41 protein-coding genes and 1 pseudogene are annotated in these 43,897 nt (G+C 59.6%); 10 read left to right on the top strand and 32 right to left on the bottom strand.

Annotated features, from left to right (window positions below; genetic code table 11):
• The first annotated feature begins 43 nt into the window (after positions 1-43).
• On the top strand, positions 44-1,276 hold the full coding sequence (locus AC1D06_RS28265; RefSeq protein WP_477989164.1) for a CapA family protein: 1,233 nt from the start codon (positions 44-46) through the stop codon (positions 1,274-1,276).
• 28 nt (positions 1,277-1,304) lie between these two features.
• Here the strand turns inward: AC1D06_RS28265 and AC1D06_RS28260 are convergent, their stop codons facing one another.
• The 4 genes from AC1D06_RS28260 to AC1D06_RS28245 form a co-directional block, all read right to left on the bottom strand.
• Positions 1,305-1,781, bottom strand: a complete 477-nt coding sequence (locus AC1D06_RS28260; protein WP_477989162.1) for a helix-turn-helix domain-containing protein — start codon at positions 1,779-1,781, stop codon at positions 1,305-1,307.
• A gap of 523 nt (positions 1,782-2,304) precedes the next feature.
• Positions 2,305-3,705 carry a hypothetical protein gene (locus AC1D06_RS28255; RefSeq protein WP_477989160.1) on the bottom strand — a complete coding sequence of 467 codons (1,401 nt, stop codon included), beginning with the start codon at positions 3,703-3,705 and terminating at the stop codon, positions 2,305-2,307.
• The gene (locus tag AC1D06_RS28250; RefSeq protein ID WP_477989159.1) at positions 3,702-4,964 is read right to left on the bottom strand and encodes an MFS transporter; all 1,263 of its coding nucleotides are present in this window, start codon (positions 4,962-4,964) and stop codon (positions 3,702-3,704) included. Before AC1D06_RS28250 ends, AC1D06_RS28255 begins: the two co-directional genes overlap by 4 nt.
• A 110-nt stretch (positions 4,965-5,074) precedes the next feature.
• Complete coding sequence (locus tag AC1D06_RS28245; protein WP_477989157.1) at positions 5,075-5,968, bottom strand: helix-turn-helix domain-containing protein; 894 nt, start codon at positions 5,966-5,968, stop codon at positions 5,075-5,077.
• Between the two features lie 332 nt (positions 5,969-6,300).
• Between AC1D06_RS28245 and AC1D06_RS28240 the strand changes: the two genes are divergently transcribed.
• Positions 6,301-7,293 carry a class I SAM-dependent methyltransferase gene (locus AC1D06_RS28240; protein ID WP_477989155.1) on the top strand — a complete coding sequence of 331 codons (993 nt, stop codon included), beginning with the start codon at positions 6,301-6,303 and terminating at the stop codon, positions 7,291-7,293.
• A 15-nt stretch (positions 7,294-7,308) separates the two neighbouring features.
• The gene (locus AC1D06_RS28235) at positions 7,309-7,680 is read left to right on the top strand and encodes a hypothetical protein (protein ID WP_477989154.1); all 372 of its coding nucleotides are present in this window, start codon (positions 7,309-7,311) and stop codon (positions 7,678-7,680) included.
• Between the two features lie 34 nt (positions 7,681-7,714).
• On the opposite strand, the gene AC1D06_RS28230 is transcribed toward AC1D06_RS28235, so the two are convergent.
• From AC1D06_RS28230 to traA, 3 genes are all read right to left on the bottom strand, one after another.
• Positions 7,715-9,214, bottom strand: coding sequence for a Fic family protein (locus tag AC1D06_RS28230; RefSeq protein ID WP_477989167.1), 1,500 nt, complete (start codon positions 9,212-9,214; stop codon positions 7,715-7,717).
• Between the two features lie 475 nt (positions 9,215-9,689).
• Positions 9,690-9,986 (bottom strand): hypothetical protein, encoded by a 297-nt coding sequence (locus AC1D06_RS28225; protein WP_477989152.1) that lies wholly within the window; start codon positions 9,984-9,986, stop codon positions 9,690-9,692.
• Positions 9,987-10,313: 327 nt separating this feature from the next.
• Positions 10,314-14,933 (bottom strand): Ti-type conjugative transfer relaxase TraA, encoded by a 4,620-nt coding sequence (gene traA, locus AC1D06_RS28220; RefSeq protein ID WP_477989151.1) that lies wholly within the window; start codon positions 14,931-14,933, stop codon positions 10,314-10,316.
• A gap of 222 nt (positions 14,934-15,155) precedes the next feature.
• Here traA and AC1D06_RS28215 point away from each other — a divergent pair, with 222 nt between their 5' ends.
• The 3 genes from AC1D06_RS28215 to traG are packed head-to-tail and all read left to right on the top strand — an operon-like array spanning position 15,156 to position 17,582.
• Positions 15,156-15,443 (top strand): TraC family protein, encoded by a 288-nt coding sequence (locus tag AC1D06_RS28215; protein WP_477989149.1) that lies wholly within the window; start codon positions 15,156-15,158, stop codon positions 15,441-15,443.
• Positions 15,433-15,672, top strand: a complete 240-nt coding sequence (locus AC1D06_RS28210) for a conjugal transfer protein TraD (RefSeq protein WP_477989147.1) — start codon at positions 15,433-15,435, stop codon at positions 15,670-15,672. Before AC1D06_RS28215 ends, AC1D06_RS28210 begins: the two co-directional genes overlap by 11 nt.
• Positions 15,663-17,582, top strand: a complete 1,920-nt coding sequence (gene traG, locus AC1D06_RS28205) for a Ti-type conjugative transfer system protein TraG (RefSeq protein WP_477989145.1) — start codon at positions 15,663-15,665, stop codon at positions 17,580-17,582. Before AC1D06_RS28210 ends, traG begins: the two co-directional genes overlap by 10 nt.
• A gap of 19 nt (positions 17,583-17,601) precedes the next feature.
• Here traG and AC1D06_RS28200 read toward each other — a convergent pair whose 3' ends face one another.
• On the bottom strand, positions 17,602-17,997 hold the full coding sequence (locus tag AC1D06_RS28200; protein WP_477989143.1) for a hypothetical protein: 396 nt from the start codon (positions 17,995-17,997) through the stop codon (positions 17,602-17,604).
• 391 nt (positions 17,998-18,388) lie between these two features.
• Here AC1D06_RS28200 and AC1D06_RS28195 point away from each other — a divergent pair, with 391 nt between their 5' ends.
• Positions 18,389-18,658, top strand: coding sequence for a WGR domain-containing protein (locus tag AC1D06_RS28195; protein WP_477989165.1), 270 nt, complete (start codon positions 18,389-18,391; stop codon positions 18,656-18,658).
• Between the two features lie 88 nt (positions 18,659-18,746).
• Here the strand turns inward: AC1D06_RS28195 and AC1D06_RS28190 are convergent, their stop codons facing one another.
• The 8 genes from AC1D06_RS28190 to AC1D06_RS28155 form a co-directional block, all read right to left on the bottom strand.
• On the bottom strand, positions 18,747-18,908 hold the full coding sequence (locus AC1D06_RS28190) for a hypothetical protein (RefSeq protein ID WP_477989141.1): 162 nt from the start codon (positions 18,906-18,908) through the stop codon (positions 18,747-18,749).
• Between the two features lie 348 nt (positions 18,909-19,256).
• Entirely contained in the window at positions 19,257-19,580 is a 324-nt protein-coding gene (locus AC1D06_RS28185; RefSeq protein ID WP_477989140.1) for a DUF736 domain-containing protein, read from the bottom strand.
• 623 nt (positions 19,581-20,203) lie between these two features.
• Positions 20,204-20,602 (bottom strand): type II toxin-antitoxin system VapC family toxin, encoded by a 399-nt coding sequence (locus AC1D06_RS28180; RefSeq protein WP_477989138.1) that lies wholly within the window; start codon positions 20,600-20,602, stop codon positions 20,204-20,206.
• Complete coding sequence (locus AC1D06_RS28175) at positions 20,599-20,865, bottom strand: type II toxin-antitoxin system Phd/YefM family antitoxin (RefSeq protein WP_477989136.1); 267 nt, start codon at positions 20,863-20,865, stop codon at positions 20,599-20,601. Before AC1D06_RS28175 ends, AC1D06_RS28180 begins: the two co-directional genes overlap by 4 nt.
• Before the next feature lie 112 nt (positions 20,866-20,977).
• Positions 20,978-21,238 carry a type II toxin-antitoxin system Phd/YefM family antitoxin gene (locus tag AC1D06_RS28170; protein ID WP_477989134.1) on the bottom strand — a complete coding sequence of 87 codons (261 nt, stop codon included), beginning with the start codon at positions 21,236-21,238 and terminating at the stop codon, positions 20,978-20,980.
• 54 nt (positions 21,239-21,292) lie between these two features.
• Positions 21,293-22,234, bottom strand: a complete 942-nt coding sequence (locus AC1D06_RS28165; RefSeq protein WP_477989132.1) for a DUF2493 domain-containing protein — start codon at positions 22,232-22,234, stop codon at positions 21,293-21,295.
• Between the two features lie 368 nt (positions 22,235-22,602).
• Positions 22,603-23,640 carry a DUF7146 domain-containing protein gene (locus AC1D06_RS28160; RefSeq protein WP_477989130.1) on the bottom strand — a complete coding sequence of 346 codons (1,038 nt, stop codon included), beginning with the start codon at positions 23,638-23,640 and terminating at the stop codon, positions 22,603-22,605.
• A 5-nt stretch (positions 23,641-23,645) separates the two neighbouring features.
• On the bottom strand, positions 23,646-28,100 hold the full coding sequence (locus AC1D06_RS28155) for a strawberry notch-like NTP hydrolase domain-containing protein (RefSeq protein WP_477989128.1): 4,455 nt from the start codon (positions 28,098-28,100) through the stop codon (positions 23,646-23,648).
• Between the two features lie 395 nt (positions 28,101-28,495).
• Here AC1D06_RS28155 and AC1D06_RS28150 point away from each other — a divergent pair, with 395 nt between their 5' ends.
• Both AC1D06_RS28150 and AC1D06_RS28145 read left to right on the top strand, forming a co-directional pair.
• Positions 28,496-29,686, top strand: a complete 1,191-nt coding sequence (locus AC1D06_RS28150) for a DUF1173 domain-containing protein (RefSeq protein WP_477989126.1) — start codon at positions 28,496-28,498, stop codon at positions 29,684-29,686.
• An 80-nt stretch (positions 29,687-29,766) separates the two neighbouring features.
• Positions 29,767-29,973 (top strand): hypothetical protein, encoded by a 207-nt coding sequence (locus AC1D06_RS28145; RefSeq protein ID WP_477989124.1) that lies wholly within the window; start codon positions 29,767-29,769, stop codon positions 29,971-29,973.
• A gap of 572 nt (positions 29,974-30,545) precedes the next feature.
• Here the strand turns inward: AC1D06_RS28145 and AC1D06_RS28140 are convergent.
• The 15 genes from AC1D06_RS28140 to AC1D06_RS28070 form a co-directional block, all read right to left on the bottom strand.
• Positions 30,546-31,691 (bottom strand): nucleotidyl transferase AbiEii/AbiGii toxin family protein, encoded by a 1,146-nt coding sequence (locus AC1D06_RS28140; protein ID WP_477989123.1) that lies wholly within the window; start codon positions 31,689-31,691, stop codon positions 30,546-30,548.
• Positions 31,672-32,412, bottom strand: coding sequence for a DUF6088 family protein (locus AC1D06_RS28135; RefSeq protein ID WP_477989122.1), 741 nt, complete (start codon positions 32,410-32,412; stop codon positions 31,672-31,674). Before AC1D06_RS28135 ends, AC1D06_RS28140 begins: the two co-directional genes overlap by 20 nt.
• A 406-nt stretch (positions 32,413-32,818) precedes the next feature.
• Positions 32,819-33,820, bottom strand: coding sequence for a P-type DNA transfer ATPase VirB11 (gene virB11, locus AC1D06_RS28130; protein ID WP_477989120.1), 1,002 nt, complete (start codon positions 33,818-33,820; stop codon positions 32,819-32,821).
• Positions 33,821-33,828: 8 nt separating this feature from the next.
• Complete coding sequence (virB10, locus tag AC1D06_RS28125) at positions 33,829-34,989, bottom strand: type IV secretion system protein VirB10 (RefSeq protein ID WP_477989117.1); 1,161 nt, start codon at positions 34,987-34,989, stop codon at positions 33,829-33,831.
• Between the two features lie 9 nt (positions 34,990-34,998).
• Positions 34,999-35,856, bottom strand: coding sequence for a P-type conjugative transfer protein VirB9 (gene virB9, locus AC1D06_RS28120; RefSeq protein ID WP_477989115.1), 858 nt, complete (start codon positions 35,854-35,856; stop codon positions 34,999-35,001).
• A complete protein-coding gene (locus AC1D06_RS28115) occupies positions 35,853-36,524 on the bottom strand; it encodes a VirB8 family type IV secretion system protein (RefSeq protein WP_477989113.1) in 672 nt (223 codons plus the stop codon). The genes virB9 and AC1D06_RS28115 overlap by 4 nt, the downstream gene beginning before the upstream one ends.
• On the bottom strand, positions 36,521-36,805 hold the full coding sequence (locus tag AC1D06_RS28110; RefSeq protein ID WP_477989111.1) for a hypothetical protein: 285 nt from the start codon (positions 36,803-36,805) through the stop codon (positions 36,521-36,523). The genes AC1D06_RS28115 and AC1D06_RS28110 overlap by 4 nt, the downstream gene beginning before the upstream one ends.
• Before the next feature lie 34 nt (positions 36,806-36,839).
• A complete protein-coding gene (locus AC1D06_RS28105; RefSeq protein ID WP_477989110.1) occupies positions 36,840-37,772 on the bottom strand; it encodes a TrbL/VirB6 family protein in 933 nt (310 codons plus the stop codon).
• 3 nt (positions 37,773-37,775) lie between these two features.
• A complete protein-coding gene (locus tag AC1D06_RS28100; RefSeq protein WP_477989109.1) occupies positions 37,776-38,009 on the bottom strand; it encodes an EexN family lipoprotein in 234 nt (77 codons plus the stop codon).
• Positions 38,006-38,704: a P-type DNA transfer protein VirB5 gene (virB5, locus tag AC1D06_RS28095; protein ID WP_477989108.1), complete on the bottom strand. Its 699-nt coding sequence runs from the start codon at positions 38,702-38,704 to the stop codon at positions 38,006-38,008. The genes AC1D06_RS28100 and virB5 overlap by 4 nt, the downstream gene beginning before the upstream one ends.
• The gene (locus AC1D06_RS28090) at positions 38,704-41,070 is read right to left on the bottom strand and encodes a VirB4 family type IV secretion/conjugal transfer ATPase (RefSeq protein ID WP_477989106.1); all 2,367 of its coding nucleotides are present in this window, start codon (positions 41,068-41,070) and stop codon (positions 38,704-38,706) included. Before AC1D06_RS28090 ends, virB5 begins: the two co-directional genes overlap by 1 nt.
• Positions 41,063-41,404, bottom strand: coding sequence for a VirB3 family type IV secretion system protein (locus AC1D06_RS28085; RefSeq protein ID WP_477989104.1), 342 nt, complete (start codon positions 41,402-41,404; stop codon positions 41,063-41,065). The genes AC1D06_RS28090 and AC1D06_RS28085 overlap by 8 nt, the downstream gene beginning before the upstream one ends.
• A 4-nt stretch (positions 41,405-41,408) precedes the next feature.
• Positions 41,409-41,708, bottom strand: coding sequence for a TrbC/VirB2 family protein (locus tag AC1D06_RS28080; protein WP_477989102.1), 300 nt, complete (start codon positions 41,706-41,708; stop codon positions 41,409-41,411).
• Positions 41,709-41,713: 5 nt separating this feature from the next.
• Entirely contained in the window at positions 41,714-42,376 is a 663-nt protein-coding gene (locus AC1D06_RS28075; RefSeq protein WP_477989101.1) for a lytic transglycosylase domain-containing protein, read from the bottom strand.
• 2 nt (positions 42,377-42,378) lie between these two features.
• Positions 42,379-42,918 (bottom strand): hypothetical protein, encoded by a 540-nt coding sequence (locus tag AC1D06_RS28070; protein WP_477989099.1) that lies wholly within the window; start codon positions 42,916-42,918, stop codon positions 42,379-42,381.
• 97 nt (positions 42,919-43,015) lie between these two features.
• Here AC1D06_RS28070 and AC1D06_RS28065 point away from each other — a divergent pair, with 97 nt between their 5' ends.
• Entirely contained in the window at positions 43,016-43,387 is a 372-nt protein-coding gene (locus tag AC1D06_RS28065; protein WP_477989098.1) for a MarR family transcriptional regulator, read from the top strand.
• A gap of 255 nt (positions 43,388-43,642) precedes the next feature.
• Here AC1D06_RS28065 and AC1D06_RS28060 read toward each other — a convergent pair.
• Positions 43,643-43,897, bottom strand: a pseudogene (locus AC1D06_RS28060) (DUF932 domain-containing protein); the annotation flags it as partial.

Here is a 43,897-nt window from a genome sequence, read left to right as displayed (position 1 = left end):
CGTTAAAACAACTCATTCGCTAAACTGAATAGCAAGGTAACCCATGTCCGCGCCGTTTTCCCTCGTCATGACCGGCCAATCACTCATTCAGCATGACATCCGAAATTCCTCGGATCCTGGTTTTGTCCATATCGCTCGATTGCTGAAGCAGGCGGATGTCGCCTTTACCAACTTCGAGAACACAATTCTTGGCAACCACGGCGGCTGGCCGATGAAAGGCTCTTATTTCGGATGCGCGATGCCGGTCGTGCTCGATGCATTGAAGGACATCGGCTTCAACGCGCTGTCTCTCGCAAACAATCATGCCTTCGATCTTGGGCCGCCAGGCATTTTGTCGACGCTGATAGAAGTTGCGCTGCGCGATTTTCTGCATGCCGGCATTGGCGTGGATAGGGACAAAGCAGCACAGGCTGGCGTGATGTCCATTGCCTCTCGCAACATAGCCCTGGTGGCGATGGACGCCGGACCCGGACCGGCAACGATGTATGCCGACAACGCGGGCGGCGATCGGCCTGCCAGACCAGGTGTGAACGGACTCAAGGTTTCGCGGACATTCGAAGTTGAAGAGGCAATCTTCGACATGCTCGCCACGATCCAAACGACGTTTCAGAGTTCGGGGCTGGAGCGCGCGAACTATGCGCAGCCCCACGATCCACCTCAGCTGGACCCGGAAGAAGCGGTTGACTTTTTCGGCACCGTTTTCTGTCGTGCCGCAGCCAACCAGCGCAAGATCCTCGTCGATCGCCAAAGCGCCATGACACAGCTCGGAGTTATCGCGGATGCCGCCACAAAGGGGCAGTTCGTGATTGCCTACCTTCATCATCATCATTGGGAGCCGGATTGGCAGGAGGTGCCGAGTTGGGTCCGCGCGTTCGCTCATGACTGCATCGATGCCGGCGCCCGCACGTTCGTCAGTCACGGCGCGCCAGTTCTGCAGCCGATTGAGATCTATAAAGGTGCGCCAATCTTCTTCGGGCTGGGCAACTTCATATTCCACACGGAAAAGACCGAGGGCGAATGGGACCCGCCGGAGGTTTGGAGAAGCGTAGTTGCGACCTGCATGTTCGACGCTGATGATGAACTGCGGTCGATCGAGCTTCTGCCGATCGTCCTGGCTCATCCGTCGGAAAAAGATTGTTTCGAAGATCGGGTGCCTACACCTGCAACCGGACAGACGGCGCGTCGAATTATCACCGACCTGATAAAGCGTTCCCGCCGCTTCGGCACAGCCATCGTTGATGAAGGCGGAACCGGGAAAATCTACCTGGGCCGCTAAGCGTCGTTGCGGCCAGGCACGGCTGCCGCTATTTGCTCACATCCTCATCTTCCGCGGCAAGCGTTTTGATCAGCGCATATGTGCGTGTCCTGAGCCGCGGCGAAAGCCGCAAAATTTCCTCCACGAACCGCCGGCCTTCGGCCGTGGTAAGATAAGCAATGCGCTCATCCACGTCTGACGGCAGCGCCTCATGCGAGGCTCCATCCGGCTGCGGAAGTCCTTCAAAAAACTGGGCGACTGGCACATTCAGCCGGCCCGCGAACTCATAAAGCATCGACGCGCTGATCCGATTTTTGCCGCTCTCATATTTTTGGATCTGCTGATAGCTCAAACCGATCTTGGCGCCGAGTTCTGTCTGCGACAGGTTCGAATGGATGCGCCGTATGCGGAGCTGCTGTCCAACATGCCGGTCCACCGGGTGGATATCTTGCTCGCTCGACGCCGTTCCCGCAGCACCGATTCGTTCCGCTATTCTTGTGGAACTCTTTGCTACTCGTCCGTGCACTCCTACCTCCCCGTCTGAAGAGTTTCATGCGGTACGCCCCCGCACTAGAAACTCGCTCAACCCGACGATCGGGGAGTTAGAACACCGTACCAGACGGCCCTATAGCCTTTAGTTCCGTGGAACCTGGACATACGCCACAGGCTCCCCGACCTTAAGGTCAAGGAGTGTGATGCCGTATCGGCCGGCATCAGCCTCTGGTAGGGGGTTCTAATCCCCAGGGCAGCGCGTACTGCCCCATGAAATTTATAGCAAAACCGGATTCTTTTGCCAAGAAGAAAGGACCATGAAGCTCATTAGGCTTGGCCAAGTATCGCTAAGGGACAACGAAAAACGTCACGTCCAATTTGCCCGCTGGGGACGCAGAAGGTCGGAAAAACGCCTGATGGAAATCGTTTCGCTACAGTCGGAATAACCCTGAAGGTGCCAATGAACGGCAGGCCTCGGACATGCCGAAAATAGCCGGACAGGCTCATCCATTTGCTACTATCAAGGAGTCTATTGCGATTAGAAAGCGAGCGTGTTGCTACGAAAACGCCCACTCATTGCTCTCAGGACTGATAGTGCCCCTCGCAATCGAAGCTTTGAGGTTCGCCCATACCGGATCAGATACAAAGCTTTCCAAACTGCCGCACGCCTCAGTGAGCGGCAGTTCACGACACTGGTCGAGCGCGGCGGAAATATCGCCTCCTCGCAGCGCCTCAAGCTCGGCAAAGGGCTCGCCCTCCCGCAGGAGAACGCGATGTCCCCAGACGCCCGGTCTAAAATCCGCGGCGAGCGTGGCCATCAGGTCCGAATCCCCGCCCCTGCCCTGCAACGCAGACGCCAGCACATATCGCATCAGCGGATAGTATATTGTATGCCTGCTGCCACCGAGAACACGCACGCCGGGAAGCATAGCCGTCACAATGAACATCAGGAACAGGTTGGGTATGATCCGATGCGCGCGCAACGCATCGACTAAATCGGCTCCTGCGTAAGGTAGCACGAAGCCTTCGGTCTCACCTCCGCAAAGACAGCCGCCCACAAGACGCAGAGGAAATAACCGACCCTTGTCGGATCCCCAGAAGAAATCGGTCGAGTTTTTGAACCAGCCGCCCCAGGCGCCGGCGCATACTTCTTCGGTCCGGCGAAGAAGATCGGCCGCAAACTCCTGGTCGGAAATCAACACTCTCGCCAGCCACGACGAATTGTCGCTGAGATGCTCGACGACCAGGTCCGCGATGTCGTCATCGTCCAGTTGAAGGAATTCGACTCTCGCATCAAAGAATCTCTTCCAAAGCGCAATGTTGGCCCGTTTTATTGCCGCGGAAGCAGACGAGAATTCGCTCTGCGGTACCATAGACATCAGCCGTGAACCGGCGGCATCGACTGCGTTTGGGCGATCGACATTCGTCAGCTTAAAGCGATAGGGACCATTTCGAGCCAACACGCTGTAGGGGATCATCTGGCTGCGAGAGAGCCCAAAGACATTGTGTGCGTCGCCTCCGAGCCGCAACCAGCCCGGCCCCTTGCGGCCGCGCTCGACGAACTTCACCGTCGACACGGCGTAGGAAATGTAAGCGGGCCTTCGGTGGGCTCTTATGCCCATCAGACTGAAGAGGTGCGTATAATATGCGTCTGGCTCGAGGAGCAAATGCAAATGCGGCCCCGTCTGCAGCACAGGGAATTCCAGGATCTGATTTCGGAATCGATCGGATGCATCGGCGGAATACCCCGCGCGGCGCCCGGCATTGTGGACGCATCGTCCCAACAACGTTCTGGCATGTTGCCGGATTTCACAGTCGCTGAATGAGGGCTCGACATCGAAGGCGGCATGCGCAAAGTCCCCGAGCGCCCGGTGCCGGAAATCTGCTATCCATGGAAACATTCGACAGATGAGGTCCAGCATATCCGACTTGGATATTTCGACGCTCTGATCGTTCATGTCAGCCACACCCTATTCGCTATGAACTTGCGCCGAGTTGCCACGACAATGCAGATAATCGCGCACAAGACCATCGCAGCCCCGTATGCGAGAAAGAGCGTCGAGGGCAGGAATGACTTTCCCGCCGCCGCCAGCACCAGGTAGAGGAGCAAAGCGAACCCTGTGCAGACGAGGTGAAGTTCCCCTTTGGCACGCCCAAGGAGAGCGCTTGGCGCTGTGCGCTGGAGTTCCGCTTCGATGAGGATGCGCGCCACATTGTATCCCGCACCCAGAAGCAAGATCTCTACAACGCAAAGATCTATCCTTCGCGTGAGAAACAGCGCGGCTAACACGATGCCCAAGAACGCTACTATCGGCGGAAGCGCTCGGCCGCTCACCTCCTTGAAGGCCCTCGACGTAAGAAGCGCCGCCCCAATGATCGCCCCGAGCGCCCATCCAGACTCTAGCAATCCAAAGTGAACGGCATTGCCGCCAAGCTCCTGCAAGACAAATGCCGACGCCAGAATGCTGATGAGCATTCCCATCGTGTAGGTCAGTGCATAACTTACGACGAGGGTAAGAGGCAGTGGTCGCCGACGCTCAGTAGGGGGCTCACAAAGCCCTCCATGCGGCCTGCCAGCTGGAAGCGGCGCCAAAACTTTGTCCGCCTTGCCGACGGCAGCCAATGTTATCGAGGAAAGAAGGAAAGCGGCGGCTGCAAGCAGAAAACAGATTGCGCCCGGCGAGACATGGAGCAGCACCCCGGCCACCGTGGCCGCGACCATATTGCCTGCCTGCATACCGATATAGCTCAAGGCATTGAATCGAAGGAGGCTGTCTCCGCCGACAATCGATGGGACAATGGCTGGCATCGCCGTCAGGTAGATTCGATCAATGATCGAATAGGCTGCCACCGATGCATAGAGCAGATAATCTGACCAGCCAAGAAGCAAGCCTCCAGACACACCCAGCATGATCAATAATCTCGCAATGTCGCAAAGAGCACAGAGCAACCGGCGATCGACGTGGTCGGCAATGTGGCCTGCCGGCTTTGACGAGAGAAACTCTACGAAGCATCCCAGAATGAGGAAAACAGCTATCGAACCGGCTTGCCTGCTCGAATCAACCAGTACCCACGAAGCGCCCACGAAATAGGTGTTCCGGCCCACGGCACCGAAGAACGTGGCCAAAAGATACTGACGTCGAAGTGATGGCTGATGTCCGCTCTTGAAAGCAACATCTGCTATCGTCCTTTCCCAATGTGCCTCTACATCGAGCATCGTTTCTGCTTCATAGAAGATTGTTTATTCACTCTATTACTGAAGCTAAATGAGAGACGTCCGCGTGGCTTTCATATTCTTGCTACAATCATGACAAGCAGTATCAAAACCTAATGCTGCCATGAATCTCGATACAACGTCGGGGAAGTCCCAATCTCTTTTCGAAACGACGTCGACAAATGGCTGCTGCTCGAGTAGCCGCAGGCCAGCGCGATTTCTGTTATCGACATATTCGAGGAGCGCAGCAGCGCACATGCCCGCTCCACACGCTTGCGGATAATGTAAGTGTGAGGCGGCCAACCGGTCGATTGGCCGAATGCCCTGCAGAAATGGTGGACGCTGAAACCCGCCTCGGCGGCAAGCTCTGCCACGGTAACCGATTGATCAAGCGTGGATTCTATGCGGTCGATCATCCGTGCGACCACAGCGGGGGGAAGCCCAGCTTTCGCGCGTCCACGCTTGCCACCCGATCTTCTCCATAACTGCGTGACAATGGTCGCCGCATGGCTTTCCACCGCCAATGCGCTTGCTGGATCCTGGTTTTCCAGCTCCGTCTTTATGCGACGCGCAGCCAGTTGGATTTCTGTATCCTGGAAGCCGAGTTCTGGAACAAGCCGTTCAATGTGCAACGGTCCGGGCATTTTCTCGAAGAGCCCAAGAACGAAGTCCCGGTCCATTGCAATAAAGAGGTAGGCCGCGGTGTCTTCGCCTTCATCCCATCCGGTCCAGGAATGGCCGGCCGGAAGAAAGCACAGATCCCCTGAAGACCGAGGACGAAACTTGACTTGTCGACCATCGAGATAGTTTTCACCCCAACTGGCGGTACCGCGGATATTGACGAGCAGGGAGTGGTCGCGCGCAACGATGTTCGTTTCCTGGCGGCCCAATCCAGTCCGTCGGATGAGGTCAGCCCGGACCGCTGGCCAGCGGGCAAATGCGTGATGAAGAGCGGCATGATTTCCGCGTCTTTGTGATTCCAGTTCGATCGCAGCCGGATCGATCATTCAAAACTCCTCCCCAAATTGAGTCGCCCGGCAGCCCTGTGGCCGCCCGACCGAGAGTTGAAACCTCGGCGACAAATTTGTCTTTTTTCCTCGCGCATGACGATTTTGCAGCAAGATTTTGCAACGAGAGCAAGAACGTGAATGCCCACGTAGGCTGCCCTCCCTATTCCCTCAAAGGGCATCGGGCAAGCCTCGTTGATCCAATGCCTGGGTTGAAGACGGACGTCTCATCCAAGCAGCGGAAATGAGATCACCGGCGCCAGATTTGGTCAACGCACCAATGGCTTAGGCAAGAGCGCACTGATGCATGTCGAACCCAAATGGATAGTGACATGCAAGATTATTCCTCGTTTCTTGAAGAATGTGATCGCGCCCCGCGCATCAATGAACTTTCAGAGTTTTTTGCTTCGACGGCCGCCGGCCGATCAGGAAGTCCAATCAAGCAGCCCCAAGTCGACCGCAGGTTGCTGGCCGGAGACGAGCTTCTCGACCGGTTTGTCAAACTACATGAGCAGCGTAGAGGACCCTTTGATCAGCACTACCACAGCAGCATTCCATATCGGCTGGAAGAGGAGTGCCGGTTGGCACATGCGGTATTGCTATACAGTTCCGGCCAACCGGGTTCGCTCAACCTTTATACGCTAGGAACCGCTGAAGGCACGATGGCACGGGCAATCGCGGAGTTGGCGGAGGGACGCGTTCAAACCCTCTCCTGCAGCCCGAATGTCGAAAACTATCAAAGCTTCTTGGCTTACGGTGAGCCACCCGACGCGTCATTCTTCGTCGGACCTTTTCACCATCTCTCCCAGGAGCTCATTGGCACGCGGCCGGATTTGCTGCAATTCGCGTCTGGCTTCGACATCATCCTGGAGGACACGACCTTCCAGATGTATTCGCCCAATCGGCCGGATCAGATCGCATTCGTGGCACAGCACCTGAAGAGCGACGGGTTATTCGTTTTCGTCGAGAAATTCCTGCATCCCGATCTGGACGAATATCGGCGAAGGGAAGATCAAAAAGACCTCGGTTTCAAAGCCCGCTTCTTCCGGCCCGCAGAGGTCGCGGCGAAGCGGACCACAGTCCTGACTATCATGAATCAGAATGAAGTCACCCTCCCGGACATGGGATCGGCAATAAGCGGGATCTTCCGCCACTGCTATGTGACCTGGAACAGCGGAAATTTCTACACGCTCGTCGCCAGCAATAGTGCGGCAAGCATCGAGCGATTCTTGTCTCACCTGATACGACCTGCGATCCCGCATGAATACGTTTACGAGGCGCTCCCTCGAGCTATCGTCAACGATAGCATTTCACTTCTGCCGTAGTGGGAGTGCTATGCAATGCATACCATCGAGAGCATTGATCAGGCACAAATTCCTGACGGGGTGGCGCCCGAGTTCTTCGCTAAAACTCGCCTGACGGCCGGCGATCAGCGGAACATTTTCTGCACGCTTTGCAATCGTCTACTATCTGCCGGCGCGGTCGCCGCCACAGACGAGGGTTTTTTCGCCTTTGGTGGGAGCGAAATTTCGATCCGGTCAAGCGGCGGAGGTTTGGACATTCAAGTGTTTGCAGAGGACATTCTCACACTTGTTGGAATCCGAGCTATGCTCGAGGGTTGCCTCCACGAAGTGCCAGGACGCCCGTTCAAATGTATTCAGTGGCAGTCGGAGCAAGTGTCGGCACAGTCGACACAGGCTCCACGGCGATGAAGATGGTCGGCCGTCGTCATTGCGCGGGTGTGCCCTATCGCCTTCTCAGGCCTCCCGCCGTCGCGCCTCCGGCACCGTCGCCATCGTCATCGTCGTCATCATCCTCGAAGTCCACGGCTCGCGGCAACCTCAGGCGATATCCCTCCCTGTCGCCGACTTCCGGAAGAACGAAGGCATTGGTCTTGCGGAGCACATGGATCGCTCGTGGGAGCGACGACCACTCGATCGCCTGCGCATAGCGCTGCGCAAAGTCGAGGGTCTTGATCAGGGCATCTGGAACGCCGTGGTTACTCATCAGGCGAAGGCTCTCAAGATAGTTCGACCTGAAGACGGTGGGAACGATGATCCTCGCTGCGCTGCCTGCCGAGAGTTCGGCGTTCATCATGATGCGGGCTGAGCGACCATTTCCGTCTGCGAACGGATGCACCTCGGCGACGAGGAACATCATGAAGATCGCGCGATCAAGAGGCGTGTCAAGCCGTTGATAGATTTGGAACCCGCGCTGGAGGGTACCGACCACTTCCTCTGGGCGGACAAAAGTCGTCGTGCCGGCCTTGTTGCCTACGCTCTTGAATTCGCCAGGATGCTTTTCCGGTCTGCCTTCCATGATTTTGGCATGCCGACGCTTCAACAGCACCGCGAACTCTTCGAAGTCTGCCGGCACACGTCCCATGTCCTCGGGATCAGAGACAACGGCGAACGTGCCCAGAATGTCGTGAGCGTCGGCGGGACGCTCTTCAGGGATTGCGCCATTGAAGATGATGTCCTTCGCCTCATCGACCTCGAATTCGGTTCCTTCGATGAAGTTCGAGAAATAGGCCTCGAAAAATGCGAAGTTGACGATTTCGGACGCTGCGATCCTCGATGTCCGGGGTAGTTGTGGCCCCATGCCGCGAAGGCCGTCGTGAAGGGCCTCGAAGAGTTTGACGCGGTTCGTGTCGAACGGCGTGCCTGAAGCGAGAGCGATGGCCGAGGGGGCGGTCAAAACCGCATCGCGGGTACCGAGGAGAGCGCCGATCATTCCGTCGAGTTCGGTAGCTTCATTCGACAGGTCGAGCGATTTCCCGATGTCCTTGATCTGATCTCGAAGATGGTTCAGGCCGTCCTCGCCGTTGCTTCGAAGGTATTTTGTCAGATGCTCCTCGATCTCGAGACGGGACGCCGTTCGAGCGACGCCGGAGCGGGCACGAGACGGACGCATGTTCTCGACGAACGCTCTTGCACGCGACGAGCAAAATAGGCCGTCTCTCATAGGAAAATCTCCATCGATCTTCCCGGCTCCAGTCCTCGCATGGAAGCTTATCCCCGGCAGTTCGACGCTGCGTTTGGTGTCGGAGACGAGAAACACTCTGCCGTCATGCGCCGGCTTCATCTCAAGTGCTGTGCGATCAGCGACCAGACCTCCAGGGAAGTAGAGCGCCGCGATCTTCCATACGTTCTGCCGGATCAAATCGGACGGTTCGCCCTTGAGATACGTCGTATGGAGCCGATTACCCAGTGGTCGGAGCTTGTTGGCGGCAACCGCGCGCGACACACGCAAGGAATTTTCCGTTGTCGATAGTACGAAGTCCGGAAACTCTGGCAACTTCTTCTCCTTAGGCGCTTGCATCGGGCGATTTTGAAAACTTTCCTGGTTTAGCGGCCGGGCAGTGACAACTTTTGAAACTTAACGCATGGGTAAGATATGAGGCCTCCTCAACTTTAACAATGCTGAAACTGGGAGAATGAAAACTTTTCTGAGTTAACAAGGCAACTATGAAAACTTTTCAAACTTAGAAGGCGTAACACCGCATATGTACCAGAAGGGGCAAAATTTCGGTTTGAAAGATCCGTTTGCGCCGTGACGCAGCATCGGAAGGCCGCCCTGAGAAGTGTGCGGGGAAGTAGCTGACTGTCGGTATGGACATCATTACTCACCGTCATCAGCCTAATGCAGCGTTGTCGCACGCGATAGCCACGACCAGATTTCATGCTGCCGATGCTGACCGGTACGCCGGCCCTGCTGTGGCCTAGCCCAAAGTTTCCACAACTTCATAGCTTTTGAGGAAGGCGCCTATGCCGTTATTGAGCAGGATTAGTAGGTTTGCCTGTGACATGGGAAGGGTCTCGATCTTTTCGATCCGGATCGGAGAAAGCGGCTCCTCACCGGCTGCCTCCAGATCATCCTGCAATCCGATAATTTCAGCTCTCACCTCTTCGATACTCCCAAGGAAGGCGTTTGGGATGCCCGTCTCCTTCCAGCGCGGTTCTTCAGAGTCTCTGACCGGCGAGTAGGTAAATAATTCGAACGACTGATCCTGTCTCATGTACTTCTCCTGCGCTATTGAAGTCGAAGCGTGCACATTCTCATGGGATCGAAAGGCCGCAATACTGTGAATCCTACATAGGGGGCCACCGCAGGAACCGGCATCTCACCCGGACGAGGCGCCCCGAGGAGAGAAAACGACGAACGCACGCAGTGACGCAGCACAATCGTCAATTATCGAGGACAACTGGCAGATCAATCCTTTGGCCATAAGAGAGCCGGTCACACGATGAATCAGCGTGTACAGGTTCGAATTGCGTGAGTTGGCACGGACGAACCGAATACCAGCGGCGCTGATCGGTGAGGCTTTGCTGCGTTCTGACTGTCGTTAAAGGGTTAAACCGCGGCCCTGGTTAATGGAGCGCTGGCGCCGTTCCAGTATGATCCTCTCGCTGCTCTCTCTCCGGACAGCCTGTTGCAACACGCTGAGCCTCTCCTGCATGACCTCGAAGGCCGGGCGCTGCGCCGGGGATATACGACTGGTCAGCTCTTTCTCGCCGCGGAGGATCGCATCGCGGCCGAAGCGCTCGTCGAGCGCTTTGCTGACTGCGGCAAATTCCCGACGAACATCCGGATGGAGCGTAGTGGACAAAGCCACCTGGCTGCGGCCATTCTTCTTCATCTCGGCGGCTAAATGGGTCAGCGCGTCATCCGCCGCTTTCGACAGTCCCGGAATGGCTACCGCCATGCGCCGGCGTTCTTCGGTCACGGCCTGGCGCTCGACATCGAGCGCGTTGGTATGAGCCGCAGCGAGCGAGCGCAGGCGAGCCGCCGCTTCGGGCACCGCCCGCACCGCGTCACGCCTCTCCCGGCCCGGCGCCAGCATTCGGTCCGTGAGGCGATCAGATCCGCGTAGCGCCCCGTAGGCACCGGGTTCGTTGGTGACACCGGCAGCGATGCGATCTCCGGCAATACCCTTCTCCAGCAGTTCCTCAATTTTGCCAACCGCGCCGGCTGCGTCGCGCCAAATCGTCTTGGCGGTGTCAGCAAGCGCTTCTCGCTGCTGCCGGTAGAGGGGCGTGGCCAGCGCGCGGGATCGCGCTTCCTCGTCAATCGGCGTCCTGAATTCCGTGACGGCGGCAAGCATAGGCAGCATGGCGGTGGTCTCCTTTTCCAGATCGACGGATGCGCCGGCGACGATTTTAGAGCGGTCCTGACGCTCTGCGAGATATTGATGCTCCGCAAAGCGCTTCACGGCTGCGAAGAGGCTCGCTAACTCCTGGCGCTTCTCTGTCGGGAAATCTTCCGGCATGCGCTCGATCATGTTGCGGTTGGCGACCAGGTCAGCCCTCGACGTAAATGCACTCCAACCGAACCGCGCCGATATGGCTTCGCTGATGGCTTTGATTTCCTGGACAACCGATCGATCCTCGGCAGCGATCGCAAATGCAGCTTTGTAGGTGTCGTGCCCGCCGCGTTCGCACACAGCTTCGATTTCGGTCAATCGTGCCATCGCCTTCTTCGACAGCGCCGGAACCGACAGCGACATCTCACGGCGTCGTACGCGTTCGCCGCCAATGAACCGCTCGGCATCCCTGCGGAATTCCGTCGCATGAGCACGCGCCAGCGTCAGCAGTTCCGCCATGGCGGCTATAGCCGCGCCGCGCTCGGTCCGGGCAGCACGGCCGTCGACGATTTGGTCGGATCCCCACAGACGACCGAGGCGATCCGGTGTAACCGCGAGATCCTCGGCGAGCGTGCGTGGCTCGATGCCGGCGTCCGACGCCAGCGCGTTCAAGCGGACAAGCGCCGCATCCGGATCGCGATAGATTTTCTCCAGTACAGGCCGCAGGATCGCCCCCCGCTCCTTCCATCGTTCCGAGGACAGTTGCGCACGGCGCGCGGCGTCATCGACGCTGCGGGAGAATTTCATGGTGGGCGGGATCAGATACTTTCCGCTGGACGGGATTTCCGCAGCGAGCGTTTCGCTGTGAGCCTCATGATAAGAAACGCGCCGCTCGCGCTCGATCGCAAGGCCGAGCGCCACGCTCGCCCGCTCCCAGAGCGTCGCCACCTGCTCGTGCTTTTCCGCAATCCACGCCAGCCGCCGGGAAACGCCATCCTCCATCCCGGCCGCGATCCCGGCGAATGTATCGATGCCGCGCCGCCGCGCGAAATCCTGGGCGTGCGCCTGATAGCCATCCTCGCTCTCGAAATCGAGCGTCGTGGTCTTGGCGCCGGATCGCCCGAGACGCTCGATGAGCTGTTTGAACAATTCCGGTCGATGTCTCTCCCGTTCGATCCGCTCCTGGCGCGCGTCGGCAGCTTCGACCTGCGTCGCCGTCCAGACATTACGATCGACTTCTTTTTCCTCGAACCGCTTCTGACCGGTTTGCACGTCAATGACAGGAACCTTGACCGTGACCCGTTCCACTCCATCCTTGCGCAGAGTGACGGTGTCGCCGGTCGAGACACCGCCCTTGGCCAGCGCCTTCGGCAGGCTCACACCCCAGACACGATGGACGGCTCCGTCATCCGTCTTCACATCCGCAAAGGGGCTCTCGTCCGCATCATCATCATGCGGCCGGAACTTGGCATGTCCGGTTTCCACCAGCTCGCCGGTGACACCCGCCGCATGATCGGCACCCGGCCTTCGTCCCCATTCCGGCTTTGCCTCAAAATCCTCGCGTGCGGCATAGAGATCGGCGCGGTCGCGGTGCCGGGTCATCGCCACATAGGTCAGATGCTGGTCCATCATGCCGGTGGCCAGCACAAATGTCCGATCGACCGTCGACCCCTGAGATTTATGAATGGTCGCAGCATAGCCATGATCGACATTGCGATAGCTGTCCTCGCTGAAGACGACATCGCGTCCGTTGTCGAGACGTACCGAAAGCAAGATGTCGCCACGTTTGTCGCCAGTCGAAACCACCGTGCCGAGCATACCGTTCTTCACATATTGCGGACCGAGGTGTTGTGCTCGCGGGTCGAGGAAACGGGCGTTTTCCAGGAAGATGATCCGGTCGCCCACCGCGAATTCGCGGAGGCCGCGCTCGGTCTGGAATTCGCGGGCGCCTGCCACGGCGCCCTCCTCGATCATGACGTTGCGCAGGGACGCATTGAGCTTCTGCACGTCCGCGTTGGTGTGTGCCAAAACCAGCAGTTCGTCGCCACGAAGGCGGCCGGAATTTTCCCAATCGGCGGATTTCTGAAGCAGGTCGCGGCGGGCATCAGTCCAATCGGCGACGAGGCGCTCGACCAGTTCGGTACGGGTTTCGGTCTCGACAATGCGGCCCTGCCGTGCATAGGCGTCGAGGCCCTCTTCGACCTTGCCGCGGGCGAAGAGGCGCGAGGCCTCGCGCGCCCACTGTTCGCGCTGGCGGCGTACGCCGGCAAGTTCGGCAAAACCGATCCGCTCGGTGATCGCACGGAACGCCGCACCAGCCTGGATCGGCTGAAGTTGCATAGCGTCACCGACCAGGACGACTTTCGCCTCCGCCTCCTCGGCAATCTTCAGGACGCGTGCCATCTGCTGTGAGGAGATCATGCCGGCTTCATCGATGACAAGCACATCGCCGTGATTGAGCTGCTCCCGCCCGTTGGCCCAGGCCAGTTCCCAGGACGCGAGTGTTCGCGACCGGATGCCGGAACTGTCCTCCAGCCCCTCGGCTGCCTTGCCGGCAAGTGCTGCACCGATCACCCGCCGACCGTCGCTTTCCCAGGCAACGCGTGTCGCAGCAAGTAGCGTCGACTTGCCGGCACCGGCAAGGCCCACTACCGCGGCGATGGCATTGTCGCGTGTGACATGTCTGATGGCATCGACCTGCTCAGGATCGAGCCGGAAGAGCTTTTCCGGATCCAGCGTCTCGACTTTTTTGATCGCAGCCGCGACCGCGCGATCTGCAACTGCGAACCCGCCGCGTTCCGCCAGAATGCGCGCCGACTGCGCCATGTCGTATTCGATGCGCAGGATCTCGCGCGTCGTGAAGACCGCCGGTTCCGTCGCGTTGCCGGTCTGGGTGTCGACCGCCTGCGGCTTCAACAACACCAGATCGTCAGAAGCCATCAGCCGCGCGCGGATATTGGCGAAGTCCGAGGGATCGTCGACAGTGCGATGCAGCGCCTTGGCGATATCGCGCTCATCGAAGGTGGACCGCTCGTTGGCGAGCTGCTTCAGCAAAAGCTCGGGATTGGCGAGCAGTCGGTCGGCCATCTCCTGCCGGCGCGCGAGAACGGCCGGCGCGAAATACATTTCGACGCCCTTGCGCGCGAGCGCCGCCTTCTCCGGCCCAAGGTGTCTTTGTGCGATCCCGTCAAAACCCTGTTCAACATAGGAGCGACCGTCAAGACGGATCTCATGGCCGGCCATCGCCAGATGCCGGTTGGCGGTTTCCGCCCAGGCAAATTTCCATGCCTTCATGGTTTCCTTGTCGCCGGCCCAAAGCTTATAGATGATTTTACCGTTCGGCCGGTCAGGCGTGACGATGCGTAACGGCTCGCCATCCTCGCCCAGCACCGGCACCCTCTTCGGCCCGAAGCCCTCCTCCGTCAGAGGCCTGAGCGTGGTCATCAGATGGATATGCGGATTCCGATCCTTGTCATGAAACACCCAGTCCGCGACCATACCCTTGGAGGTAAGATTGTCCCGGACGAACTCGCGGACCAGGGCGATGTTCTCCGCCCGCGTCAGCTCTTCCGGAAGCGCGATGATCAGCTCGCGGGCGAGCTGCGCATCCGCCCGCGTCTCGAAGGCATCGACCGCATTCCAAAGTGCTTCGCTGGCCTTGGCGACGGGCTGCCCGTCGACCGCCGTCCTTAGCCAGGTCGGGACATCGCCCGGCAGCGCCAGTTCCTCATGCGCCAATTCACGCGACCCACCGCGATAACTGAAGGAGGTTCCGGCCTGTTCGTCCATCATCCGGGCACGATGGCGATAGGCAGCCGCCGAGACGATGCTGCGTCCCGCTCCCCTGCCGATAACCTGCGCTCTGACGAACATGATCGCCACTGCCGTCTCCTGACTTCTCAAGCACGTCGCCCCAGCGACGTATATTGCGCCCTCAAACCGATCGGACCGAAGGCCCGATGCCGCTTTTCCGGAAGACGGCCACCGGCCGGAATTCCGGCTGCGACGTTTTTGAGTGAATGGAAGATAGCCTATTTAACTATTTTATTCTAGTTAGTATAATCACCGCGTTGAAGGTAATTTTGGTAAAGGGAAAAATCACCAATGGCTGTAAAATCATCGATTTTTGAGCTCGATGCCCAGATGGAGAGGCTCCGAGAACGCAGACGTTCTCTGATAGTTAAATCCGCCGAACGGTTTGCCCGCGCTGCCACGAAATCCGGGCTGGCGGAGATGGAGATCTCCGACGAGGAAGTGGATCGGATCTTCGAAGAGATCGCCGCGCGATTTCGCAAAGAGGAGAAGAAAGGGTCTGGTGGCGCAGCTCATCAAACGCGTCGACCAACAGATGGTGGGGCTGGAACGCAGGAGGCGGTTTCAAATGACCGCTGACCGTAAACACGAGGCTCGCGAAAAATTCCTGCTCGGTGGCATCGTCGTCAAAGCGGGCCTGTCGAAGGTCGACCGGGCGTTCCTGCTCGGCGGCCTCATCGAACTGGCGAAGTTGTCGGCGGACTCATCGGAACATCGGCGGCTACGCGATATCGGCGAGGAAGCGTTCAAGGCACCTTCGTTGAAGAACGATGCAACATGCACCGAGGAGACGGCGGAATGGCCGTAACGCGCAAACCGCATCCGAGCCTGTTGCTCACCCTCGTGCCGATCATCGTCACCGCAATCATCGTCTATATCGTTGCATGGCGGTGGACGGGGCTGGCCGCAGGCATGTCGGGCAAGACGGAATATTGGTTCCTGCGCGCCGCTCCCATGCCGCCGTTTTTGTTTGGGCCGCTTGCCGGGCTGTTGGTGGTTTGGGCTTTGCCCATGCATCGCCGGCGGCCGATCGCGATTGCGAGCCTGATTTGCTTTCTGGCTGTGGTGGGCTTTTATGGCCTCAGAGAATATGGACGCCTTGCTCCGTCCGTCGAGCGCGGTATCGTCACCTGGGACTATGCCCTTTCCTATCTCGACATAGTTGTCGTGATAGGCGCCTTGTGCGGCTTCATCGCCGTGGCGGTGTCGGCGCGCATCTCGACAGTGGTGCCCGAACCGGTGACGCGCGCCAAGCGCGGAACGTTCGGGGACGCAGATTGGCTTTCCATGTCATCGGCGGCACGACTATTTCCCGACGATGGCGAAATCGTCGTCGGCGAGCGGTACCGCGTCGACAAGGACATCGTCCATGCGCTGCCGTTCGATCCCAACGATTCCTCGACCTGGGGACACGGTGGCAAGGCGCCCTTGCTCACCTACAGGCAGGATTTCGATTCCACCCATATGCTCTTCTTTGCCGGGTCGGGTGGATACAAGACCACCAGCAATGTTATCCCCACGGCGCTGCGTTATACGGGACCTCTGATATGCCTCGACCCTTCCACAGAGGTCGCGCCGATGGTCGTCGAACACAGAAAAGAGAAACTCGCGCGCGAAGTCATGGTGCTCGATCCAACGAACCCCATCATGGGCTTTAATGTTCTCGACGGCATCGAGCACTCACAGCGGAAGGAGGAGGATATCGTCGGCATCGCCCAAATGCTTCTATCCGAAAGCCAGCGCTTTGAATCCTCGACAGGCGCCTATTTTCAAAACCAGGCGCACAATCTTCTGACCGGACTTCTTGCCCACGTGATGCTGTCGCCGGAATATGCCGGAAGGCGAAACCTGCGCAGTCTGCGGCAGATCGTATCCGAACCCGAGCCTTCGGTGCTAGCCATGTTGCGCGAAATCCAGGAACGTTCGGCATCGGCCTTCATCCGCGAAACCTTGGGCGTGTTCACCAACATGACCGAGCAGACTTTCTCGGGCGTCTATTCGACGGCGTCGAAGGATACGCAATGGCTATCGCTTGACAGCTATGCCGCCCTCGTCTGCGGCAATGCCTTCAAGTCGCGTGACATCCTTGCCGGCGGCAAGGACGTGTTTCTCAACATCCCGGCATCGATCCTGCGTTCCTATCCCGGCATCGCCCGCGTGATCATCGGCGCGCTGATCAATGCAATGGTCCAAGCCGACGGCAGCTTCAAGCGCCGGGCGTTGTTCATGTTGGATGAGGTCGACCTGCTCGGCTATATGCGCGTGCTCGAAGAGGCTCGGGATCGCGGCCGCAAGTACGGGATCTCAATGATGTTGATGTACCAATCGGTCGGGCAGTTGGAGCGGCATTTCGGGAAGGACGGCGCGACCTCATGGATCGACGGCTGCGCCTTTGCCTCCTACGCAGCGATCAAAGCGCTCGATACGGCCCGCAACGTCTCGGCACAATGTGGTGAGATGACGGTCGAGGTGAAGGGAAGTTCCCGCAACATCGGCTGGGATCCCAAGACCAGCGCATCGCGCAAATCGGAGAACGTCAATTTCCAACGCCGGCCCTTGATCATGCCGCACGAGATCACCCAGTCGATGCGCAAGGATGAGCAGATCATTATCGTCCAGGGCCATAGTCCGATCCGCTGCGGCCGCAGCATCTACTTCCGGCGGAAGGAGATGAACGTGGCGGCGAAGGTCAACCGTTTCGTCAAGTCGGGGCTATGAGACGCCGCCGGCGTAGCCGTTAGCGGTCCCGCCGGCGATAGCGCTCGAATGGATCCTCAACACCCGGCGGGGCGATCCAGTCGACGAAGAGCGTGTAGCCGCCGGCGAAGGCAACGAGGCCGGTCGCCATCAGCAGGAAGGTCCAAAACGGCATCTCGTGGGCAGCGCCAGGGTGGGCGAAGACGACAATTGCCATCGGCACCATCATGAGTGCGGCGAGGATCATCATTCCGGTGAAAGGACGGAACATGCAGAGCACGTAGAAAGCCAGATACCACGCGCAACAGAGCGCACCTTTCACGATGCCGCCGACGATGGCCACAAACGATCTTCCAAGAATACACCCGAGGCGAAGAAGCGGATGTTCACGCTTCGGCTTGATTGGGCCTTTGGTGATAAGCTGTTTCTCGACCATCGCACCGTCTTGCTCGATCCATTCCTCCGGTCCCCTCGGTTGCCGGCAATGTCAAAGCGTCGATTTTGGGACAGTCTATTTCATATCACAGAACAAAAAAAGAACATTCCACGGCGACGCGCGGAATATGTCGGGTTCTCGTAAGGAACAGGCGGCCGGTTGATCCGGTGGAGCCGTCGCGCGAAAGGGATCGTAACCGGAGGCGGAAACCGCAGAGCGGGTTCCGTGAGCGTTGCGAGAGCAGCGTGAATAGAGCCCGGCCGCCGCAGGCGGTTCGCCCCCAACACCGTTGCAGCGGGACAGCCAATCCATCACGAACATGAATCGCAGCAGGGCTTTCGATTCATAAGTGTCGTTGGACCTGGATTCGGCGATCGGCGATTCTCGTCCCATGCTCGCTCAACCCTATCATCTCTATATCGAACGCGCCGACGCGGCAAAGAACATGGCGCGCTTCTATGCGCTTTCGATCGAGCCGACTCTGTTCGGCACACCTTGTCTGACACGCCGCTGGGGACGCATCGGCTCCAGGGGACAGTCGATGGTGCATCACTTTGATCGGGAAGAAGAGGCAGTGTCGATGTTTCTCGACCTGCTGCGAACGAAGCGAGCCAGGGGTTACAGAACTCGACCACACATGAAACTCCAAGGCCTCTCCTGATACCTCAGCCGGCGACCGAAGCAGCGCTTCAGGCTCGACCGGCGGTCGAGCCGGTGAGCCGAGCCCGCTCGGACGGCAAAAGCCGCCCTCAAAAGGGAGGCTCGGCATCGATCGTGCCCTCCTGCTCGGCTATTGCGACATTCAGTTCGGCTTGGGCAATCTCAAGCTCTACTTCGATCTGGTGACGTTCGGCCAGCTCGGCGTTGTTCAACTCGATCCGCAGTTCCTCGATATGCTGTTCCAGTGTCATCTTCGTCTCCTTGACGTTTGTGAAAGACGACGCCGGGGGTCGTGAGGATTGTGCCGGGTCAAGGATCGCGGCACGCGACCGGCGGAGCCGGCGAGTGGGGGAGCCGATTTTGTTGCAGCGGAGTGCAACGCAGCGGAGGCAAAATTGGGGGAACCGCTCGTCCTTGAGGCGGCGCGATCCTCATGACACACTTGGCGATCTGATCAGACAGGCTTTGGTCTCGTATGGCACCACAGCAGGAGTGCAAGCCGGCTCGATGCCCGCTTGCACTCCTCACATTTTCGGAACGAGCCGCACCCTGATTGGCGCGAAGCCGGCCCCGATCGCTCGGGGCCAACTGCTTGCTCTTCAGTTCGGGCTGTTCCAGAGGATCACCTTCTTGTTCGGATCGCCGCCCGGGGCTTGTGCCAGGTTGCCGAAGATCACGCCGATCTCGGGAGCCTCCAGCTTCACCGAGAGATATTCCTCGCCGGTCTGCCGGGCGGTGCGGTTCCAGCCGGCGCCGATCTCGAATCCCGTCTTGCGGTGGATGACGCGGTAGTCCGGGGCTTCCTCACTCGACTTGCTTGCGTTCGGGACGATGGCGATCGGGGCGTTGACCCGGATGGTGGCGAAGACGCCTTCGAGAGTGCCGTCGGTCTTTTCAGTGAGCGTTGCGATCGTGGTGGCCATGGTTCTGTCTCCTTCGGTTGTTCGGGACCATTCCCGATGGCGCACGAAGAGACGGCCGATCTGCTGCGGTCAGCTCGCTTGAAAATTTTGCAAAATTCTATTTTCCGCCAAGACCAAAAAACCGAAATCGAATTTTGCAAAAAATTTCGGGCGAGTCTTACCCCTTCAGGGGTTGGCCGCCAAAGCAGGCGGTCGTCTATATGAGCGACATAAAACGGGAATGGTTCGGGGCAACTGAAGGGCGCCACAAACCATCATTCCGCCCGGTCCAGCGCTAAGGGATATCGGCAGCACACCTTCTCAGCGCTTCGCCCCTATCCTGATCAGCGCCATGCACCGCCCGCCCCCAATTGCTTCAGGCGGATGAGCTTGCCCCTTCCGGATATCATCCCCTTGTCCGATCTTGAAGTCGATGCTGGCCAGTACACCGCTGTCTGCAGAATGCACGCCAATGGTCGGATGAAGCTGTTCTGCCAGGGCTCAGTGGCGGACCTTCCGCCAACCCGTTTGTCAGCGACGGGTCGTCCTCACCCTCGGTATCCGCCAGGCACGCCGCCATCGGCATACACGCGGCTCCGCGCGATCAAGGCCGGTTTCGTCAGCGGCACCAAGTCCGTCGGAGATCACAAGGCAGCAGGATCCGAGCAGGTCACGAAGGGGATGCCGTAGAGCGGGACATTCTGATCCTGCGAAACGAACTGCGCACCCTCCGCTACGGCCTGAGCCATGAGGAGATGATCGAAGGGATCGCGGTGATGAAGTGGAAGAGCAACGAGTGCGTGAAGATGCGCATCTGTGATATCTCGCCGATCGAATCCTTGATCCGGCAGGATCGCAAGAATCTCTTCTATATCGGCATCAAGTTTGCCGATCCGCTGCTTCACGGCGATTTCCCAAAGGGAGACAGCACTGACCAGGACGTCGTTCTCAGGATCGCCGATGAGGCGACGCGCATGGCTGCCCAGCTTCTCGTCGTCGTTCAGCCACCACAGCAACGCATGCGTGTCGAGCAGCAGCCTCACGTCCCGTCTTCCATGGACGCCAGAACATCCGCCGGCAGGCTGTCGAAGTCTTCAGCAATCTTGATCTTCCCCCGCAAGGCGCCAGGCTCGCGGACGACGACCTGTTGCGACGGTGGCCCGATTTCCGCAACAACCTTGTGATGGGACGTCAGGACAAACCTCTGTCCGTCCTCGACCTGCTTGAGGAAAGATGTCAGATTACCGCGAAACTCCCGGACGCCGACGCGGCGGGGAGTTGATGTCTGCTGCCGGGATTGAGGCATGGCTAGGCTCCGTTACAAAAGGAAATGTGTACACAATTTCCTAAGAATGCAAGTGCCGCCTCAGCGTAGGAACGATGGCGCCCGCGCTCCATGCGCTGGCACCGGCAGGAACTCACGGCCCATCGTCATACCCCTCGCCGCGCGCCAACCGGTCAATCTCCGCGGCAAAGAGTTCCTTATGCTCCTCCGGCATGTCGGAAACGCGATGGGCGCGACGAGGATCGCCGCCGCCGGGCATCTGCTTATAATGCTCATAGCTCATCAGCACGAAACGGGGTTTCTTGTGCTTGGTGAGGACGACTGGTTCGTGGCTGGCGGCGGTGAAAACGTCGCCAATCCGCTTGTTGAGATCGCCGGTCGTGAAGTGCCGCATCGTCTTGCTCCTTTAAAGATCTCCACGATATCCAGATTCGCACGAAAACGGCGCTCACGCGCCGCCTTCTCCAAAGCGCCAGACAGGGATACCGAAGCGACGGGCTTTGTCGGCGAGATTACCCGTGATGCCGGAACCGGGGAAGACGATAACACCGGCGGGCATCACCGACAGCATGTCGTCGTTGCGGCGGAAGGGTGCGGCCTTGGCATGCTTCGTCCAGTTCGGCTTGAAGGCGATCTGCGTCACCTTGCGGTTCTCCGCCCAGCATGACGCGATGCGTTCGGCGCCTTTCGGCGAGCCGCCATGCAACAGGATCATCTCGGGGAATTTCGTATGCGCGCGATCGAGCGCGTCCCAGATCGCCTCGTGATCGTTGTAGTCCGTGCCACCGCCGAAAGCGATTTTCGTTCCTGCCGGGATCAGTACCTCGGTTTCGGCATAGCGGCGGGCGGAGAGGAAGTCTTTGGAGTCGATCATCGCCGCGGTCATATTGGCATGGCTTACCTTGGAGCCCGCGCGCGGCCGCCAGGCTGATCCGATCTGTGCTTCGAAGAGGTCGGCGGCATAGTCGCGCATGAACTCGAAGGCATTGCGGCGCTCGAGAAGCGTGATGCCTTCGGCGATCAGGCGTTCGAGCTCGACGCTTTTGACTTCCGAACCGTCCTGTTCGCGCTGCCCAGTGCGTTGGCCGTCTTCGTTGCGCTGAAGTTCGCGCTGGATCCGCTCGCCGCCACGATGGAAGAGGTTGACCATCGACCACAGCAGGTCTTCGAGATCGGGCTCCAGCCGCGTGTCGCCGAGCATTTCGAACAGGGCGTCGAACATCGCGGTCAGCGCCGATTGAACGACCGGCTCTTCCGGCAGCGGCCTCGGATCCGGCTCGTCCTGGAAGGGGCGATGGCCGTGGATCTGCATCTCGTAGATGAAGCGGTCGGTCGGGGAAGAGGCGTGACGCGGTTCGAAAGTGTCGTCGATGGGGAGGGTAAGGTTCATGTTGGTCTCCGTCGGTTTGGGCCGCGCCTCTCGCGGCCTGACGGCGATCCCCGTTCAGGCGGTGGGCGGGCCGGAACCGCGAGCAAAGCGAAGCGGCCCAGCGCAGCGCCGGGCGGCTGAGGGAAGGTTTCTTGTCCCGCGAGGAGCGCCGGCTCGGCATTGGCCCGGCGAGTGCGAACCGCTCTCAACATCAGCCAATGCCAAGCCTGCGCGGGGAAGAAACCTGACCGATCCGCTGAAGGCCCGAACGCCGCATGGTAAGGGTCGCCTCTCGGCAGGCTGCAGGCGCGCGCTATCCGACCGGTGACAAGCGGGGACCGACCTTCCCCACATGCCGCCCCGCCCATCGCCCTTCGCTCCCAACCCGATCACGCATACAGAAAGGCCTGAGCATCTTCCGGCGCCAGTTGGGCTTTGAGGTTGGCGATGAGCCGGTCCGGGCCGAGCCGGCGCAGGTCCTCGTTGAAATCGCCGAGTTGAGAGGTGAGCACGAGCGGCAGGATGCCGAGCGATTGCGCCCGGCGGCTCAATCCCTCGATGCCGTGCCGGCCAGCAGCATCGGCATCGGCGGCAATGTAAAGGCGCTGGCACCCGATCGGCGGCCGGAAGGCGGCGAGGTGATTGGCGGTCAACGCCGAGACCATCGGCATGCCAAGCATCACGTGCGACAGCGACAATATGCTTTCGAGCCCCTCGCCGGCAGCCATGACCGGGACAGGGCCTTGGACGGGAAAGTGCAACCGGACGGCGTTACCAAGCAGCCTGCCCAGCGCGCGGCGGGGATCGTCCACCTTTGCCTTGCCGTCACCCTCCGGGTCGAGCCAAGTGCGATGCACGCCGGTGATCGCACCGGAGCGATCGGTCACGGCGGCAATCAACGCGGGATAGGTGCTGGTCCTGCCGCTTACGAGGTCGCGATAATAGCACGACGGGTGGAAGCGCAGAGCCGGGTGCAAAGACGCCCGCAGGATGCCACGCTGGCGCAAGTAGTTGTCGGCCAAGGTGCCAGGGAGCGGCTGCGTCATGCGGAATAGGCGGCGTGCGCGTTCTGCGGCCGGCCTGGCGACCGGCGGCTCGTCATAACCGTCGTCCCTGCGCGACGACATCGGTTCGGATTGAGGCAAGCTCAGAAATCGCCGCGCCTCATCGGCGACGTCGCGGAAATCGACAAGGCCGCGGGTTTCCCGCACGAGATCGAGCATATCGCCATATTCGCCCGTCGCGGCGTCCGTCCAATGTCCAACACGGGGACCCATGAGGTGGACATAGAGCGAGCGGCCCTTGATGTTGGCGACATCGCCAACAACCCAGTAGTTGCCGGCCCGATGGCCGGCAGAAAGGTAGTGCCGGCAGACCGCCTCGGCATCGCGTGCGAGACGGTTCGCAAGTTCGGAAGCGGACAGCATGGCTGTCACGCCCGGCCGGCGACATCGATGATGCGATGCTGTTCGATAAGGCGGGACAGGATCGCCGGCCCTTCATCCGTGGTCGGGATGAAGAACCTGACCTTCCAGGCGATCATTTCGGAGAACAGACCGATGGAGCGCAACCAGTCGCGCATCCCGTCGGTGAAGCCGGTGACTTCGATGCGATGATCGTTCATCACCCGCGCCCGCCGCAGCGTCATATTGCCGGCTAGGCCGATAACCGAAGAGCCTCCGAGCAGCGATTGCCAGATCTCGCCAGGGCTGACGACCTCGGTCCGGTCGGGCCCAAAATTCTGGCAAAGTCGCGTAAGTCCCTCCGGGGAGATCAGTCGTCCCACGACACGCTCACCCTCGTCGGTCTGAAGACGATAGACCCGGCAATAGTCCTGCGGCAGCAGTTTCCAGATCGGCAGCAAAAGGCCGGAGACCACATGCATGGTCGATACTGAGAATTCGGGGAGACTGGCGACCTCGGCCTCCCAGGCGACGGAAAAGCTCTGCTCGTCCGCTTCCTCCCAGTTCGTCTCTGCAAGCTGACGAACCTCGAAACGGATTTCGTCCATCGGCCGGATGAGCGCCAGACGCGGCTGCACAGAGCCGTCATCGAGCATCACTGAGCGCGTTGGAACCTGAACCGCCGGGCGGCCGGACTTGCCATTGATCATCAGCTTCGCTTGGCGATCATGCGCTGCAAGTTTCAGGGCGTCGGCAAGCAGCATCGGCTTATTGCGATCCATGCGTTCGATCGTCAGAAGATGCGACTGCGCGCCGGTGGCCGGATGAGTGTAGACCAGTCGCCGGTCTTTCACTGTCATACGATCTGCCGTCAGTGTCTCCAAGCCTTTGTCATAGACACCGGCCGAAATTGCGCCCTCGATCCGGGCAGCTAGCAATTGTTCGAAAGCATCGAACAGTAGGTTCTGCATCACGATCGTCAGCGCCAACATCCGATTGAGGAAGGTATGGATCGGTGGCAGCTCATCCTTGAGGCCTCCCTCCTCCGCCGTCAGCGACAGGCCGGTGATCGTCTCGAATGTGTCGAGCGAGCAACCCTCAATGCCACCGCGGTGGATGCGCTTGTAGAACTGCCGCAGCGCGTCGCGGGCATATTGAGATTCGAGATTGTCCTCCGAGCGGAACATGCCCTGCCCGCCGGTCTGGCGCTGCCCGCGGGTGATGGCGCCGAGCGGGTCGAGACGACGGGCGATGGTCGACAGGAATCGCCGTTCCGCCTTGACGTTGGTGGCAATCATGCGGAAGCGCGGCGGCTGCGCCTGGTTGGTGCGATGGCTGCGCCCGAGACCCTGGATCGCCACGTCCGCCCGCCAGCCGGCCTCCAGGAGGTTATGCAGACGCAGGCGTTGGTTCTTGGCGCCGGTGTCGGCATGGTAGGAGCGTCCAGTGCCGCCGGCTTCGGAGAAGATCAGGATCGGTTTCTCGCCATCCATGAAAGCGCGGGTCTCGTCGAGATTGGCACTGCCCGGCCGGCTCTCGACGGCAAAGCGGTCGATCGTGCCGCCACCGTCGAGGCGGACGATGCGGCGTGTACGGCCGGTGATTTCGGCGACGCGATCCGTACCGAAATGCTGGACGATCTGGTCGAGCGCGGTCGGGATCGCCGGCAGGCTGCCGAGCCGTTCGAGCAACGCGTCCCGACGGACGACCGCTTCCCGGCACAGAACAGGGTTGCCATCGGCATCATAAACCGGCCGTGACAGCAGATTACCTTCGGCGTCGGAATATTCCTCGAACAGTTGGGTCGGGAAGGAATGGATGAGATATTCGGCGACGATCTCGCGCGGGGTGACATCGACCTGGATATCGCCCCAGTCTTCGGTCGGGATTTCCGCGAGCCGGCGTTCTGTGAGGGACTGACCGGTCGAAATGATCTGGATGATCGCCGCATGGCCCTCCTCCACATCGGCGTTGATCGTACCGATCAGCGCCGGCGTCTTCATCGAAGTCAGCAGGTGGTTGAAAAACCGCTGCTTTGAGCTCTCGAAGGCGGAGCGGGCGGCGGCCTTGGCGTTTTTGTTGAGCGTACCCTTGTTGCCGGCCTCACCGGTCGCACCGGTTATGCCAGTGGCTTCGAGGGCCGCGTCAAGATTGTTGTGAATGACCTGGAAGGCCTCGGCATAGGAATCGTAGATCCGAACCTGTTCATCGGTCAGTTGATGTTCGAGGATGTCATATTCGACGCCCTCGAAGGACAGCGAGCGCGAGGCGTAGAGGCCCATGGCCTTCAGATCACGGGCGAGCACTTCCATCGTCGCCACCCCGCCATCCTCGATCGCCGCGAAGAACTCCGAGCGGGTTGAGAACGGAAAATCGGCGCCGCCCCAGAGACCGAGGCGTTCAGCATAGGCGAGAGATTCCACCTCCGATGCGCCTGTGGCAGAAACGTAGACGACGCGGGCGTCGGGAAGAGCGCGTTGCAGGCGAAGACCGGCACGGCCTTGCTGAGAGGCGGCCTTGTCGCCGCGGTCGGACCTGCCACCGGCGGCATTGGCCATGGCATGGCCTTCATCGAAGATCACGACGCCGTCAAAGGCGTCGCCGAGCCAATCGACGATCTGCTGGACGCGCGATCGCTTTCCTTCGCGCTCGTCGGTGCGCAATGTGGCAAAGGTGACGAACAGGATGCCTTCATCGAGCTTAATCGGCCGGCCCTGACGGAACCGTGACAGCGGTGTCACCAGAAGCTTTTCCTGGCCGAGCGCGCTCCAGTCGCGTTGCGCATCCTCGATCAGGGTCTCGGACTTCGAGATCCACAGATGGCGGCGCCGGCCTTTTAGCCAGTTATCGAGAATGATGCCGGCAGCCTGGCGGCCTTTGCCGGCACCCGTGCCGTCGCCCAGAAACCAGCCGCGACGAAAGCGGACAGCGCCCTCCGTTTCGGGGGTCACAGCCCTCAGATTGTCGAAACTGGCATCGACGGACCAGTGGCCGGCAAGATAGCCCGAATGGGCCTCACCGGCATAGATCACGCTCTCGAGCTGGGCGTCGGAGAGATCGCCGCCGGTGACGAGGCGCTTCGGCAGATGCGGCCGATATGTCGGCTTGGGTGGCGCGACCGACGCCATGGCGACGGATTCGACCAGCTTGTCCGGGTGAGGTTTCGCATCCGGGATGTGGATCGCCTGTAGCTGGTAAGGTTCGTAGATCCCGTCGGCGACATCGGCGCGGGAGTTCGACGTTCCGTCACGCAGTCCGTAGACGAGCTCGACGACCTCATCGTTGATCGGACCTGGCAGCGGAGACACTGGACGTGGCGCGCGAGGGGCGGGCGAAGGACGGGTTACTGGAGCCGCGACCGCTGAGGGGTGCATGATGTTGGCGGCTTTGCGCGCAGCCATTTTTGCCGCCCAGGCGCGCAGGATATCGTTGGAAAGCGCGCCGAGGGAGTTCGGCGCGGGCGAAGGCGAGCGGGGCGGCAGGCCCGAGATCCAGGAAAGCAATGTTTCCAGTTCGGAAGCGAGGCCGTGCGAGGCAATGAGGTGTGCCGGATCGGCAGCGGCAATCTTGTCGATCACCGTCAGGCGGGTTTCCATTGTCGTGCCGTGCCGTGCATAGATAGAACCGTCGATCGCGGCGCTGAACAGAACCGTGCCACGCTCCTGCAGGCGGACAAAAGCGTCGCGCCATTTGGGATTGTCGGGGGAAAGGCTGGAGCCGGTAATCGCCACCAGCCGGCCGCCTGGGACCAACCGTGCGAAGGCGGAAGAGAGATGACGCCATGTGGCGTCGGCCAAGCGGCCCTCGACATGAACGCCAGCGGAAAACGGCGGGTTCATCAGCACAGCAGTCGGGCGAACCGAGCAGTCGAGATAGTCGTCGATATGGGCAGCGTCATGTTGCGTGACCGGCGATCCCGCAAACAACGGCTCCAGAAGCGCGTGGCGGACCGCCGTATACTCGTTGAGCGCCAGGCGTGCATGCGCGAGTTCGGCGAAGACCGCCATCAGGCCCGTCCCCGCGGACGGTTCGAGCACCATGTCGCCGGCCATGATGCCAGCCGCGCGAGCCGCGACAAAGGCCAGCGGCATCGGCGTGGAAAACTGCTGCAGCTGCTGGCTCTCCTCGGAGCGTCGCGTGTGGGTCGGGATCAGGCCTGCGACCCGGATGAGCATGGCAAGCGCGGCCTGCGGCGCGCTCGCGTGCGCCGAAATCGCCGCGCCGAACTTGCGCAGAAAGAGCACCTGTGCGACCTCGGTTGCCTCATAAGCATCTTTCCACGCCCAAAAGCCCTCGGCATCCGAGCCACCGAAAACCTCGGTCATGACGGTCTTGAGATCGGTTGTGCCGATGGATCGGCCGTGCTCGAGCAACGGAAGAAGCGCGTTGCCAACGCCAAGAATTGCGGTTGGAGGGCTCACGCGGTTCGCGGCAACGAGAGGCGTAGCGGCCGCATTCGCAGCCACCGAAGAGATGACGTTCATGGGAAATCCCGTCGAGAGCGAGAAAAGACCGGCCTCGCCGAGCGCTCTCTAAGCCCCGCCTGGCCGACCCTTCCCGACCCTTCTCTCCCTCCTCCACAGCGCCGCGCCCTACCTCAGAGAACGGGGCAGCCGTCGGTGCGCGCGTGAACTGAAACCATCAAGCTTTCAGATTCCGCCGCGCAAACTTCTAATCAACAGCGTGGTGACTTCTAATTATCAGGCTTCACAGTTCCAATTTTCAGAGAACCAGCCGCAATACAATTGCCGTAAGGCGATAGGACAAAGCTCTTCAAGACCCTGAAAATCCCTGAAGGGAACTGTGATTTTACTGACTAATTTATGATAGTAAAATACGCGTTCACCGTGTAACCTCCATGAGGAACGGGAGAACCAAGGTGCGGAAATTCGCTATAGGTGATCGGGTGTTCGAGGAATCGTCGACTGATTTGCGGGCTTTCCTTGCACAAGCCTACGAGCAAAGACTACGCCCGCTGTGCATGTGCAAGGAGCCGGCGGCACCGATGTACATCGCGCGGGTCGAAGACCAGTATTTCATCAAGCGGATGCCACTATCGGGACGTGATCACGATCTTACCTGCCCCTCGTATGAACCTCCCTACGAGCTTTCCGGCCTTGGCTCATTGATCGGCAAGGCGATCCAGATTGATTCCAGCGGCAGGGCCGACCTGAAGCTGGACTTTTCGCTGACGAAGCGGGGGCCCCGTACCGCGCCGAGGGCGCAGACAGAGCCCGCTGAACACGGCATCCGCAATGAGCCACGAAAACTGTCGCTGCGGGCGATGCTGCATTATCTGTGGGAGGCGGGTGAACTCACGGAATGGCGTTCGACCTGGGCGGGTCGCCGCGGCTGGGGCCGGGTGCGAGCAAGCCTGCTGAACGCGGCCGCACAGATGACCGCAAGAGGCGCTACCTTGGGCGAAATGCTCTTCGCGCCGGAAGTGTTTCATCCCGAGGACAAGGAGGGGATCGCCACCCGGCGTGCAGCAGCACTCAAGGGCCTACAAGCCACCGGCTCGGGTCCGCGCAAGCTGATGCTGATCGTGGCCGAAATCAAGGAGTTCTCAGCCGCACGTGAGGGACAAAGGATTGTCGTGCGGCACATGCCGTTTCCGCTGATGATAGAGGAGGGTGCATGGCGGAGGCTCATCGCCCGCTACGAAACCGAGCTGGAGCTGTGGCGGTCGAACGAGGCCTTCCACCTCATCGTCATCGCGACCTTTGGCATCTCCGCCGCCGGTATCGCAGCGGTCGAAGAGGTCGCCCTCATGGTGGTCAATGAACACTGGCTGCCGTTCGAGGACGTGCACGAACTGCGGCTTCTGGAAAAGCTGAGCCAGCTCAAGCGAAAGAGTGTCAAGGGCTTGCGTTTCAATCTGCCTCGCGATGCACCTATCGTGTCGGTGACACTGCCGGAACAGAAGCCGTCGCCAGTTGCGATGTTCATCGTGCCGGCGAGCGCCGGAGACGACTACGAGCACGCACTCAGGGATATGATCGAAGCGAGACCCGAAATCGCACCCTGGGTCTGGCGGGTCGCAGAAGGCGAAATCCCTAGACTGCCTTGATATGGCAGGAGCTGTTGACAGAGTGAGCCGAATAAGGACACCTGCGACAGAGAAAACGACCACCTTTCAATTGGAACAGCATGAAGCCTGAAAAGAAGCCTTTCATTGTCGAAATCAAAAATCGGCGCCGCCTGCCCCGGCAAGAGCACTCGATTTGGGGAAAAATCGACCTGAAAGCCGCTGGCAACCAAGTCGCCGGGCAGGTCAGCGATGACAGTGAAACAGCGTTGCCCGTGCGACATTCTGAGGCTCCGGCGCAGCCGAAGACCACCGATATCAGCGCCTGATCGCGTTATAGACCAGTTGCGGAACTACGCTGCAATTCAGAACTGAAGTTTGACCCCTTTCGGTGTCCAATATTCACCCTGGTCTATGCGACCCAACACTTTGTTTGCTCCGTTTAATTTTGACATGCACCAGGGGCAATGTTCGGCGCGTATGATGGGGTCAAACGCCACGCCGAAACGCAACTCGTAAAGAAATCACGCTTTTTCAGTGACTTCGATCGATTACCATTGTTGGAAAAAGGACTGCGCTATAATGTTTTTGCGAAAAGATTATAGCGCGACTTTTCTGCCGTCGCCGAGGCCGCTATAATCTTTTTCACGGGCGCGGACGTGATCGATGTCTTGATTTTGGTTTGGTCGCGGTCGACGCCGGCGAGGCGGCATTGGCACACGCTGAGTTTTCAATCGATCGCCTGAAATATCTCCGAGGCTTCGGCGTGATCGCCCGACTAGACGTTTAGGCCCAGCGTATGGCGGCGACCGGGATGAGACGAATCTCATCTTGATTGTCGCCTCGCGCAGACCCGGCGCGATCGCCTCGTCGACATCCGGATCGACCCTGTTGCCATGGGTCAAGAGGAAGAATCAAGCGAAGGCGGGCTGCCGTCGGCGTGGATCGCTGCGTGCGATCCTGTGTTGAGGTGAAGCTCGAGGGCCTCGATGCTGGCCATCACGTCGGCGAAGGCCGGCGGCGTGCCGAAGATCATGACCGACATCCGTTCGTAGTCAGCAGCGAGTTTCGCACGCATCTCGCCGGTCGGGACAAGACGATAGCTGCCCGGCACGGCGCGATCATATCGGTGATCAGGCGCTCGGAACATCAACGCCTTATGCTGACGGCATGCCTCCGCGAGATCGCGCATCGACGCAGTGGCGACGCCATAATCGGGGTGGGTCCAAATCTGATGGACGTCGTAGTAATGTCGGGAATAGCGATTGAGATCAGGCACCGGACGCTCCGGTCTTGCATCCTCACGCCGCTTCTCCGTCATTTCCGTCATCGCATGCAGGATGAGCACCTTCTCCCAGAAGGTCCGCTCCGGTTTCACCGTGATCACATTTCGAACGGACAGGTCGAGTTCGTCCGGCATGTCCGATGCGATAAAGGGGACGACATCACGCAGCTCGGCCGGCTCTGGATCGGGCCGCGCGCCTGCTTCAATGCGGACTGCGGCCTGGACATAGGTACCCTCGGTGTCGAAGTCACTTTTGTAGCCGACCACCAGGATGTCGAGGGCTTCCTTGTTGCGATAGTTGTCGAAGCCGAATTCGAGCGAGAAATGCCCTGGCCGCGCGGCCGCTTCCTCGACCGCCACGATCTCCTTCGCAAGCAATTCTTTGAGCGGTCCTGAAATGTATTGGCGCGCGGCCTCGTCGACCTTCTCTGCGAGCGCCCGCTGCTGCTGGTTCACAGACGGCAGGGCGGCGATGTCGGCTTCGAGCGGGACATGGAGATCGGCTTTGTAGATGCCGATGTCGATATCCTCCGAAAACCTGCTGATCAATCCATAGGCCTTGCTGAGGCTGGTGCCGCCTTTGAAATAAAGCCCGACGGGATCGTTCGGCCGCCGGTTGAAGAGAAAGTCGAGCACCCAGCAAACATAGAGATCCTTCTCGACGTTCTGCGCCTGGGTGTTCAGATGCGCCGCGGCGGCTTCAAAGATCGCCCGCCGCTCGTCGACACTTGCCCGAAGGACATCAATGAACGTCTGCTGCATTCTCGTCCTTCGCGGGATTGCTCTTTGACCCAGCTTCGCTTCCGTTCTCCGCAAGGTTTCGCGTGATAGCTTCGATCAAGGGGTACATCCATGCAGGGATCGCATGAATGTTGTCGCGCAGGTCTTGTGCGACCATCTGACGGTTTGGATCGCGCGACAGATGCCGGACGATGCCATTGACTGCCGCGTCGAGGGCCGATCGGTCATCGCGAAACCAGCTCAGCGCCTGGATCACGCGCATGGCCGGCCGGCCGGCCCAGAACGCCGTCTTCGCGGAGATGCGCTTGAAGTCGAGCTTGTAGATGACGGGCTTCGTCGCCTTCGGATCGCCGGCGCTCGCCTCGATTTCGATCGTCCTCGGATAGGTGTCTGCATGAATCGTCGACCGTGCCGGAACCGCCGTCGTCAGACCAAGGTCGTTCGCGGCGGTCATGCCGTCGACCAGTACGCGCAGCTTATCACGGCGGGCGATCGCGTCGATGAAGGAGGAACGCGGCGGAAAGACAAGCTTTCCAGTCAGCTTGCTGGTGCCGGGTTTGTCGTAGAGGCCGCGATAGGGCCGGCGGATGTCACCCCGCAGGGTCAGCCTCTGCAACGCCTTCTCGACGGCGTTCGGCGTCCCGATATCGAGAAAGTCAGCGCGCGACCACACGCCGGCCGGCGCAGTCTGGGCGATCCGGTCGTGAATGCGGTCGAGCGTATGTGATGTCGGGTCGGGCATGCGAACTCCGGTTTCGTCCAGAGATTATATATAAAAATTGGTCAGTAGCAATCGGGCTTTCAGTCTACTGACCAGTGTTTCTATTCAAATTTTGGTCAGTGCCTCTCTTCCCTTGCGGTAAGCCGGAACAAGAACTGTTCTATCAGAAAGTCGAGGATGCCCTCGACGGGGTTCGGACGACGAGGGACGTGTCACCAACCTTGTTCGCCGCGGTCTTGAATTGGCCGCAGCCGATGACAGCTGTCTTTCCATGAGACGGGCGTGCCTTAGGATTGCATAAGCCCCCAGATTGTCCGCTGATGCCGCATAAGCCTCGATCAATCAGCGTTCGCGTAACGCCGCTCCATACATCCCGACGCCGAGCACGTTCCGGCTAATTTAAAGTCAAAGCGCGTCCAATCTTAATTCAGCCGCCTCGCTGCGGCTCAAAATAGATTTCGGTCACCCGAAACCGCCCATCGACCCGCTTGCATTGAACGATGATGTCGATCGACGCTTTCAGCAGGCTGCGAATATCCTCGCGTTCAAGGTCGCGCCCACCCTCGGACTCCTTGACGAGCAAAGTCAGCTGCTCGAAGGCAAGCCTGGCTGAATCGGCATGTACGGTCGTGATCGATCCCGGGTGACCCGAGTTGACGTTGCGAATGTAATAGAAGGCTGTGCCGTCGCGCAATTCCTGCAGCAGAATGCGATCCGGCCGCATGCGCAGGCAGGATTCCAGGAGTTCCTTCGCGCCAGCTTTTGACATCCCCTGCCCTCCCTTCGAGTAGAAGAGGCGGACGTGATTGGGCTGGGGTATGACGAGCTCCGGAGTGTCCTCGATGGATATGATGCGCTCTTCTTCCGGAATATGCCGGATCAACGCTTTCGAGAGCGTCGTCTTGCCCGATCCCGTTGCGCCCGAGATGATGATGTTTTTCCGTGCTATCACGGCCTGGCGCAGAAAGTCCTTGTAGCCTCCGGCCTGGCACAGAGCCGCCAGCCTCTGATCCTGGGCGCTCTCCCCTTCCCCAGCAGTGATCACCTCGGCAAACAAACCGCCGTCTTCGAGATCATCGAGGGTCAGTGTCACCGACGATGGCTTGCGGATGGTGATGCTCACCGTCCCTTTGGTCGTGGCGGGTGGAATGACCATCTGGATACGCTCGTCACCGGGCAGCGTCGCCGACAGGATCGGCCGGGTTTCGTCGATGGACTGGTTGGAAAAGCTGGCCACGGCCCGGGCAAGGCGCATCAACTTGTCGAAGGTGAGCTCCGGCAGGTCATGGGTCCGCCAACCGCCAGCACCTTCAGTGAGCACCTGCCCAGGCCGATTCACGATCACTTCATAAAGCGTTCGGTCCTCCAAAAACAGTGCAAATGGCGACAGAAGTTCGCGGACCACCCTGGCGTCGACGCCCTCGCTCATGTCCCGCCCTATTTCGTGATGAGCGTCGAACGGGGGCTGAAGTCCCCAAGCACCGCCCTGTCGAGGATCTTGTTCCTCGGCTCCGTCACCCGAAGGCTATAGACGCCGGAGAAATCGAGATCGCGCGCCACGAAAATCGAGACGAGCTCGCCCTGGTGCTTGAGAAGCGTGGGCGGGATATTGATCGACTGCTCGACGGCGATCGCCGCTGCTTGCTGGCCGGCACTCGTGGTATTCTGAGCGTTGACATTGCTGTCCTGCATCTGGCTGTTGGCAAAACTCGTCGCATCGCCGACGATCGACAGCAGGATCGCACTGCCAAAACGCTCCCACCAGTGGGTATCGACATAGCCGTCGACCCCTGCCCGACCCAGCGCGTCGGTGGCGGGAGACGCCAGCGTGACGATCACACCGGTCGGTGTTTTTGCCCGGTTCCACAGCACGAACAATCGTTTCTGACCGCGCTGCAGGCCGCCGCGATATTCGCCGACGACCTGGGTGCCCTTTTCCATCAGCACGACACGGCCGTTGTCGGAGAGGACATCCCTATTGATGACGCAACTGGTAAAACCGGGCTGATCCGACGACAGCGCCGTCTCCAGCACGCATGGGATCGACGTACCCATGGCGACGACAAAATCGCGGTTGCCTAGCGTTCCGGCGCGCGAGCCTTCGAGCTGTGTTGGTCGCAGCAGGCCGTTGAACCTCTGTTCGTCGGTGTTGGCTTGGGAGTTGGTACTGTTCAGCGGCAGATAATTCGAGTTCGATGGGGTGACCGACGGATCATTGTCCCGGCGCGCCGTTGCCGTCTTTTGTCCGTTATAGGCCATCACCGGCGCACGGCGCGCCGCATCAAGCAGAGGATCCTCGGCCTTGACCTTTTCCGGGACGACGGGTGTCGGCAGCTTCACTTCTGGTAGTGCCCTGGCAGGTTCGACCTTTTCCTTGGCGGGTTCGAAGTCACTCGTTTGTCGGATGACGACCTTTTCAGGTGAAGCATTCTCGACAGGCCTTTTCTCGCCGCTCATAGACCACAGCGCAAAGCCGACAAAGGCGATCACCGCCAGGGCGACGGCGCCGCGCCTTAGCATCGGATTGTTGTCGATCCTCCTGCCGGTAGCCGTCTCAGCCCGCTCACCCGGTATGCGGTTCTCGTCCTGCTCTGACATCGCAATCTCCTATTGAACCGCAGTGGGATTGGTCTTGTCGACCCGCTCGACCGATGGCGAGGTCGTGTTGGTGTCGGGATTGATCCCGACCCGGTCATAAGCCTCGTTGAAGACGCAAAGCACATCCCCTCCCCTGCGCAGAATGAACTTGCGGCTGATCGCGTGGACCAGCACAAGATTGCCGTCCGTAGATTTTGGCACCAGGCTCTCGCTGCCGTCGGAGTTCTCGATGTAGATCGCCGGCATTTCCTGGTTGCCGATGAAGGCGAAGGTCGTGACCTTGCCATTGTCGTAGACCGCTTGTGGCTCAAGCGCCTGCGAGCCCTGGGCCGAGTAGCGCCAGTTCCGTGGTCCGTAGGCTTCATGGAGCGCCAGAACGTCGTCGGCCTTCTTCGCTTGCGTTGCGAGTGCCTTGGCGGCAGCGTCCTGGCGCCGACGTTCGGCCTCGTCACCGGGATAGCGGAACTTGACGTAGAAATAAGTATTCTGGCCGGCAGAGACAGAGCCGTCGCGCACGGTCAATTCCATTTGGTAGCTTCGCGTCGATCCGTCCCGGCGGGTGGTTACGACCGAGATATTGGTCACCGGCTGGTTTTCTCGCGGTTTGAGGAAGAGGATATTGCCCGCCGGCGCGACTTCCCATGCCACGCTGTTGCCGAGCGCCACATGCGCGACCTCTTCGTCAGCGGCAAATTCGACCTGGACGGAGGAGCGCAATGAGCCGACGATGCGGGTGATGTCATAGGGCTGGTAGTTGACGAAGCGGACCCGGCTGTCCTGCGTGGCGCCGCGCGGAATCTCCAGCGCGGGCAGCGTCGATGGCAAGCAGGCGGCCAGCAAGGTGAATATGATCAGGGTTCGATTCAATTGATTGCCTCCGGATCGGCCCGATAGTCGCTGACGGCGAAACCAAGAGGGTTCACCAATCGGTCGGTCGACGACATCGGCGCGTTCACATAGGAAAAGGTGAGCGTCGCCACCCAGTGGGTTGTGCGGACATCGTCGCCGCGGGTGACCGTCCGCATGTATCGGACGGAGACGACTTTCGGATTGATCAGCGAGATCGAGGCAATGTTGATACGTGATGTCGCGTTGCGCCCATAGGTGTTTTGCGGCGATTCTGGATTGCTGCCGCGGTAGACAGCGGCAAAGCGAGTTTGCTCCGGCTGGGTCGACAGAAGCGCAATCGTCCGGAAATTTTCTTCGGCCTCGCTCCAGATATAGCCTTCCCGGGCGCGGACATATTTTGCAGCAAAATATTTGGTCACAGCCTCATCATAGGAACCTGCCGTCGATGTCAGGGCGGAGACGACATCGACAATGCCAGTCGAATTGTCGACCCGCACCACGAAGGGTTCCACCGTCTTCAGCGGCGTCAGCCCGGCAATGGCGAAGATCGACACACCGGCAAGGAGACTGGCGACGATGGCGATTGTCCAGGCGATGCGTGCCGAGCGCTCCACCTGGATCATGCGGTCCTGATCGAAACGCCGCGCCTTGTCGAAATAGCTTTTGAGACTGTCGGATGTGATCATCCCGCGCTCCTCTGGCAACGACGATAGGAGCCGGCAATATCGAATTGGGCGAATGCGGGTGAGTCTTGTTCCTCCTGAGCATAGGAGGATGTCAGATGGCCTGGCGACGTCGGTGACGCGTCCGCGCGCTGCTGTTTCAGATTGCTTTTGTCTTCCCATTGCCACATCGAGCGATTGAGCGGCCTGCGGGAATAGCCATCGCATTTCGGGAGCGGATAGGTGAGCGAAGCGCAGCCGCTCAATATGGCTGCCATGCATAGCAACGAAACCGTTCTGATCATGAGAACCTTCTTTTCTCGGGTGCGAAAGGGGCCCTTAACCGGCGCCTCTCGATCTGAATGTCTGCCCGACGGCGCGAATGCCGCGACCGGCGGCCCGGAAACCGTGAGAGGCAGCCCAGGAAAGCGTACTCTCGTGGGCGTCACGCGCCGCACCATAGCCATAGGTCAATGTCGCGCCGCCGGCGGCAAGCGCCGAGGCGATGCCGGGCAGTTGGTAGAAGACATAGAGGGCAGCCAGGCAGATCGCGCAGAGCGCCGTCGGCCGCATCAAGACGTCGCTATACCCCTGGATCTGGGTAAAGGTCGTATCGATCGATGTGATCAGCAACGAACCCACCGCAACGACCAGAACCTGGAGGATGACGAAATTCGCCAGCTGGCCGATCCAGGCTTCGGTGAAGCGCCGGGTCGATTGGAACATGGCAAGCGCCACGAAGATCGGGCCGATGGCAAGGACGATCGCCAGAGCCAGCCGTGCATAGAGAGAGACGATATAGCCGATGGAAGCGACGATGAAGCTGGCGCCGATCACCATCATTCCACCGACACCGGTGACGATATCAATGGGGAATGAGGCACGGGACCATATGTCCGTAGCGGCGGCTTGGCCTTTATCCAGCAGGCTATCGAAGGTCGAGGCACTCGGCGCTGAGCCGGAATTCAAAGCCTGGGCAATCTCCTGCGGCAGGGTGTTGAAGAAAATATTGGTGACATAGGTCTGGTACTCGCTGGCATTCTTGACCAGCATGACGATGATGGCGAGCTTCATCGCCCGAAAGGCAAAGTCGAGGATCGGCTCCTGAACCGACCCACGGAGGACGAGGTAGCCGTAGAGAATGACGTAAAGGGTTACGGCAGCCGTCAACGGTCCGGTGACCCAGCCGGCAATATTCGACGTTCCGGAGGAGATGAAGGTTTCAAGAGGCGTCTTGAACTGACCGTCGACGAAGCTGAAGACCTGATACATCACTCAGCCCCCAAGCGATTGTCGCATTTGCTCGAGGCGAAGTTTGCCGTCGGCCGCTTCGGCGTTCCGGCAATTGGCAGTGTTTCTAAGTTCGCCAGGATTGTTGCGGCATTGCTGGACCAGCTCTGAGAGACGATTCCTGTCCGCCACGAGTTCGTCGACCGTATAAGAACGCTCGGTTTGCTCTGAGCACGCCGCAAGCGCGAGAAGAGCAAGATAGAATGCAAGCCGCCTCATTGCAGGGCAGCCTTCATAGCATCCATGCGCTGTCGCCAATCCTCAGCCTTGCGTTGCTCGTCGACCTGCACCTGTGCCTGCTGCACCATCTTGAGCCCCTCCATCCTTAGGACATCGTTCTGCAGGAAGGCGGTTTCGGCCTGGAGACGCGCTTGCAAGTCGGCGACATCCTTGGCGTCACTCGATGTGGAGATCTTCTGGCGCAACTGATCGATGCCCGCGATACGCTTGGTGGCCGTGTCATAGATCTGCTGCCCGAGGCTCATCTGGCCGGCGTTCTGGTTCTGGATACGGGAGAGCTCCTGCGCATAGAAATCGTCGGCACTGGTCCGATAGGTCGAGTTTTGTTGCAAAAACGTTGAGGCCGAGTCGCCGAATGTGTCTGTGCTTCCGCCTTTGAGCAGGGTTTCGATCGCGGCAAAATCCGGCGGCAGCGCGTTGCGGACATTCGGGTCGTTGAGCACGCTTGCGACATCGGCCATGTTGGTCAGCTTGTTCAACGATCCATAAAGCTGCTGCGCCTGCTCAAGTTGCTGGTTCAAGGCATCGAGCTGCGCCTTGAGTTGCACGATGCTTTCGATCTGCTTGGCAATCGAAGTCTGGTCGATCACGGGAATTCCCTGCCCCACAGCTCCGCCGGCAGACAGGATCAGCACTGCGGCGAATGCCGCGCCCCGAAGTCGATATCTTGCCATCAGCTCGCACTCCTTCTTTGCTGGAAAATCGGCAGCCAGTCATCTCGCCTGTCGCCGACCTCGGCTCGGATCGTATCGGCCAGTTCCACGTTCGCGGTTCGGCCCGAGAGGATGGCGAGTTCGTCGTCAAAGCCGTTCAGGTTCAGCTCGGCCACGACACTGTTGTGACCCTGCTTGACGATGAAGCGGCGGCTCTCCACGGAGAGCTCGCGGGAAATCAGTTCGAACTCCCTGTCCGTGAGCTTGAAGCCATCGACATAGTCGGCGCGATCACCGCGCGGGTTCGGCATAAAAACCTGCGTCGGGCATTGTTCGATGATCGTATGCGCGATCGGCGAGACGATGGCATCGCGCGGACTCTGCGTTGCAAACAGCATCAGACCATTCTGCTTGCGGATGGTTTTGAGCTTGTTCTGCGCTAGATCGCGAAAACCGTCGTCCTGAAGCGCTTTCCAGAATTCGTCGATGACGATGATGATCCGGCGGCCGTCGATCAATTGCTCGACGCGATAGAAGAGATAGGCCATCAATGGTGTGCGGATTTCCTCGTTGTCGAGGAAATCGGTCATGTCGTAGCCAACGAACTTGGCGCCGATGCCGATATCGTCAACCTCATTGTCGAAGACCCAGCCAAGCGGCCCTCCCCGCTCCCATCGGCGCAATCGCCCGGCAATGCCTTCAGGGTCAGTGTTATTGAGGAAGGTTCTGAGTGCCCCGATGGTGCGTTGTGCAACGGGAAGGTCGGCGAGGCCGTCGATTGCGGAGGCGATGTCGCGCAGCTCGGTGACCGAGAGTTCGCGACTTGCGGAGCCAACGAGCTTGCCGACCCAACGGGCAAAGAAAACCTTGTTTTCGGGCGTAAGCTCAAGCGCCTTCAACGGCGCGCAGCCGGTGGGCTCACCGTTCCTCAGCGGCAGGTAGGTGCCGCCGGCGGCGCGCACGAAAAGATCGGCGCCGCGGTCTTTGTCGAAGAACACCATGTGAGGATCGTGCTTTTCGAGCTGCGACAGCATGAAATTCAAAAACACGGTCTTGCCGGCGCCCGAGGGACCGCAGACGAAGGTGTTGCCGAGATCGCCGAAGTGGAAGTTGAAGTAGAACGGCGACCCTGACGCGGTCTTCAGGAGAGCAACGGCCGGTCCCCATTCATTGCCGTCCTTCTGTCCGATCGGATAGGAATGGAAGGGCGAGAGTGCGGCAAAATTCTTCGATGTGATGGCACCCGACCGTGCTCGGTAGCGCAGATTGCCGGGCAGTTGCGCCCACCAGGCGGCTTCAAGGCCGAGATCCTCACGCGCGACGACGGCGCCTCCGCTGGTGAGATGGGCTCGCGCTTTGGCAAGATCGTCCGTCAGCGTCTTAAGAGAGCGGGCGAACACAGAAAGGGTCATATGGTGCTCGCCGAGCACGAACCGGTTGGACTCCAGATCATCCATCGCATCATTCAGTTCATCGATCTGCGAGGCGGCCTTGTCACCGCTGCTGACCAGCTGGTTCTGCTTTCGACCCATGATGATCCGAGCGTCAGCTTTCGCGGCGAAGACGAAGGATTGGGTGAGGATGAGTTCGAACGGGCAGGTCAGCACGCTGTCCAGCATGCCGCTCCTTGTTCGTGCCGGATATTCTTTGAAACTGAGTATACCGGCATAGCGACTTTCGGCCTCATGACGGATTTCGACCGTCTCGCGGCCGATGATTACGCGATCGGTGTAGATTGCTGACGCTATACGCCCTTCGGTCAGCGGCACCGGCTCACGGCGGCCACCGACGATCTGGTGCAGAATTTCGCTGAGCTCGGAGTACAGCAAACCATCGTGCTCGTAGAGCTTGAGCACACGCGGCCGGAACCGCTTTAGTCCCGCGGTCACGTCGGTGACCTTGTCGCGAAGATGTTTCAAACCTTCTTCGTCGATCTCTCTGCCGGCGCGTCGAGCTCTCCCCAGTCGCGCCAGAAGTTGCGCTGCCTTCTCGGCGGGATCGCGACTCGGAGACCAAAGGATCGAAAGGTAGAGGTCGTTGCGGAACAGATCTTCGCCGACCATGCGGTCACGGTATTTTGCGTTGAGCGTTGCAGAAAACGGCATGGCGAATGTTCCGTCGGGATAGCTGCTATCCCTGCGGCGGATCAGATGGGTCCATATCGCGAGCCGTTCATCGGCGATGTTGCGGTAGAGCGTATTAAGGTCGCGATGGAGCGCATTCAGGTCGAGAACATCGGCCGTCTCGAACGACACACCTTCGATCGAAATCATCACCAACAGTGCCCGGGAGTCGAGCGCGACTGTGGAATCGTCAACGTGGCGCGTATAGGGAATAAACGTCTCCGCGCCGAGTTCGCGGGACCTCAGTATTGCGACGTCAGGCATAGCCGAGATCCCTTTCGTCGTAGCGACGGGCCAATTTCATCGGCGAGAGCGAGGCTCCACCCCAATAAGCGCTGTTGCGCGAACGCCCTCTCGTTTCCACCCACGCAAGCAGGATGCGAAACATGTTGTGGTCGTGCTTGATCAACGCCCGGAACACCAAGTGGAAGACGATGCCCACCGAAACGTAGGCGATCGAGCCGGCGACGATGTAGAGGATCGTCGTGAGCATGATGTTTACGCCCATGGCCTCCATGGTCACGCCGGCGATCATTGCCGGCCGGGTACAGGCAAGGAAGAGCGTGTCCTCTTCGAGGGTCGTCGAGGGATTGGCCATAGCGTTAGCTCCCGACGATCGTATTCACCAGTTCGGTGGCGCCGAAGATGCCTCCAATGCCAATGATCCAGAAACCCGCCCGTCTCAGATCCATGTAGCCGAACATCCAGGCGATGCAGATGATGATCACGGCGATCACTGCCAGCAGTTTGGCGATGTTGCCCGTCAGCATCGTGACGATGTTCTGCAGCACGGATTCGATGCCTGCCGACTGTGCGAAAGCGGGTTCGACCATGCCGACGACGATGACAGCTGCCATGGCAAACGACGCCGCCAAGGGGCGGATTTGGGCCTTGGAAATCATTCAGTTTACTCCGATCGATTGTTTTGGAAGATGAGGAGGGAAGATCGTCGCCCGGCGTTGAACACATCCCAAGACGGGGCGTTCACGGTTTGGCTGGCTTGCGGTTCCGCCTCAAGCTTGGGCGTGCTGTCGCTTTCGTCGGCCTCGATGGTGTCGACCTGCTCGTCGGCACCCTGATTGATGGTCAGCGTCGCAAGCGTCGTTGAGAAGCTTTGGACCTGCTGTTCAACCTTGCGATCATAGTCGGCCATGGCCGTGGTGGTTGGATCGACGCGCCCGTAGTAGGACTGCAGCATCACCCGTGCTGCCTGATCTGCATCGGCTCCCGCCCGGACGGCCAACCGATAGTAGCCGTCCAACAATTGCGCCGTGGCTTGCAAGTTGAGGCACGGATCGAAGGCCTCGGCGATCGAGAGTTTCAGTTTGCCGAGCTCGCCGGATCTTATGCCGCCGAGACCGATCAGAACGTCCTGGCCGCCGGCGATGAGCGCGCTTGCCGTGGCAATTGCCTCGGCCTTCGTCGTTGGCTCCTTCGACATCAACTTTCGCGCGCCGATGCGAATGGAATAAGGCTGAAAGCGGCTTTCAAGGCTGACGACGCCGGCCAGCGTTTCGACCGCGATGGCCGGGGCGCAAGTCTGCGCGAGATCGACGAAGGTGATGGGCATGATCAGTACCAAACCCGCTGCTTGCCAACGCCGTCGATCGTCACATCGATATAGTGAGGCTGCGCTCGCACATTCGGCTGCGTGGTCACGTTGGCCATGCACTCCCACCGGCCATTCTGGCGCTGCCAGCTCGCCGAGATCACGCCGCCATTATTTGAGAGGTAATTGTCATGGCTATAGGTGCAAAGAGCATCGTCCACCTTCCGCGGCGAGGTCGAAACGCACGATGCCGTTTCGCCTCGGGTTCCATAGCTGCCGACGAGCCTAAAACCTGTGTCGCAATAGTATGGTTCATATCCCGGCTCGGACGTGCGAAAACCGACCCCACTGCATGTCGGGAAAGAATGTCCCTCAGCCAACTCGCTCCATAGGCTCTGGATCGGCGGCTCACATGCTGCATATTGAGTGGGCCCTCCAGGATTGGATATGCAGAGGATAACCTGGCATCCCCAATCATCGGCGCGCGCATAACTCGCAGAAATAAGATAGTATGGCAAAATGCTCGAAACGACGAACAATGCTCTTGATAGAAGGTCTCTCATGAATACCACCCTCCGTGTCTGCGATCGGCCATGGCGCCCGTGTCAGGAAGCGAGGTCGACCGGAAATTTAACTGACCTATATAAGACAGTTAAATAGATGACAAGAGCACTCAAGACACAATTGCACAATGTCGCCTTTTCGGCGTTCATCCTGCATGAGATTTTGGAAAACCCGCTGCCAGACGAAACGCCTCAGTCGCGGCTAAAGCAGATCGGACTGATGAGCGTTCTCTACATGATGCACCAGGCACATCAGCCTCTAACACTCTCAAATATTATAGAAATTACCGAATTGACGAGAGGCGGCATCAAGGAGTCGATTGAACCTCTCATTCAACGTGGAGTGTTAACGGAGACAATGGGAAGGAACGTCATGGGCCGTGGCAACGCCCGCCAGTTCAAGATCTCAGAGGACATTCTAAACAGGCTGAATGCCTTCGACACCGGCAATGAAACAGAATCTAAGTAGCAATTTTTCGACAGTGAAATTATGGCAAGGCAGCGAATCAGCGCTGCCTGGAACATGACTTCGAGGATACCCTCGTCCCGGCCAGCGCGCCTTGCGGCGGCAGGTGTATGCCCTCCCAGCGCAGGCCATAGTCTTCGAGCCGTTGGCGAGGTGCTAAACGTGCAAATTTTCGCCAGTTAAATGAGAATTCATCAGCCAATGTCGCCGGCGATCTCGGCCAGCGACACTGGTATTGCTGCATCATTGGAACGCCAATCAGTTTGCGCTTTCGAGCAGCTTCTTGGCCTTGCCTTCCAGATCGAGACGGGTGTCCTGGTTCGTCTTGTCGCGCGCAAGCGCCGTAATCCCTTGGACGAAATCAAAAATCGATTCCGGCGGATGGCCTTCCTCAGAGAGCACACTCTCGATGATCTTGCCGGTGTCGCCTTTCGAGAAGCCGCGCCGGCGGAGGAACGTCTGGCGGTCCTCGTCGTTGCGGGCAACGACCCGTTCTCGCGCGGCCCGAATACC

The sequence above is a fragment of the Rhizobium sp. P2_G2 genome (genome assembly GCF_056403555.1).
This window is presented reverse-complemented; position numbering and strand designations above follow the sequence as displayed.

Coding starts and splice junctions, on each gene's coding strand:
- AC1D06_RS28265 (WP_477989164.1), top strand. CDS start 44: ATGTCCGCGCCGTTTTCCCTCGTCATGACCGGCCAATCACTCATTCAG.
- AC1D06_RS28255 (WP_477989160.1), bottom strand. CDS start 3,705: ATGAACGATCAGAGCGTCGAAATATCCAAGTCGGATATGCTGGACCTC.
- AC1D06_RS28250 (WP_477989159.1), bottom strand. CDS start 4,964: ATGCTCGATGTAGAGGCACATTGGGAAAGGACGATAGCAGATGTTGCT.
- AC1D06_RS28245 (WP_477989157.1), bottom strand. CDS start 5,968: ATGATCGATCCGGCTGCGATCGAACTGGAATCACAAAGACGCGGAAAT.
- AC1D06_RS28240 (WP_477989155.1), top strand. CDS start 6,301: ATGCAAGATTATTCCTCGTTTCTTGAAGAATGTGATCGCGCCCCGCGC.
- AC1D06_RS28235 (WP_477989154.1), top strand. CDS start 7,309: ATGCATACCATCGAGAGCATTGATCAGGCACAAATTCCTGACGGGGTG.
- AC1D06_RS28225 (WP_477989152.1), bottom strand. CDS start 9,986: ATGAGACAGGATCAGTCGTTCGAATTATTTACCTACTCGCCGGTCAGA.
- AC1D06_RS28215 (WP_477989149.1), top strand. CDS start 15,156: ATGGCTGTAAAATCATCGATTTTTGAGCTCGATGCCCAGATGGAGAGG.
- AC1D06_RS28210 (WP_477989147.1), top strand. CDS start 15,433: ATGACCGCTGACCGTAAACACGAGGCTCGCGAAAAATTCCTGCTCGGT.
- traG (WP_477989145.1), top strand. CDS start 15,663: ATGGCCGTAACGCGCAAACCGCATCCGAGCCTGTTGCTCACCCTCGTG.
- AC1D06_RS28200 (WP_477989143.1), bottom strand. CDS start 17,997: ATGGTCGAGAAACAGCTTATCACCAAAGGCCCAATCAAGCCGAAGCGT.
- AC1D06_RS28195 (WP_477989165.1), top strand. CDS start 18,389: ATGCTCGCTCAACCCTATCATCTCTATATCGAACGCGCCGACGCGGCA.
- AC1D06_RS28190 (WP_477989141.1), bottom strand. CDS start 18,908: ATGACACTGGAACAGCATATCGAGGAACTGCGGATCGAGTTGAACAAC.
- AC1D06_RS28185 (WP_477989140.1), bottom strand. CDS start 19,580: ATGGCCACCACGATCGCAACGCTCACTGAAAAGACCGACGGCACTCTC.
- AC1D06_RS28175 (WP_477989136.1), bottom strand. CDS start 20,865: ATGCCTCAATCCCGGCAGCAGACATCAACTCCCCGCCGCGTCGGCGTC.
- AC1D06_RS28170 (WP_477989134.1), bottom strand. CDS start 21,238: ATGCGGCACTTCACGACCGGCGATCTCAACAAGCGGATTGGCGACGTT.
- AC1D06_RS28165 (WP_477989132.1), bottom strand. CDS start 22,234: ATGAACCTTACCCTCCCCATCGACGACACTTTCGAACCGCGTCACGCC.
- AC1D06_RS28160 (WP_477989130.1), bottom strand. CDS start 23,640: ATGCTGTCCGCTTCCGAACTTGCGAACCGTCTCGCACGCGATGCCGAG.
- AC1D06_RS28155 (WP_477989128.1), bottom strand. CDS start 28,100: ATGAACGTCATCTCTTCGGTGGCTGCGAATGCGGCCGCTACGCCTCTC.
- AC1D06_RS28145 (WP_477989124.1), top strand. CDS start 29,767: ATGAAGCCTGAAAAGAAGCCTTTCATTGTCGAAATCAAAAATCGGCGC.
- AC1D06_RS28140 (WP_477989123.1), bottom strand. CDS start 31,691: ATGCAGCAGACGTTCATTGATGTCCTTCGGGCAAGTGTCGACGAGCGG.
- AC1D06_RS28135 (WP_477989122.1), bottom strand. CDS start 32,412: ATGCCCGACCCGACATCACATACGCTCGACCGCATTCACGACCGGATC.
- virB11 (WP_477989120.1), bottom strand. CDS start 33,820: ATGAGCGAGGGCGTCGACGCCAGGGTGGTCCGCGAACTTCTGTCGCCA.
- virB10 (WP_477989117.1), bottom strand. CDS start 34,989: ATGTCAGAGCAGGACGAGAACCGCATACCGGGTGAGCGGGCTGAGACG.
- AC1D06_RS28115 (WP_477989113.1), bottom strand. CDS start 36,524: ATGATCACATCCGACAGTCTCAAAAGCTATTTCGACAAGGCGCGGCGT.
- AC1D06_RS28110 (WP_477989111.1), bottom strand. CDS start 36,805: ATGATCAGAACGGTTTCGTTGCTATGCATGGCAGCCATATTGAGCGGC.
- AC1D06_RS28105 (WP_477989110.1), bottom strand. CDS start 37,772: ATGTATCAGGTCTTCAGCTTCGTCGACGGTCAGTTCAAGACGCCTCTT.
- AC1D06_RS28100 (WP_477989109.1), bottom strand. CDS start 38,009: ATGAGGCGGCTTGCATTCTATCTTGCTCTTCTCGCGCTTGCGGCGTGC.
- virB5 (WP_477989108.1), bottom strand. CDS start 38,704: ATGGCAAGATATCGACTTCGGGGCGCGGCATTCGCCGCAGTGCTGATC.
- AC1D06_RS28090 (WP_477989106.1), bottom strand. CDS start 41,070: ATGCCTGACGTCGCAATACTGAGGTCCCGCGAACTCGGCGCGGAGACG.
- AC1D06_RS28085 (WP_477989104.1), bottom strand. CDS start 41,404: ATGGCCAATCCCTCGACGACCCTCGAAGAGGACACGCTCTTCCTTGCC.
- AC1D06_RS28080 (WP_477989102.1), bottom strand. CDS start 41,708: ATGATTTCCAAGGCCCAAATCCGCCCCTTGGCGGCGTCGTTTGCCATG.
- AC1D06_RS28075 (WP_477989101.1), bottom strand. CDS start 42,376: ATGCCCATCACCTTCGTCGATCTCGCGCAGACTTGCGCCCCGGCCATC.
- AC1D06_RS28070 (WP_477989099.1), bottom strand. CDS start 42,918: ATGAGAGACCTTCTATCAAGAGCATTGTTCGTCGTTTCGAGCATTTTG.
- AC1D06_RS28065 (WP_477989098.1), top strand. CDS start 43,016: ATGACAAGAGCACTCAAGACACAATTGCACAATGTCGCCTTTTCGGCG.